The 57,671-nt window shown below is 70.2% G+C and carries 45 protein-coding genes and 2 pseudogenes (2 of these 47 cut by a window edge); 28 read left to right on the top strand and 19 right to left on the bottom strand.

Features of this window, described 5'->3' with window-relative positions; translation table 11 throughout:
- Positions 1-824, top strand: partial view of a hypothetical protein gene (locus tag OG322_RS22885; RefSeq protein WP_185095292.1) — the 3' portion only. 310 nt of this gene lie to the left of the window's left edge; the window shows 824 of its 1,134 coding nt (coding positions 311-1,134); the start codon falls outside the window, past its left edge; the stop codon is at positions 822-824.
- A 38-nt stretch (positions 825-862) separates the two neighbouring features.
- A complete protein-coding gene (locus tag OG322_RS22890) occupies positions 863-2,236 on the top strand; it encodes a hypothetical protein (RefSeq protein ID WP_266413186.1) in 1,374 nt (457 codons plus the stop codon).
- 77 nt (positions 2,237-2,313) lie between these two features.
- On the opposite strand, the gene OG322_RS22895 is transcribed toward OG322_RS22890, so the two are convergent.
- A complete protein-coding gene (locus OG322_RS22895) occupies positions 2,314-3,810 on the bottom strand; it encodes a peptide MFS transporter (RefSeq protein ID WP_123459720.1) in 1,497 nt (498 codons plus the stop codon).
- A gap of 420 nt (positions 3,811-4,230) precedes the next feature.
- On the opposite strand from OG322_RS22895, the gene OG322_RS22900 reads away from it, so the two are divergent.
- Together OG322_RS22900 and OG322_RS22905 are read left to right on the top strand one after the other, a co-directional pair.
- Positions 4,231-4,908: a response regulator transcription factor gene (locus OG322_RS22900; RefSeq protein WP_018524728.1), complete on the top strand. Its 678-nt coding sequence runs from the start codon at positions 4,231-4,233 to the stop codon at positions 4,906-4,908.
- A gap of 15 nt (positions 4,909-4,923) precedes the next feature.
- A complete protein-coding gene (locus OG322_RS22905; RefSeq protein ID WP_123459719.1) occupies positions 4,924-6,189 on the top strand; it encodes an ATP-binding protein in 1,266 nt (421 codons plus the stop codon).
- Positions 6,190-6,330: 141 nt separating this feature from the next.
- Here OG322_RS22905 and OG322_RS22910 read toward each other — a convergent pair whose 3' ends face one another.
- Complete coding sequence (locus OG322_RS22910; protein ID WP_329306862.1) at positions 6,331-6,897, bottom strand: GtrA family protein; 567 nt, start codon at positions 6,895-6,897, stop codon at positions 6,331-6,333.
- 243 nt (positions 6,898-7,140) lie between these two features.
- On the opposite strand from OG322_RS22910, the gene OG322_RS22915 reads away from it, so the two are divergent.
- Genes OG322_RS22915 through OG322_RS22925 form a run of 3 tightly spaced genes read left to right on the top strand, consistent with a single transcriptional unit; the run spans position 7,141 to position 9,999 of the window.
- Complete coding sequence (locus OG322_RS22915) at positions 7,141-8,271, top strand: 5-(carboxyamino)imidazole ribonucleotide synthase (RefSeq protein WP_123459717.1); 1,131 nt, start codon at positions 7,141-7,143, stop codon at positions 8,269-8,271.
- Positions 8,268-8,807, top strand: coding sequence for a 5-(carboxyamino)imidazole ribonucleotide mutase (purE, locus tag OG322_RS22920; RefSeq protein WP_123459716.1), 540 nt, complete (start codon positions 8,268-8,270; stop codon positions 8,805-8,807). The genes OG322_RS22915 and purE overlap by 4 nt, the downstream gene beginning before the upstream one ends.
- A 7-nt stretch (positions 8,808-8,814) precedes the next feature.
- Complete coding sequence (locus OG322_RS22925; RefSeq protein WP_123459715.1) at positions 8,815-9,999, top strand: dipeptidase; 1,185 nt, start codon at positions 8,815-8,817, stop codon at positions 9,997-9,999.
- 75 nt (positions 10,000-10,074) lie between these two features.
- Here the strand turns inward: OG322_RS22925 and OG322_RS22930 are convergent, their stop codons facing one another.
- Positions 10,075-10,434 (bottom strand): VOC family protein, encoded by a 360-nt coding sequence (locus OG322_RS22930; protein WP_123459714.1) that lies wholly within the window; start codon positions 10,432-10,434, stop codon positions 10,075-10,077.
- Positions 10,435-10,564: 130 nt separating this feature from the next.
- Between OG322_RS22930 and OG322_RS22935 the strand changes: the two genes are divergently transcribed.
- The gene (locus OG322_RS22935; RefSeq protein WP_123459713.1) at positions 10,565-11,077 is read left to right on the top strand and encodes a CGNR zinc finger domain-containing protein; all 513 of its coding nucleotides are present in this window, start codon (positions 10,565-10,567) and stop codon (positions 11,075-11,077) included.
- A gap of 59 nt (positions 11,078-11,136) precedes the next feature.
- Here the strand turns inward: OG322_RS22935 and OG322_RS22940 are convergent, their stop codons facing one another.
- Complete coding sequence (locus tag OG322_RS22940) at positions 11,137-12,480, bottom strand: UDP-glucose dehydrogenase family protein (RefSeq protein ID WP_123459712.1); 1,344 nt, start codon at positions 12,478-12,480, stop codon at positions 11,137-11,139.
- A gap of 174 nt (positions 12,481-12,654) precedes the next feature.
- Between OG322_RS22940 and OG322_RS22945 the strand changes: the two genes are divergently transcribed.
- From OG322_RS22945 to OG322_RS22955, 3 genes are all read left to right on the top strand, one after another.
- Complete coding sequence (locus tag OG322_RS22945) at positions 12,655-13,812, top strand: acyl-CoA dehydrogenase (protein WP_123459711.1); 1,158 nt, start codon at positions 12,655-12,657, stop codon at positions 13,810-13,812.
- Positions 13,813-14,495: 683 nt separating this feature from the next.
- On the top strand, positions 14,496-15,815 hold the full coding sequence (locus OG322_RS22950) for an IS630 family transposase (RefSeq protein WP_221198154.1): 1,320 nt from the start codon (positions 14,496-14,498) through the stop codon (positions 15,813-15,815).
- Between the two features lie 98 nt (positions 15,816-15,913).
- Positions 15,914-17,233, top strand: a complete 1,320-nt coding sequence (locus OG322_RS22955) for an IS630 family transposase (protein ID WP_221198154.1) — start codon at positions 15,914-15,916, stop codon at positions 17,231-17,233.
- Positions 17,234-17,400: 167 nt separating this feature from the next.
- Here the strand turns inward: OG322_RS22955 and OG322_RS22960 are convergent, their stop codons facing one another.
- Complete coding sequence (locus tag OG322_RS22960) at positions 17,401-17,919, bottom strand: proline dehydrogenase (RefSeq protein WP_123459710.1); 519 nt, start codon at positions 17,917-17,919, stop codon at positions 17,401-17,403.
- A gap of 86 nt (positions 17,920-18,005) precedes the next feature.
- On the opposite strand from OG322_RS22960, the pseudogene OG322_RS22965 reads away from it, so the two are divergent.
- Positions 18,006-19,138 (top strand): annotated as a pseudogene (locus tag OG322_RS22965) (IS630 family transposase).
- 36 nt (positions 19,139-19,174) lie between these two features.
- Here the strand turns inward: OG322_RS22965 and OG322_RS22970 are convergent.
- From OG322_RS22970 to OG322_RS22985, 4 genes and pseudogenes are all read right to left on the bottom strand, one after another.
- Positions 19,175-20,494 carry an IS630 family transposase gene (locus OG322_RS22970; RefSeq protein WP_221198154.1) on the bottom strand — a complete coding sequence of 440 codons (1,320 nt, stop codon included), beginning with the start codon at positions 20,492-20,494 and terminating at the stop codon, positions 19,175-19,177.
- Positions 20,495-20,641: 147 nt separating this feature from the next.
- Positions 20,642-21,424, bottom strand: coding sequence for a class I SAM-dependent methyltransferase (locus OG322_RS22975; RefSeq protein ID WP_123461979.1), 783 nt, complete (start codon positions 21,422-21,424; stop codon positions 20,642-20,644).
- Positions 21,425-21,466: 42 nt separating this feature from the next.
- Positions 21,467-21,673: pseudogene (locus OG322_RS22980) on the bottom strand (IS630 family transposase); the annotation flags it as partial.
- Between the two features lie 365 nt (positions 21,674-22,038).
- Entirely contained in the window at positions 22,039-23,196 is a 1,158-nt protein-coding gene (locus OG322_RS22985; protein ID WP_329306863.1) for an MFS transporter, read from the bottom strand.
- A gap of 309 nt (positions 23,197-23,505) precedes the next feature.
- Here OG322_RS22985 and OG322_RS22990 point away from each other — a divergent pair, with 309 nt between their 5' ends.
- On the top strand, positions 23,506-23,982 hold the full coding sequence (locus OG322_RS22990; protein ID WP_123459704.1) for a hypothetical protein: 477 nt from the start codon (positions 23,506-23,508) through the stop codon (positions 23,980-23,982).
- Between the two features lie 489 nt (positions 23,983-24,471).
- Here OG322_RS22990 and OG322_RS22995 read toward each other — a convergent pair whose 3' ends face one another.
- On the bottom strand, positions 24,472-25,788 hold the full coding sequence (locus tag OG322_RS22995; protein ID WP_123459703.1) for an LCP family protein: 1,317 nt from the start codon (positions 25,786-25,788) through the stop codon (positions 24,472-24,474).
- Positions 25,789-25,907: 119 nt separating this feature from the next.
- Here OG322_RS22995 and OG322_RS23000 point away from each other — a divergent pair, with 119 nt between their 5' ends.
- Positions 25,908-26,456, top strand: coding sequence for an acyl-CoA thioesterase (locus tag OG322_RS23000; RefSeq protein WP_124284167.1), 549 nt, complete (start codon positions 25,908-25,910; stop codon positions 26,454-26,456).
- 21 nt (positions 26,457-26,477) lie between these two features.
- On the opposite strand, the gene OG322_RS23005 is transcribed toward OG322_RS23000, so the two are convergent.
- On the bottom strand, positions 26,478-27,941 hold the full coding sequence (locus OG322_RS23005; RefSeq protein ID WP_443066555.1) for an LCP family protein: 1,464 nt from the start codon (positions 27,939-27,941) through the stop codon (positions 26,478-26,480).
- 181 nt (positions 27,942-28,122) lie between these two features.
- Between OG322_RS23005 and OG322_RS23010 the strand changes: the two genes are divergently transcribed.
- Complete coding sequence (locus OG322_RS23010) at positions 28,123-29,148, top strand: glycosyltransferase family 2 protein (RefSeq protein WP_124284166.1); 1,026 nt, start codon at positions 28,123-28,125, stop codon at positions 29,146-29,148.
- Between the two features lie 224 nt (positions 29,149-29,372).
- Here the strand turns inward: OG322_RS23010 and OG322_RS23015 are convergent, their stop codons facing one another.
- The 4 genes from OG322_RS23015 to OG322_RS23030 form a co-directional block, all read right to left on the bottom strand.
- The gene (locus OG322_RS23015; RefSeq protein ID WP_329306864.1) at positions 29,373-31,076 is read right to left on the bottom strand and encodes an LCP family protein; all 1,704 of its coding nucleotides are present in this window, start codon (positions 31,074-31,076) and stop codon (positions 29,373-29,375) included.
- A gap of 49 nt (positions 31,077-31,125) precedes the next feature.
- Positions 31,126-32,907 (bottom strand): LCP family protein, encoded by a 1,782-nt coding sequence (locus OG322_RS23020; protein ID WP_266411862.1) that lies wholly within the window; start codon positions 32,905-32,907, stop codon positions 31,126-31,128.
- A 224-nt stretch (positions 32,908-33,131) separates the two neighbouring features.
- The gene (locus OG322_RS23025; RefSeq protein ID WP_123459698.1) at positions 33,132-34,613 is read right to left on the bottom strand and encodes an LCP family protein; all 1,482 of its coding nucleotides are present in this window, start codon (positions 34,611-34,613) and stop codon (positions 33,132-33,134) included.
- A gap of 232 nt (positions 34,614-34,845) precedes the next feature.
- On the bottom strand, positions 34,846-35,595 hold the full coding sequence (locus OG322_RS23030; protein WP_123459697.1) for a TIGR03089 family protein: 750 nt from the start codon (positions 35,593-35,595) through the stop codon (positions 34,846-34,848).
- A gap of 138 nt (positions 35,596-35,733) precedes the next feature.
- Between OG322_RS23030 and OG322_RS23035 the strand changes: the two genes are divergently transcribed.
- The 3 genes from OG322_RS23035 (at position 35,734) to OG322_RS23045 (ending at position 39,356) form a co-directional block, all read left to right on the top strand.
- On the top strand, positions 35,734-37,059 hold the full coding sequence (locus tag OG322_RS23035; protein WP_124284164.1) for a peptidoglycan recognition protein family protein: 1,326 nt from the start codon (positions 35,734-35,736) through the stop codon (positions 37,057-37,059).
- A gap of 134 nt (positions 37,060-37,193) precedes the next feature.
- Positions 37,194-38,285, top strand: a complete 1,092-nt coding sequence (locus tag OG322_RS23040) for a nucleotidyltransferase family protein (RefSeq protein WP_123459695.1) — start codon at positions 37,194-37,196, stop codon at positions 38,283-38,285.
- A gap of 90 nt (positions 38,286-38,375) precedes the next feature.
- Complete coding sequence (locus OG322_RS23045; RefSeq protein ID WP_123459694.1) at positions 38,376-39,356, top strand: DNA-3-methyladenine glycosylase family protein; 981 nt, start codon at positions 38,376-38,378, stop codon at positions 39,354-39,356.
- A 157-nt stretch (positions 39,357-39,513) separates the two neighbouring features.
- Here the strand turns inward: OG322_RS23045 and OG322_RS23050 are convergent, their stop codons facing one another.
- The 3 genes from OG322_RS23050 to OG322_RS23060 are packed head-to-tail and all read right to left on the bottom strand — an operon-like array spanning position 39,514 to position 42,358.
- Positions 39,514-40,830, bottom strand: a complete 1,317-nt coding sequence (locus OG322_RS23050) for a coenzyme F420-0:L-glutamate ligase (protein WP_124284163.1) — start codon at positions 40,828-40,830, stop codon at positions 39,514-39,516.
- Entirely contained in the window at positions 40,827-41,783 is a 957-nt protein-coding gene (cofD, locus tag OG322_RS23055; RefSeq protein WP_123459692.1) for a 2-phospho-L-lactate transferase, read from the bottom strand. Before cofD ends, OG322_RS23050 begins: the two co-directional genes overlap by 4 nt.
- A gap of 44 nt (positions 41,784-41,827) precedes the next feature.
- Positions 41,828-42,358 (bottom strand): cysteine dioxygenase, encoded by a 531-nt coding sequence (locus OG322_RS23060; protein WP_123459691.1) that lies wholly within the window; start codon positions 42,356-42,358, stop codon positions 41,828-41,830.
- A 705-nt stretch (positions 42,359-43,063) separates the two neighbouring features.
- Between OG322_RS23060 and OG322_RS23065 the strand changes: the two genes are divergently transcribed.
- From OG322_RS23065 to OG322_RS23075, 3 genes are all read left to right on the top strand, one after another.
- Positions 43,064-43,327 (top strand): WhiB family transcriptional regulator, encoded by a 264-nt coding sequence (locus tag OG322_RS23065; protein ID WP_024494319.1) that lies wholly within the window; start codon positions 43,064-43,066, stop codon positions 43,325-43,327.
- Positions 43,328-43,755: 428 nt separating this feature from the next.
- Positions 43,756-47,709, top strand: coding sequence for a glycosyltransferase (locus tag OG322_RS23070; protein WP_123459689.1), 3,954 nt, complete (start codon positions 43,756-43,758; stop codon positions 47,707-47,709).
- Positions 47,706-49,229 carry a DUF5719 family protein gene (locus tag OG322_RS23075; protein WP_329306865.1) on the top strand — a complete coding sequence of 508 codons (1,524 nt, stop codon included), beginning with the start codon at positions 47,706-47,708 and terminating at the stop codon, positions 49,227-49,229. Before OG322_RS23070 ends, OG322_RS23075 begins: the two co-directional genes overlap by 4 nt.
- Before the next feature lie 50 nt (positions 49,230-49,279).
- Here OG322_RS23075 and OG322_RS23080 read toward each other — a convergent pair whose 3' ends face one another.
- Positions 49,280-49,708, bottom strand: coding sequence for a metallopeptidase family protein (locus OG322_RS23080; protein ID WP_123459687.1), 429 nt, complete (start codon positions 49,706-49,708; stop codon positions 49,280-49,282).
- Between the two features lie 322 nt (positions 49,709-50,030).
- On the opposite strand from OG322_RS23080, the gene OG322_RS23085 reads away from it, so the two are divergent.
- The 7 genes from OG322_RS23085 to ahcY form a co-directional block, all read left to right on the top strand.
- A complete protein-coding gene (locus OG322_RS23085) occupies positions 50,031-50,411 on the top strand; it encodes a DUF3499 domain-containing protein (protein WP_123459686.1) in 381 nt (126 codons plus the stop codon).
- Between the two features lie 114 nt (positions 50,412-50,525).
- Positions 50,526-51,926 (top strand): phosphomannomutase/phosphoglucomutase, encoded by a 1,401-nt coding sequence (locus OG322_RS23090; protein ID WP_124284157.1) that lies wholly within the window; start codon positions 50,526-50,528, stop codon positions 51,924-51,926.
- Positions 51,927-52,157: 231 nt separating this feature from the next.
- On the top strand, positions 52,158-52,340 hold the full coding sequence (locus OG322_RS23095; protein ID WP_018552946.1) for a Trm112 family protein: 183 nt from the start codon (positions 52,158-52,160) through the stop codon (positions 52,338-52,340).
- 52 nt (positions 52,341-52,392) lie between these two features.
- Positions 52,393-53,529, top strand: coding sequence for an SIS domain-containing protein (locus tag OG322_RS23100; RefSeq protein WP_123459684.1), 1,137 nt, complete (start codon positions 52,393-52,395; stop codon positions 53,527-53,529).
- A gap of 155 nt (positions 53,530-53,684) precedes the next feature.
- Positions 53,685-54,893 (top strand): mannose-6-phosphate isomerase, class I, encoded by a 1,209-nt coding sequence (gene manA, locus OG322_RS23105; protein WP_329306866.1) that lies wholly within the window; start codon positions 53,685-53,687, stop codon positions 54,891-54,893.
- Positions 54,894-54,982: 89 nt separating this feature from the next.
- Entirely contained in the window at positions 54,983-56,047 is a 1,065-nt protein-coding gene (locus tag OG322_RS23110; protein WP_241199989.1) for a cation diffusion facilitator family transporter, read from the top strand.
- Positions 56,048-56,294: 247 nt separating this feature from the next.
- A protein-coding gene (gene ahcY / locus OG322_RS23115; protein ID WP_123459681.1) for an adenosylhomocysteinase crosses the window boundary here: on the top strand, positions 56,295-57,671 show its 5' portion. It continues 81 nt past the right edge of the window; only the first 1,377 of its 1,458 coding nucleotides appear in the window; it begins with the start codon at positions 56,295-56,297; the stop codon falls past the right edge of the window.

The raw sequence follows: 57,671 nt of genomic DNA on the forward strand, positions 1-57,671 counted from the left end.
CGGACGGCCGCGCCGTCACCACCGACTCCAAGGGCGCGTTCGCCAAGAAGCTGCCGGTCGCGGAGCCGCCCGTACCCTGCCCCTGCGTGGTGCACGTCGCCACGGTCACCGGGGACCAGTCCGTGGCCGACGCCGGGTTCGTCGTCGCCGGGCACCCCGTCGCCGCACTGCCCAAGCAGACCGGTGACGGAAAGCTCGCCGTCCTCGCCACCACCCGGCTGGAGGGCGACAGCACCATCCTCACCTGGTTCGGCGCCCCGGCATCGCGCCGTCTCGTCCTGACCGTCGGCAATCTGGGCTCCGCCGCGGTCAAGGACCCGGTCTTCGAGGTCGGCACCGCACACGGCGTCTACGCCCCGCAGTGGGAGGACCGGCAGTGGCGCGGCACCATCGAGCCCGGCCGCAAGGCGCGGATCGAGCTGCCCGTCGAGCTGACGGCGGGCGCCCACGGCGACTACCAGGTCTCGCTGAAGTACGGCACGAAGGTGCTGGCCGAACAGCCCTGGGGGGTCGGCCGCCCGTGGGGCGTGACGCTCTTCTGGATCCTGCTCTGCCTCGTCGTGCCCGCCGCCGTGTTCCGTATCGGCATGGCGGTCGTCGACAAGGTACGGCCGCGCTCCGCGCACGCGGCGGCCCGGTCGCGGCGGGGCCCCGACCGGTTCGCCGATGTGACGGCCCGGTTGCCGAGGCTGCGGCGGGCACCCGCGCCGTCCGAGGGCCCCGCGCCCGCGACGGGCGCGAGCACCACCACGGCCGCGTTGCCGTGGTTCAACCCTGATTCCGCACCGTCAGAGCACAGACCGACGACGAAGGGACATTCGTGAGTACGCAACGCAGGACGGTCGCGGCGGGAGTCGCGATGATGATCGGCGGGGCGGGCATGCTGTTCGCCGCCAGCCCTGCCCAGGCCGCCGACATCTCGTACAAGACGGAGTGCATACCCCCGGCCATCTCCGGACTGCCGGCCGTCCAGGGCACCACCCAGGTGCAGCTGACCGCACCCGCCGAGGCGAAGGTCGGGGACACCGTCGAGGTGGTGTGGAAGACGGTCGCGGCCGCCTCCAGGAACCCCGACGTCCTGGACCTGGACAAGGACACCGTCCAGCCGACCGGCACGGTCAAGCTGGGCGGCGCCGCCAGTGGCGACCTGAAGATGGAGGGGCCGCGGCAGAACCCGCCGATCCCCAAGAACTCCGCGATGATCCTGCCGGACATGAAGGGATCGCTGAAGCTGGAGAAGGCGGGTGACCTCACGCTGACGCCGGACGGGTACAACATCAACGTCTCCAAGCCGATCTCGACGGACACCAAGTGCTCCCCGAAGGAGACGGTGAAGCCGGGCGCGACGATCAAGGTCACGGACGGCGGCGGGGGCACGACCGGCGGCACGGACGCCGGGGGCACGACCGCCGGCGGGACGACTGCCGGGGGCACGACTGCCGGGGGCACGACCGCCGGTGGGACGACGGCGGGTGGCACGACCAGCGCAGGCGGTACCGACACCGGGGGCACGGCCACCGGTGGCGACACCGGCGGTACGGACGCCGGGGGCGCCACCGCAGGATCCGGCGGCACCGGCGGTGCCACCGACTTCCCGGGCAAGGAGGTCGCCGTCAACTTCACCTGCAAGTCGCCCGGCCCGCCCGACATCGCCTCCAAGGTGACGATCAACGCCAAGAAGAACGGCGGCAGCTACGGGCTCACGGTCAAGACGGCCAAGGGCGTGATGGAGAGCCCGGCGGACCTGCCCGCGGGCGCGCTCAAGCCGTCCATGCAGATCGTCATCGGCGGCGCCGACAAGGGCTCCGTGGCCGTCAAGGGACCGGGGAACCCCGAGCCCCTGAAGACGGGCAAGCCGGTCGACCTGCCCGACATGACCGGTACGTACAAGCCGGGGGCCTCCGGCAAGTCCACCCTCACCCCGGGCACCCTGACGATCGACGTCACGCTCGGCGTCTCGAAGATCAACATCCCGTGCACGGTCAAGGGCGCCGCGAAGGCGTCGCTCGAACTCGACACCACCGCCCAGCAGGGCGGTGCGTCCGGCGGTGACACCGCGGGCTCCGGCGGAGCGGCGGCGGCCGGCGGCACGGCCTCCGGCGGCGGCCTCGCGGCCACCGGCGCCGAGGACAACGGCGCCCTGCGCGCACTCGGCCTGGTCGCCGGCACGGCGATCCTGCTGGGCGGCGCGGTGTTCACGTTCACCCCGTGGCGCAGGCTGCGGTCCGGCCGGTGAGCTGAACCCGTACGGCACAAAGGCAAGGGGCCTTCGCACCGCTCGGTGCGAAGGCCCCTTCCCTGTGGAGAGTGAGGTCAGTTCACGTCGCCCATGAGCTTCGTGACCTTCCTGCGGTACATCCAGATGCCGAAGCCGGCGACGACCGCGAGTATCGCCTCGACCGCGACGGCGGCCGAGGTGTTCAGGTCGACGTCGAGCTGCGGGGAGGTGAGGAGACCGGTCAGGGAGTCGCCCGCGGTGACCGCGAGGAACCAGACACCCATCATCTGGGAGCTGTACTTCGCCGGGGCCATCTTCGTGGTGACCGACAGGCCGACCGGCGAGAGGCAGAGCTCCGCGACGGTCTGGATGAAGTAGATCGCCACCAGCCACATCGGGCTCACCCGGCCGCCGTTGGCCGCGGTGTCGATCAGCGGGATCATGAAGACGATGAACGAGATGCCGATCAGCGTGAGGCTGGAGGCGAACTTGACGGCGGTGCTCGGCTCCTTGCCGCGCTTGTTCAGCCACAGCCACGCCGAGGCGACCACGGGGGCCGCCGCCATGATGAAGACCGGGTTCAGCGACTGGTACCAGGACGTGGGGAAGTCGAACCCGAACAGGCTGTTCGTGGTCGAGTTCTCACCGAAGATCGACAGGGTCGAGCCGTTCTGGTCGTAGATCATCCAGAAGACGGCGGCGACCACGAAGAACCAGATGTAGCCCGACAGCTTGGACTGCTCGACCTCGGTCAGGTCCTTGTCGCGCTTCATCCGGACCAGGACCGCGACCGGGATGACCAGACCGGCGATGGTGATCGGCAGCAGCGCCCAGTCGGCGAAGTTGCCGGTGACGGCGAGCAGGCCGTAGAAGACGGTCGCGACGATCAGCCAGATCAGGCCCTTGCGCAGGACGGAGCTCTTCTCCTGTGCCGTCGCCGGAGTGGCGACGACATCGCTCTCCCGGCTCAGATGGCGCGAGCCCAGCAGGAACTGGGCGAGGCCCAGCGCCATGCCGATCGCGGCGAGCGCGAAGCCGAAGTGCCAGTTGACCTTCTCGCCGATGGTGCCGATGGACAGCGGGGCGAGGAAGGCGCCCAGGTTGATCCCGATGTAGAAGAGCGTGAAGCCACCGTCACGGCGCGGGTCCTCAGGGCCTTTGTAGAGGTGGCCGACCATCGTGGAGATGTTCGCCTTCAGCAGGCCGGAGCCGAGCGCGACGAGCACCAGACCAGCGAAGAAGGACGCCGCGTTGGGCAGTGCGAGCGTGATGTGACCGAGGATGACGACACCGGCGCCGATGGAGACCGTCTTGCGCGGCCCCCAGAAGCGGTCGGCCATCCAGCCGCCGGGCATGGCGAGCAGGTAGACCATCGCCATGTAGACGGAGTAGATCGCCGTCGCCGTGGTGGCACTCATGTGCATGCCGCCGGGGGCGATCAGGTACAGCGGGAGCAGCGCCTTCATGCCGTAGAAGCTGTAGCGCTCCCACATCTCGGTCATGAAGAGCGTGGCCAGGCCCCGGGGGTGGCCGAGGAAGGTCTTTTCTACGCCAGGGGAACTGGCAGGGTCCTTCGTCAGGCTGGACGCCATGGTCGATCCTTGCTTGCTCGGGACGCGTCGCCACTTGCAGCGGTACGCGCCCGGTGGGGGGAGGCCGGCACCGACGCGGGTACGCCCACCGCGTCGGGATCCACGCCCGGTGCCTTCATTGGCGTTCCGGGCCCGGCCCACAGGTCATTCACTGAGACTTCCGGACTGGCGGGTACCAGTCCTGCACACAAAAGAGACCCTTGGCGCTAATAGCTGCCCAAAGGTCTTTGAGTCGTGCAACAGGCGTTGAGACACCATACGACATGACAGAACCCGATATGGAAGGACTTGAGACATGAATCACAGGTCAGAGTGCGATCACACTCCCATATTCGAAGGTCTGATCGTGGGTGGGGTACAGACCCGCAGGGCTTTTGGATCACCTCCCTCCTGGTCCGCTGCGCGGACTACCATCACTCCATGACCCGTGTACTGCTCGCCGAGGACGACGCATCCATCTCGGAGCCATTGGCTCGCGCCCTGCGTCGGGAGGGTTACGAGGTCGAGGTCCGCGAAGACGGTCCGACCGCTCTCGACGCCGGCCTCCAGGGCGGCATCGACCTGGTCGTACTCGACCTGGGGCTGCCCGGGATGGACGGCCTCGAAGTCGCCCGCAGGCTCCGCGCCGAGGGCCACACCGTGCCGGTCCTGGTGCTGACCGCCCGCGCCGACGAGGTCGACACGGTCGTCGGCCTCGACGCCGGCGCCGATGACTACGTCACCAAGCCCTTCCGGCTGGCCGAGCTCCTGGCCCGGGTCCGGGCGCTGCTGCGCCGCGGGGCCACCGAGCCCGCCCCGCAGCCCGCCACCCACGGGGTCAGGATCGACGTCGAGTCGCACCGGGCCTGGATGGGCGACGAGGAACTCCAGCTCACCGCCAAGGAATTCGACCTGCTGCGGGTCCTGGTGCGCGACGCGGGCCGGGTCGTCACCCGCGACCAGCTGATGCGCGAGGTCTGGGACACCACCTGGTGGTCGTCCACCAAGACCCTCGACATGCACATCTCCTGGCTCCGCAAGAAGCTCGGGGACGACGCCGCCAATCCGCGCTACATCGCCACCGTCCGGGGCGTCGGCTTCCGCTTCGAGAAGAGCTGACGTACAGACACACTCATGCGCCGAAGACTGATCAACTCCACCCTCGCCGTGGTGCTCGTGGTGATCGCCGTCTTCGGCGTCTCCCTCGTCATCGTGGAGGCCCGCACCATCAGCAGCAGCGCCCAGGAGAGCGTCGACTCCGAGGCGCTGCGGGTGATCAGCGTCATCGAGAGCCGGCTCCTGGGCTCCGAGCGGATCAACCCCGGGGTGCTGGCCGAACAGGTCGACGACAAGCGCTACGCCCTGGTGAAGATGCCCGGCCGGGCCCCGATCGAGGTGGGCGAGCGCCCCAGCGGCAGCGTGATCAGCGCCACCCAGGTGGGCGAACACGGCGAGCAGGTCACCATTGAGGAGTCCCGCTCCGCCGTCACCCGCGAGGTCGGCCGCACCCTGATGATCATCGGCGCGGTGGCGCTGCTGGCCATCATCTCCGCCGTTCTCCTCGCCGTACGCCAGGCCAACCGGCTGACCTCGCCGCTCACCGACCTCGCCGAGACCGCGGAACGCCTCGGCTCCGGCGACCCGCGCCCGCGCCACAAGCGGTACGGGGTGCCGGAGCTGGACCGGGTCGCCGATGTGCTCGACTCCTCGGCCGAACGGATCGCCCGGATGCTGACCGCGGAGCGCCGGCTCGCCGCCGATGCCTCCCACCAGCTCCGTACGCCGCTGACCGCGCTCTCCATGCGGATCGAGGAGATCTCGGTCACCGATGACCCGGAGACGGTGAAGGAGGAGGCGAACATCGCCCTCACCCAGGTCGAGCGGCTCACGGACGTGGTGCAGCGGCTGCTGACCAACGCCCGCGACCCGCGGACCGGCTCGGCCGTCGTCTTCGACCTCGACGAGGTCGTCAAGCAGCAGATCGAGGAGTGGCGCCCGGCCTACCGGAGCGAGGGCCGCGCGGTCGTCCGCTCCGGCAAGCAGGGGCTGCGAGCCGTCGGTACGCCGGGCGCGGTCGCGCAGGTGCTGGCCGCGCTGATCGAGAACTCGCTGATGCACGGTGGCGGCACGGTCGCCCTGCGCACCCGGGTCACCGGCAACCAGGCGGTCATCGAGGTGACGGACGAGGGCCCCGGAGTCCCCGCCGACCTGGGTGCGCGGATCTTCGAGCGCACCATCAGCGGCCGCAACTCCACGGGCATCGGCCTCGCGGTCGCCCGAGACCTGGCGGAGGCGGACGGCGGCCGCCTGGAACTGCTCCAGCAGCAGCCCCCGGTCTTCGCCCTGTTCCTCAGCCGAGTCGCCCTGAACAGAAAAGAACCGGAACGCCCGGTGCGGTAGGGCCGTATCCGGTTCAGCCGAAGCACACACCCGACCGGAGCCCGGCCCGCCTCTTCCAGGCCGGCGCCGGCAAAATCAAGCCCGTCCGGCGATTGAGGACAGAGCGTCCGCCCGGAAGCCCCCGGGCCATCAATCCGCCCGCTACCGCCGCACCGCATTCGCCTGGACCCGCGCAACGGGAGCCGGCACGGGCGCCGCCCCCGAAGCAGCCGGGGCAGCCGCAGCCGCCGGCCCGGCCCCCGCCCCCGCCGGCTCACTCAGCACGGCCTCTTTGGCAGGCAGCGCCTTGAACACCCAGCTCCGGTACGACCAGAAGCGGAACAACGTCGCGATACCGATCCCGATGATCTTGAAGACATTGCTCTGGACCGGGCTGTTCCAGCCGAACCCGTACGTCGCCACGTACAGCACCCCGGTCTCGATGACCGCCCCCACCGCGCTGAACAGCAGGAACAGCGTCAGCTCCCGGGTCCGGCCGCTCTTGTCGCGGTCCCGGTACGTCCAGTAGCGGAAGCCGACGTAGTTGCAGAGGATGGCGACGAACGTGGCCATCAGGCCCGCCCGGACCGTCGGGATGGCCGTGTAGCGCCACAGCAGGTTGGATACCGCGATATTGACGACCAGACCGACCGCACCGACCACGCCGAACTTGGCGATCTCCCGGGCCAGCAGATCCAGCCGGGCCCGCAGTGCGCCCCGTTCACTCATGGTGATTGCTCAGCCCGTCTGTCGGTTCGTCTTCAGGTTCCGTCAACCCGGCCATGCTAACCAGCCCGTCCGCCGGCCGCCCGGGAGTACCGGCAGGGGTGTGGCGAGGCTGTGACATCCGTCCACCCGTTCCGGGACGGCCCAGGCCCCCGCTCAGCCCCGCCGCGTTTCCTTCGCAGGGCATCGTCGGGCGGCCCCGGAGCGTGCGGATACCCTGGAGGAGTGACGTTCCCGGTAGTCGGCATGGTCGGTGGCGGTCAGCTCGCCCGTATGACCCACGAGGCGGGCATCCCCCTCGGCATCAAGTTCAAGCTCCTCAGCGACACCGCTCAGGACTCGGCGGCCCTGGTCGTGAGCGAAGTCGTCGTGGGCGACTATCGCGACCTGGACACGCTGCGCGCCTTCGCGCGCGGCTGCGACGTGATCACCTTCGATCACGAGCACGTGCCGACCGAGCACCTGCGGGCCCTGGAGGCGGACGGCATCCCCGTGCGCCCCGGCCCCGACGCGCTGGTGCACGCCCAGGACAAGGGGGTGATGCGCGCGAAGCTCACCGAGATCGGCGCGCCCTGCCCCCGCCATCGCATCGTGAAGGACCCGGCCGACGCCGCGGCCTTCGCCCACGAGGCCGGCGGCTTCCCCGTCATCCTCAAGACCGTGCGCGGCGGCTACGACGGCAAGGGCGTCTGGGTGGTCCGCTCCGAGGCGGACGCGGCCGACCCCTTCCGGGCCGGTGTCCCGGTCCTCGCCGAGGAGAAGGTCGACTTCGTACGGGAGCTGGCGGCCAACATCGTCCGCTCGCCGCACGGCCAGGCCGTCGCCTACCCGGTCGTCGAGTCCGTCCAGGTGGACGGCGTCTGCGACACGGTCATCGCCCCCGCCCCCGGGCTGGACGAGCGGCTCGCGGGCGAGGCCCAGCAGCTCGCGCTGCGGATCGCGGCCGAGCTGGGCGTGGTCGGCCACCTCGCGGTGGAGCTGTTCGAGGTCCGGGGAGCCGACGGGAAGCCCGCCATCCTCGTCAACGAACTGGCGATGCGCCCGCACAACTCCGGCCACTGGACGCAGGACGGTGCGATCACCTCGCAGTTCGCCAACCACGTCCGGGCCGTCCTCGACCTCCCGCTCGGCGACCCGCGCCCGCGCGCCACCTGGACGGTCATGAGCAACGTCCTCGGCGGCGACTACCCGGACATGTACCAGGCGTACCTGCACTGCATGGCCCGCGACCCGCAGCTCAAGATCCACATGTACGGAAAGGACGTGAAGCCCGGCCGCAAGGTCGGCCACGTCAACACCTACGGCGACGACCTGGCGGATGTGCGAGAGCGCGCCCGGCACGCGGCCGACTACCTGCGAGGAACGATCACCGAATGACTTCCCCCGCCTCCGCCGCGCCGGTCGTCGGCATCGTCATGGGCTCCGACTCCGACTGGCCCGTCATGGAAGCAGCGGCCAAGGCCCTCGACGAGTTCGAGATCCCCTACGAGGTGGACGTCGTCTCCGCCCACCGCATGCCGCACGAAATGATCGCGTACGGGGAGAACGCCGCGGGCCGCGGCCTGAAGGCGGTCATCGCGGGCGCGGGCGGCGCCGCCCACCTGCCCGGGATGCTCGCCTCGGTCACCCCGCTGCCGGTCATCGGCGTACCGGTCCCGCTGAAGTACCTGGACGGCATGGACAGCCTGCTCTCCATCGTGCAGATGCCCGCCGGTGTCCCCGTCGCCACCGTCTCGGTCGCCGGCGCACGCAACGCGGGCCTGCTGGCGGCCCGCATCCTCGCCGCCCACGACAGCGAGCTGCAGGCCCGCATGGTCGAGTTCCAGAAGGAGCTGAACGACCAGGCGACGGAGAAGGGCAAGCGCCTGCGCACCAAGGTCCGGGGCGCCGACTCCTTCGGCTTCGGGAAGTAGGGCAGTGATGGACCAGCTGGAGCGGGCCCGGGAACTCCTCGCCGAGCACCCCGTCGTCGACGGCCACAACGACCTGCCGTGGGCGCTGCGCGAACAGGTCAACTACGACCTGGACGCCCGCGACATCGCCACCGACCAGTCGGCCCATCTGCACACCGACATCCCGCGGCTGCGCGCCGGCGGCGTCGGCGCCCAGTTCTGGTCCGTCTACGTACGGTCCGACATGGCGGGCGGCGACGCCGTCAGCGCCACCCTGGAGCAGATCGACGCGGTCGCCGAACTGCTGGCCCGCCACTCGGCCGACCTGCGCCGCGCGCTGACGGCCGACGACATGGAGGCGGCCCGCGCCGAAGGCCGTATCGCCTCCCTGATGGGCGCCGAGGGCGGCCACTCCATCAACAACTCGCTGGGCACCCTGCGCGCCCTGCACACCCTCGGCGTCCGCTACATGACGCTGACCCACAACGACAACATCGCCTGGGCGGACTCGGCGACCGACGACCCGGGTGTCGGCGGGCTCTCACCGTTCGGCCACGAGGTCGTACGGGAGATGAACCGCACCGGGATGCTGGTCGACCTCTCGCACGTGGCGGCCACGACGATGCGGGACGCCCTGCGCACGTCCACCGCACCGGTGATGTTCTCGCACTCCTCGGCGCGGGCGATCTGCGACCACCCGCGCAACATCCCCGACGACGTCCTCGCGCAGCTCCCGGCCAACGGCGGTATCGCCATGGCGACCTTCGTGCCGAAGTTCGTCCTGCCGGAGGCCGTCGCCTGGACGCAGTCCGCGGACGAGAACATGCGCGCCCAGGGCCTGCACCACCTGGACACCACCGAGCGGGGCATGAAGATCCACGCCGCGTTCGAGGCGGCGAACCCCCGCCCGATGGCGACCGTCGCGACGATCGCGGACCACCTCGACCACATGCGCGAGGTGGCCGGGATCGACCACATCGGCATCGGCGGCGACTACGACGGCACCGCGTTCCTCCCGCAGGGCCTGGAAGACGTCGCGGGCTACCCGAACCTGATCGCGGAGCTGCTGGGGCGCGGCTGGTCCGCCGCCGACCTGGCCAAGCTCACCTGGCACAACGCGGTACGGGTGCTGCGCGCCGCGCAGGACGTGTCCCGCGACCTGTCCGCCCGCCGCGGCCCGTCGCACGCCACGATCGAACAGCTGGACGGCTGACCGGCCGGCCGGGACCGCGTTCTGCCCAGGGCCCGTCCGGCGGTTCAGGACCGGGCAGGCCCTGCGGGCCGGCCCTCAGCCGGCGCAGAGACAGAACGGGTGCCCCGCCGGATCGGCGTACACCCGGAAGCTCCGCTCCCGGTCATCCGCTTCGAGCACCGTCGCACCCAGCGCCAGCACCTCCCGCTCCGCCGCGTCCATGTCCTGCACGGTCAGATCCAGATGGAACTGCTGCGAGCCGTCCGGACGCGGCCACTGCGGCGGTACGAAGCCGGGCGCGGCCTGGAAGGCGAGCGGCGTGCCGGTGCCTCCCGTGAGGTCCACCCAGTCCCCCTGCTGCTCGACCTTGCCACCGAGCACTTCGGCGTAGAAACCGGCCAGAGCGACGGGATCGGGGCAGTCCAGAACGACGGCACCCAGTACGGCAATAGCCATGACGTTTCCTCCTCGGGCAGATTCGGTCAGGCGGTTACCGGCAAACCTGCTCAACCAGTAACCGTTACTGCATGCTCCCCTAATGGAGGTAACGTCGCAACCATGATGGAGAACCAATGAACGGGAACCCGTGAGTGGGAGGGACTCCGCACCCGGCGGACTCGCGCTGGTCGAAGCCCTGGTCAACACCCTGGACGTCGGGACCGGTGCGGACACCCTCGATACGGCCGACGGTCGCGCCGCATTCGCCCTCGCCGAGTCGGACGTCCCGGCGGCCCGCGCCCTCCGCGAGGCCCTGCGCACCGTCTGCCTGGCCCACGCGGGCCATCGCCCGCCCGAGGACGACTCGGTACCCCTGCTCGACCGGCTGCTCGCCGACGCGCCCCTGCGCGTCACCGTGGACGCGGCGGGCGCCGCGGCGCTGCGCCCCGTCGAGGAACCGCCCGGACTGACCGCCCGGGTCGCGGCGGCCATCGCCACCGCGTCGGCCGACGGGACCTGGTCCCGGCTCAAGGCGTGCGAGGCGGCGGACTGCCGCGAGGCGTACTACGACCGCAGCCCGGCGGGACGCCGCCGCTGGTGCTCGATGTCGGTGTGCGGCGCCCGCGCGAAGATGCGCACCTACCGCGCGAAGCGCGGCTGAGGAACGGGCCGGCGCGGCCCCGCCTCGGCCCGAAGGCCTGATCCCCCGGGCCCGGGGGATCAGGCCTTCGGCCGCCCCATCGCCCGGAACGTCCACCCGGCCTCGCGCCACACCACGGGGTCCAGCGCGTTGCGCCCGTCCAGGATGATCCGGCGGCCGGCGGCCTCGCCCAGCACCGCCGGGTCCAGCTCGCGGAACTCGCTCCACTCCGTCAGGTGCAGCACCACATCGGCGCCGCGCACCGCGTCCAGGGCCGTTTCGGCGTAACCGAGCGTGGGGAAGAGGCGGCGGGCGTTGTCCATGCCCTTCGGGTCGAAGACCGTGACCTGGCCGCCCTGGAGGTGGATCTGCCCGGCGACGTTCAGGGCCGGCGAGTCGCGTACGTCGTCCGAGTCCGGCTTGAAGGTGGCGCCCAGGACGCCCACCCGCTTGCCGAGGAACGAGTCGCCGCCGACGGCTTCCCTGGCGAGTTCCACCATGTGGCCGCGGCGCCGCATGTTGATGGAGTCGACCTCGCGGAGGAAGGTCAGCGCCTGGTCGGCGCCCAGCTCGCCGGCGCGCGCCATGAAGGCGCGGATGTCCTTGGGCAGACAGCCGCCGCCGAACCCGATGCCCGCGCGCAGGAACTTCTTCCCGATCCGTTCGTCGTGGCCGATCGCCTCGGCCAGCTTCACGACGTCGCCGTCGGCGGCCTCGCAGACCTCGGCCATGGCGTTGATGAAGGAGATCTTGGTGGCCAGGAAGGAGTTGGCCGAGGTCTTCACCAGTTCGGCGGTCGGGAAGTCCGTCACCACGAACGGGGACCCCTCCGCGACCGGTACGGCGTACACCTCGCGCAGCAGCTTCTCGGCCCGCTCGCTCTGCACGCCGACGACGATCCGGTCCGGGTGCAGCGTGTCGTTGACGGCGAAGCCCTCGCGGAGGAACTCCGGGTTCCACGCCAGCTCGGCCCCCTCGCCCGCGGGTGCGATCTCAGCGAGCCGCGCCGCGAGCCGGGCCGCGGAGCCGACCGGCACGGTGGACTTGCCGACCACCAGGGCGGGCCTGGTCAGAAGCGGTGCGAGCGACTCGAAGGCGCTGTCCACGTAGCTCATGTCGCAGGCGTACTCGCCGTGCTTCTGCGGGGTGTTCACGCAGACGAAGTGCACATCACCGAATTCCGCCACCTCTTCCCATGAGGTGGTGAAGCGCAGCCGCCCGCTGGAGCCCTCGATGCCCGCGACATGGCTCTTCAGGATCTCTTCCAGCCCCGGTTCGTACATCGGGACCCGGCCGGCCGACAGCAGTTCGACCTTCTCGGGCACGACATCGAGCCCGAGCACTTCGAAGCCCAGCTCCGCCATGGCCGCGGCGTGGGTGGCGCCGAGGTAGCCGGTGCCGATCACGGTGATCCTGAGGGCCATGTAGTGCTCCTGTGAGATGCGGACAGACGTGCGGTGAACGAGCATAGTCCTGCCTCTGAATCGCTCCATTCCGGCTGTCGCGAAGCTCACGGCTCCCTCTCCTATGCCGCTGCCGGGGCGGGCGCCTAAAATTGGGTTACTTAACGGTAGTTAGCATCCTGGGGAGTGAGAGTCGTGGCGGGTTCGACCGATTTCGACCTGTACCGTCCGGCCGAGGAGCACGAGATGCTCCGTGAGACGGTGCGTGCGCTCGCCGAGGCGAAGATCGCCCCGTTCGCAGCCGCGGTCGATGAGGAGGCCCGCTTTCCGCAGGAGGCGCTGGACGCCCTGACCGCCGCGGACCTGCACGCCGTCCACGTACCGGAGGAGTACGGCGGCGCCGGTGCCGACGCGCTCGCCACGGTCATCGTGATCGAGGAGGTGGCCCGCGCCTGTGTCTCCTCCTCCCTCATCCCCGCCGTGAACAAGCTCGGCTCGCTCCCGGTGATCCTGTCCGGCTCCGAGGACCTGAAGAAGAAGTACCTGGGCCCGCTCGCCAAGGGCGACGGCATGTTCTCGTACTGCCTCTCCGAGCCCGACGCGGGTTCCGACGCCGCCGGCATGAAGACCAAGGCCGTCCGTGACGGCGACTTCTGGGTCCTCAACGGCGTGAAGCGCTGGATCACCAACGCGGGCGTCTCCGAGTACTACACCGTCATGGCCGTCACCGACCCGACCAAGCGGTCCAAGGGCATCTCGGCCTTCGTCGTCGAGAAGTCGGACGAGGGCGTCTCCTTCGGTGCCCCGGAGAAGAAGCTCGGCATCAAGGGCTCCCCGACCCGCGAGGTCTACTTCGACAACGTCCGCATCCCCGCCGACCGCATGATCGGCGAGGAGGGCACCGGCTTCGCCACCGCGATGAAGACCCTGGACCACACCCGCATCACGATCGCCGCCCAGGCCCTCGGTGTCGCCCAGGGCGCGCTCGACTACGCCAAGGGCTACGTCCAGGAGCGCAAGCAGTTCGGCAAGCCGATCGGCGACTTCCAGGGCGTCCAGTTCATGCTCGCCGACATGGCCATGAAGCTGGAGGCGGCCCGCCAGCTCACCTACTCGGCCGCCGCCAAGTCCGAGCGCCTCGACAGCGACCTCACCTTCTTCGGCGCCGCGGCCAAGTGCTTCGCCTCCGACGTCGCGATGGAGGTCACCACGGACGCGGTCCAGCTGCTGGGCGGCTACGGCTACACGCGGGACTACCCGGTGGAGCGGATGATGCGGGACGCGAAGATCACGCAGATTTATGAGGGCACGAATCAGGTTCAGCGGATCGTCATGGCCCGTAACCTGCCGTAGTCCCTCGGCCACGAGTCCCGCCCGTGCGAGACCCGCGCCCCGCGCCCTGTTCACGCCGGGTGCGGGGCGATGCGCTGTCCGGGGCCCAAGCCGCGAGTGCTGCTGCCTCGGAGCGCGAGGGCCCGGGGCTGCTCGTGCGTCTACTTCTCGGCGAAGACTTCCTCGGCGGATGAGGTGGTGACGGCGCGGCGGATCCACTGGTGCAGGAGTTGGGGGTCGCTGCAGTCGGTGATCTTCTCGCGGGTCTCGTGGGTGATGGCGATGCCGCGTGCTTCGAGGACGACCAGGAGGCTCCGCGGCTCGGCCTTCGACCCGGCTTTCGACCCGGCTTTCGACCCGGCCTTCGTCCCGGATTTCCTCCGACATGAAGGACTTGCAGAAAGAGGTATCCACGGCCACCAGGTTCCTCCACTGTTGGGCGGCCGGGCGGTTGCCCAGGCCCTGTGCGGTGAGCTCGACGATGGGGTCGGCGATGTCTTCCGGTGCCTCGCGCAGCGCGGCGGACCGCGTTTTTGAGTACGGCTCCGACGTCCGGATTGTTGGCGGGTGACGTGATCACGTTGGCGTCGGGCGCGGGTCCGGTGCGTCGGGAGGGACCATGAAGTTCTACCTAGTGTGATGCGCCAGAAATCCTGATGGTTAGTCAGTACCCTGTTGTCATGTCACATCCCGGCCCTTCTGCTGTGAAGATCACGTTGTCAGGGGAAGAGCGTGCCGAGTTGGTGCGCCGGACGGAATGGCCAGACCGGCGCTCGGCCGAGAAGGCTCGGATCCTCCTGGCGTGCGCTGAGGGCATGTCGAACGCGGGTGTCGCACGCGTCGTCGGTGTCCAGGCCAAGACGGTTGGCAAGTGGCGTCGGGCTTTCGCCGCAGAGCGGATGGCCGGGCTTGAGGACGCCGGCTGGATCGGCCGACCCAAGGCCGACCTGGTCCTGAACGAGGCTGAGCGGACGCAGCTGACGCAGTGGGCGCGGCGGGCGAAGACCGCTCAGTTCCTCGCGTTGCGAGCCAAGATCGTGCTGCGCTGCGCGGAGGGCGGGACGAACCAGCAGGCCGCGGCCGACCTCGGCGTCGACAGATCGACCGTGGACCGCTGGCGGGCCCGGTTCATCGCCAAACGCCTCGACGGTCTGCACGACGAGCCCCGCTCGGGTCGGCCACCCTCGATCCTTCTCGACCAGGTCGAAGAGGTCATCGTGGCCACCCTGGAGTCGACCGCGGGCAGAGACACCCACTGGTCACGGGCCTCGATGGCTCAGCGCACCGGCCTGTCGAAGTCGACCATCGGCCGGATCTGGAAGAAGTTCGACCTCAAGCCGCACCTGCAGGACTCCTTCAAACTGTCCACCGACCCGCAGTTCGTCGCCAAGGTCGTCGATGTCGTCGGTTTGTACCATCACCCGCCCGAGAAGGCGGTCGTGCTCTGCGTGGACGAGAAATCCCAGATCCAGGCCCTGGACCGCTCACAGCCGGTCCTGCCGATGATGCCGGGCATGCCCGAACGCCGGACCCACGACTACTACCGGCACGGCATCACCAGCCTGTTCGCCGCCTTCAACATCACTGACGGCACCGTCATATCTCAGCTTCACCGCCGCCACCGCGCGATTGAGTTCAAGAAGTTCCTGATCCGGATCGACAAAGCGGTGCCCGTCGGGCTCGACGTCCATCTCGTCTGTGACAACTACGCCACCCACAACACCGCCGAGATCAAAACCTGGCTGGGCAAACACCCCCGCTTCCACATCCACTTCACTCCGACCGGCTCCTCCTGGATGAACCAGGTCGAGCGGTGGTTCGGCCTACTGACCGACAAGCTCATTCGCCGCGGCGTCCACAGGTCCGTGAAGGCCCTGGAGGACGACATCACCGCATGGATCGACACCTGGAACGAGAACCCAAGGCCCTTCACCTGGACCAAGACCGCCGACGAGATCCTCAACTCCCTCGCCGATTACCTCGCCAAGGTCGGAACCGATAGCCAGCAGACAGGGCAGAACTAACCATCAGGATTTCTGGCGCATCACACTAGTGTGATGCGCCAGAAATCCTGATGGTTAGTCAGTACCCTGTTGTCATGTCACATCCCGGCCCTTCTGCTGTGAAGATCACGTTGTCAGGGGAAGAGCGTGCCGAGTTGGTGCGCCGGACGGAATGGCCAGACCGGCGCTCGGCCGAGAAGGCTCGGATCCTCCTGGCGTGCGCTGAGGGCATGTCGAACGCGGGTGTCGCACGCGTCGTCGGTGTCCAGGCCAAGACGGTTGGCAAGTGGCGTCGGGCTTTCGCCGCAGAGCGGATGGCCGGGCTTGAGGACGCCGGCTGGATCGGCCGACCCAAGGCCGACCTGGTCCTGAACGAGGCTGAGCGGACGCAGCTGACGCAGTGGGCGCGGCGGGCGAAGACCGCTCAGTTCCTCGCGTTGCGAGCCAAGATCGTGCTGCGCTGCGCGGAGGGCGGGACGAACCAGCAGGCCGCGGCCGACCTCGGCGTCGACAGATCGACCGTGGACCGCTGGCGGGCCCGGTTCATCGCCAAACGCCTCGACGGTCTGCACGACGAGCCCCGCTCGGGTCGGCCACCCTCGATCCTTCTCGACCAGGTCGAAGAGGTCATCGTGGCCACCCTGGAGTCGACCGCGGGCAGAGACACCCACTGGTCACGGGCCTCGATGGCTCAGCGCACCGGCCTGTCGAAGTCGACCATCGGCCGGATCTGGAAGAAGTTCGACCTCAAGCCGCACCTGCAGGACTCCTTCAAACTGTCCACCGACCCGCAGTTCGTCGCCAAGGTCGTCGATGTCGTCGGTTTGTACCATCACCCGCCCGAGAAGGCGGTCGTGCTCTGCGTGGACGAGAAATCCCAGATCCAGGCCCTGGACCGCTCACAGCCGGTCCTGCCGATGATGCCGGGCATGCCCGAACGCCGGACCCACGACTACTACCGGCACGGCATCACCAGCCTGTTCGCCGCCTTCAACATCACTGACGGCACCGTCATATCTCAGCTTCACCGCCGCCACCGCGCGATTGAGTTCAAGAAGTTCCTGATCCGGATCGACAAAGCGGTGCCCGTCGGGCTCGACGTCCATCTCGTCTGTGACAACTACGCCACCCACAACACCGCCGAGATCAAAACCTGGCTGGGCAAACACCCCCGCTTCCACATCCACTTCACTCCGACCGGCTCCTCCTGGATGAACCAGGTCGAGCGGTGGTTCGGCCTACTGACCGACAAGCTCATTCGCCGCGGCGTCCACAGGTCCGTGAAGGCCCTGGAGGACGACATCACCGCATGGATCGACACCTGGAACGAGAACCCAAGGCCCTTCACCTGGACCAAGACCGCCGACGAGATCCTCAACTCCCTCGCCGATTACCTCGCCAAGGTCGGAACCGATAGCCAGCAGACAGGGCAGAACTAACCATCAGGATTTCTGGCGCATCACACTAGTGCCGCATCAGGCAACGTTCGCCCTGTCGTGACGTGTTGCCCGGTTGCCGTGTTTGGACGGCATTGACCTGGTGACCGGACCATGCCGAATTGCACCGTTGTGAGGCGTGTCGCCCTGGTGGCGCAAGGACGGAGTGGTCAGTTCGCATTGCCGAGGACATCGCCAGCTGCCGCGCGGAAGCCCTTCACGGCCTGGTAGAGGGCGTGCTCTCGCTCGGCGGCGAGAGCGGTGTCCACCACCTTCTGGGAGGAGTCTCCTGAATGGGCGTTCTTCACCATGCGCCGCATCACGTTGGAGAGGTCGCCGGATGCGTGAGCCACACGGTCGGCCGCTTCCACTATCGAAGGCGGACCTTCAAGACTGACAACTTCAACGGCACGGTGGACGTCCCGCGCCAGCTCGACGAAACGGTGGACCTTCTCGTCCACATCCAGCAGGTCAGGAGTCCCTGGCTGGAGTGCGCCCAACACCGCGTCCATGGCGATGTCTCGATCGTGAAGAGCACCGAGGTAGTTCGCGTAGGCGTCCCTGCGATGCTGCCTACGCGACTGGCGAAACTGCGAGCGTGCGGTAGCACGCCCGTTCACCATCGCCGCGCCGATGGTGGCGAAAGAACCTACGGCGGCGCCGAGTAGCGCGGCGATCCCAGCATCCATGATTCCATTTTGCCTCTTCTTCTGAACCGTCAGCAGCCAGGTCTGCGGCCCGGCATGGTCTGGAAGCGGGCAGTCAGAATAATCACGTGGCTGAACGCGTGCAGGTCCGTGAGATCGATGACGACGAGGGCAGGCGGCTGCTGCGGATCGTCCGCCGGAGCGCCGCGTCGGTAGTGACCTGGCGGCGGGCCCAGATGGTGCTGTTGTCCGCCCAGCGCATGCCTGTCGCGAAGATCGCCGAGGTGACGTTCACCAGCGCGGACCGGGTCCGCGATGTGATCCACAACTTCAACACGGGCGGCTTCGACTCGCTCTACCCAAAATACAAGGGCGGACGGACGAGGACGTTCTCGCTGCCCGAGCGTCGGGAGATCAAGAAGATTGCCAAGTCCAAGCCGGCTGAGCACGGCCTGCCGTTCTCGACCTGGAGCCTGGCCAAGCTGGCCGACTTCCTGGCCGCCGAGGGGGTGGTCGACGAGATCAGCCACGAGGGGCTGCGCATCATGCTCTGCGAGGAAGGCGTCTCCTTTCAACGCGTGAAGACCTGGAAGACCTCACGCGACCCTGACTACGCGGCCAAGAAGGCCTGTGTCGAGCACCTCTACTCGATCGCCGACGGCGAGGTCATACCCGACGACGACGAGCCCGAAGTCGTCTTCTGTCTGGACGAGTTCGGGCCGCTCAATCTCCAGCCTCATCCCGGCCGGCAGTGGGCCGAACGCGGCGGCCAGCACAAGGACCCCAAACGTGAGCCCCGGCCCCGCCGGCGGGCGACCTACACCCGCCCGCACGGGGTGAGGCACCTGTTCGCCGCCTACGACCTCGCCAAGGACCAGCTCTACGGTCACATCAAGAAGACCAAGAACCGCTCCAAGTTCCTGGAGTTCTGCCGCTACCTGCGCTCGCTTCACCCGACGGACGTGCGCATCGCGATCGTCTGCGACAACTACTCACCGCACCTGACGACGAAACGGTGCCAGCGGGTCGGGGCCTGGGCCTCGGCGAACAATGTCGAGATCTCCTACACCCGACCAACAGCTCCTGGCTCAACCGGATCGAGGCCCAGTTCACCGCCCTGCGGTACTTCGCCCTCGACGGCACCGACCATTCCAGCCACAAGGCCCAGGGCAGCATGATCCGCCGTTACATAATCTGGCGGAACAAGCACGCCACCCATGAACGCCTACGCGAAGTCGTCAGCAGGGCGAACGTTGCCTGATGCGGCACTAGTGTGATGCGCCAGAAATCCTGATGGTTAGTTCTGCCCTGTCTGCTGGCTATCGGTTCCGACCTTGGCGAGGTAATCGGCGAGGGAGTTGAGGATCTCGTCGGCGGTCTTGGTCCAGGTGAAGGGCCTTGGGTTCTCGTTCCAGGTGTCGATCCATGCGGTGATGTCGTCCTCCAGGGCCTTCACGGACCTGTGGACGCCGCGGCGAATGAGCTTGTCGGTCAGTAGGCCGAACCACCGCTCGACCTGGTTCATCCAGGAGGAGCCGGTCGGAGTGAAGTGGATGTGGAAGCGGGGGTGTTTGCCCAGCCAGGTTTTGATCTCGGCGGTGTTGTGGGTGGCGTAGTTGTCACAGACGAGATGGACGTCGAGCCCGACGGGCACCGCTTTGTCGATCCGGATCAGGAACTTCTTGAACTCAATCGCGCGGTGGCGGCGGTGAAGCTGAGATATGACGGTGCCGTCAGTGATGTTGAAGGCGGCGAACAGGCTGGTGATGCCGTGCCGGTAGTAGTCGTGGGTCCGGCGTTCGGGCATGCCCGGCATCATCGGCAGGACCGGCTGTGAGCGGTCCAGGGCCTGGATCTGGGATTTCTCGTCCACGCAGAGCACGACCGCCTTCTCGGGCGGGTGATGGTACAAACCGACGACATCGACGACCTTGGCGACGAACTGCGGGTCGGTGGACAGTTTGAAGGAGTCCTGCAGGTGCGGCTTGAGGTCGAACTTCTTCCAGATCCGGCCGATGGTCGACTTCGACAGGCCGGTGCGCTGAGCCATCGAGGCCCGTGACCAGTGGGTGTCTCTGCCCGCGGTCGACTCCAGGGTGGCCACGATGACCTCTTCGACCTGGTCGAGAAGGATCGAGGGTGGCCGACCCGAGCGGGGCTCGTCGTGCAGACCGTCGAGGCGTTTGGCGATGAACCGGGCCCGCCAGCGGTCCACGGTCGATCTGTCGACGCCGAGGTCGGCCGCGGCCTGCTGGTTCGTCCCGCCCTCCGCGCAGCGCAGCACGATCTTGGCTCGCAACGCGAGGAACTGAGCGGTCTTCGCCCGCCGCGCCCACTGCGTCAGCTGCGTCCGCTCAGCCTCGTTCAGGACCAGGTCGGCCTTGGGTCGGCCGATCCAGCCGGCGTCCTCAAGCCCGGCCATCCGCTCTGCGGCGAAAGCCCGACGCCACTTGCCAACCGTCTTGGCCTGGACACCGACGACGCGTGCGACACCCGCGTTCGACATGCCCTCAGCGCACGCCAGGAGGATCCGAGCCTTCTCGGCCGAGCGCCGGTCTGGCCATTCCGTCCGGCGCACCAACTCGGCACGCTCTTCCCCTGACAACGTGATCTTCACAGCAGAAGGGCCGGGATGTGACATGACAACAGGGTACTGACTAACCATCAGGATTTCTGGCGCATCACACTAGTGCTGTGACCGGCAACGTTCACCGGTTTGCCATGGATGAACGGAAAGTTAGGCAGGGCGGAGCCGATGTCTGGGCTACTGCGCTGAGGGAGCGCGCTGTGCGGTGAGCACGGGCTGGTAGTACCCGCTGGAGGCCGGACTGTGCCAGGCGATTTTGGTGAAGCCGGCTTCAGTCACGAACCCTGTCAGCTGCGGCGGCGTCAGCGCCCAGTGGGTGGTCCGGCGGACTCGGACCTGCCAGGTGTTCTTTGCGGGGATGAGCTGGAAGTGCTCCAGGTCGTAGCGTTCGCCGTCTTCGTGCCAGTGCCACAGCTGGAAGGTGATCGCTTGGCCGTCGTGTGTTTGCGAGACCTGGGGAGGTGTCGACGTGGGTCTGGTCTGACGCGTCTCGGCATAGGCCCGGACAGTGATCACCAACAGTCCGTCGTCTCGGAGTACCCGTCTCATGCCGAGGAGTGCCGTCCGGAGATCTTGCCCGGAGAGTAGGTGCGTGAGCGAGTTGTCCGCGCAGAGGACGACGTCGAATGACGTCTCTCTGAACGGCAGTTGGCGCATGTCAGCCGCAGCGGCCGGAAGCCGGCTTCCCCGGGCCGCCGCCTCGGCGGCGGCGCGCGCGGCGGCGACCGGGCTCAGGTCGCTGCCGATGACCTGGTGCCCGGCCAGGGCCAGGCCGATGGCCTGGGTGCCGATCCCGCACGAGCAGTCCAGGACGGTGTGTGGTCCCGCGCCGAGAGATTGGCGGAGGAGCCCGCCCAATACCTCGGCCTGGTAGGCCATGCTCGCGTCCCAGTCCCGGAACATCAGGTGGTAGTCGTGGGCCAAATCGTCGTAGAAATCCCGCACGGAGGGCTCGGACATGTATCCCACCGTAGTACGTGGCCGCCTGGGAGTGCGGGCAGTTCAGGCAGCGGCTGCCTGACGTCGGCCGCCCCAGCGGATGCCCTTCTCGCTGCGGATACGGGCGCGTTCGCGGCGTTGGGCGGCCAGCACGTCGGGGTGGCGGGCGTTCGCGTTGCGCCAGCGGAGGTAGGCGTGAATGGCTCGGGTCTGAGCGGTGTGGTTGGGATGGTTGGAGTTAGCGATGGTGAACTGCCGTGCCATGGCGAACTGGCAGCGGTCTCTGAGCGATGCGTTCTGGACTCTGGATCGGCTCCTGGGTGGGCAGCGGCGTCCGACTCGGATCCAGAAGTGGACAGCCCGACACCCGATCGGCACCGGTCTCTGCATGGCTGTTCCCTACGCGCTCTTCTTCTTCTGGCTGTCGTCACCAGAGCCGGAGAACCTCTGGAAAGCCGCGCTCGGGGGGCTGGTCATGGGATTTGTCTTCGTACCATTTGTTCTTCTGGAGCGGCTCCGGCAGCGTCGGCTCATGCGTCTGGGGATATGGGACGGATCTTGGGAGCGCCGGGTGCTGGAAGAGACCGCTTCTGCCTCGCCGGCACCCGACCCCGGCGGTGCCGAAATTGGTGGCGTCAGCCGGCCTCGGCAGGTTCCTCAGCGCCCGTGCGGGGCTTCTCGGCAGCGCCCCCGGGCAGCAGTCGCTCGCTCAGCAGGACCGCGCAGGCCGCGACCGTCAGCAGACCGCCCATGAGGAACGTGCTCCGCACGTCGGACAGCGCCAGGACCAGTCCGCCGAGTGCGGCGCCCGCCGCGATACCGGCGTTGTAGCCACCGGAGTTGGCCGCGAGAGCCATGTCCGTGCGCCCGGGGGCGCAGTGCAGCATCTCGTTCTGGGTGGCCATGAACACCGGCCCGAGTGCGGCGCCCGTCAGCGCCAGGAACACCACCGCCGCCACCGGATCGCTCCCGGTCGCGTACAGGCCGAGCATGCCCACCGCCTGCGTGGTGACGGCGGTGGCCAGTACGGAGTTCGGGAAGCGGTCCAGCAGCACTCCGGTGATGCTCACCCCGGCCAGACACGCCACACCGAAAGCCATGAACAGGGCGCTGACCTCGCTCCCGGAGAAGCCGCTCACGTCGCCCAGGAACTTCACGATGTATGTGTAGCCCGCGAACGCCCCGGTGGCGGACAGGATTCCGGCCGTCAGTACGGTGGCGAACCGGCGGGTGTCGGGGGCGCTTCCGTACGCGGCGTGCCCCTCCTCCGGGCGGGAGGTGGGCAGCAGGACAGCGATCGTCACCAGGGAGATGAGCCCCAGGGCCGCCACTCCCGCGACCGGCACCTGCCAGCCGCTCTGCCGGCCCAGCCAGGTCCCGGCGGGAACTCCGAGCACCAGGGCGAGCGAACCGGCCACGGACAGCGCCCCGACCACCCGCCCGCGGATCTCCGGCCGGAACAGGCCGACCGCGACCGGCCCCATCACCGCCCAGAACAGCGCCTGGGCGAGCGCCGTCAGCAGCCGCGCAGCGAGCAGCAGCCCGTAGGAGCGGGCCAGAGCCGCGACCAGGCTGGACACGACGAGTGCGGCCAGCAGCGCCGTGAGCACATGGCGCCGGGGCATCGTCCGGGTGAAGTGGGCCAGCGGCAAGGACGCGACGGCGACTGTCACGCCGTAGCCGGTGACCAGGTGGCCGACCGACGGCAGGGACACGTGCAGTCCCTCGGCGATGAGTTCCAGGAGGCCGATCGGCAGGTTCTCCGCCGTGTTGAAGGTGAAGGCGGCCAGCATCAGGGCAACGAGTACCGCCGGCCCTCTCCACCGAGCCGACCGAGCCCATCGAGCCGAACCGGCCGGTAAAGCCGCCTGCCCCGTGACCATTCGCCCCGTCCCCGCCCCGCTACCGACCGCTGCCCGTGCCGTCCGCCGGGCCGGGGAGCTCGAGGAGGCCGGAAAGCCCATCAGGTGCTGCCCGTTGGCGGGCCCGCCGAGCGCTCGAACAGTGTGACAGACGAGACGAACGCCGCCAGGTTCGAACGGAAGAACTGATGGCGGGAGCGGTTCCGCTCCGCCGGGGCCGGTGGCGTACCTTCCCTACCCATGACGGACATCGACGAGCTGACCGGCCTGTTCGAAGCGCTGGGCGCTGACGACGCGCCGGGCTGGGCCGACTCGGAGGCCGAGGAGAACATTCCCCAGCTGGCCCGGTACCGGTTCCTGCGCATGGTCTGGCAGGACATCGACGCCTGGAGCGCGGCGGCGCCCGACTGGGTCGAGGCCTACCGGAAGGAGGGCCTGGCCGGTGGGGCCGTCGAGCGGGCGCTGCGGCTCGGGCTGACCCCCGGCGAGCTGGGGGAGATAGCCCGGGAGGTCGCCAAGGAGACCGCGTTCGGCCTGCTCTACGGGCTGGCCGACCCGGCGGACGGCGATCTCCCGCCCGAGACCGAGGCAAGGCTGCCCGGCTGGTGCCTGGCCGAACTGTCGCCGGAGGGCAGGCCCACGGGGCGGATTCTGGACGCGCTCTACGAGGACCTGGACGAAGTGGAGCCGCAAGGCCCGGCCGGAGGTGCCGCATGACCGCGTTCGACGTGAGTGAACGGCGCATCTGGGACGGGCGGGCCGAGAGCCACGCCCGGACCTTCGCCCGTCTCCGCGCCCGTACGGTGCCCGCACTGCTGGAGGCCGCCGCTGCGGGGCGCGGGACCCGGCTGCTCGGTGTGGGGTGCGGCAGCGGCAGTGTGACCGTCGCCGCTGTCGGCCGGGGCGCGGTCGTACGGGCCGTGGACGCCGAACCCGGCATGGTCGCGGCCACCCGGCGGGCGGCCCCCGGCGTCGAGGTCCGTACCGGCTCGCGAGAAGCGGGAGTACGACGTGCTGTGCAAGGAATTCGATTCGCTGGACGGGCAGTTGGTGCTGCCGCACCGTGCCCTGCTGGCCCACGGGAGGGTCTGGCGGCGGCTGTGACTGCCAGGGGGCGGGCAGGCGACGGGTCCTCCGGGCGGACGGGTGACGGCAGCATACGAGGGGGCCGGACGGTGAACCGTCCGGCCCCCTCGCACGCTGCCGTCACTTGCTGGTGACCGTGACCTTCTCATTGTTGTTGAGCTGCTCGACCAGCTGCTTGACCTTGGCCTTGTCCCAGACCAGGTTGCCGCCCGTGGAGCCGGAGATCGGCATGTTCATGGATGTGCCGTCACCGCCCGTGACGCCCTTCATGGCGAAGAACATCTGGCTCAGGGACCAGAGCGACATGTCCTTGTCGACGACGAGGGTGTCCAGACCCGCGCCCATCGTCGGGTACAGCTTGAACGGGTTGAGGATCGTCGACGCGGTCGCCGTCTGGCTCGCCAGCGCCGCGAGGAACTTCTGCTGGTTCTTCGTACGGTCCAGGTCGCTGCCCGCGAAGGCGTACCGGGTCCGGACGAAGGCGAGGGACTGCTCGCCGTTCAGCGTCTGCTTGCCCGCCTTGAAGTCGGCGCCCGAGTTCTTGTCCTTGAACGCCTTCGGGATGTCGAGCTCCACCCCGCCGATCGCGTCCACGATCTTGGCGAAGCCGCCGAAGCCGATCTCGACGTAGTGGTCGATGTGCAGCCCGGTGTTGAACTCGACGGTACGGACGAGCAGTTCGGGCCCGTCCTCGGCGTACGCGGCGTTCAGCTTGGTGAAGCGGCCGCGGGCCGGGTAGAGCTTCCCCGAGTCCGAGCCCTTGTACGAGGGGATCTCGACGTTCGAGTCACGCGGCAGCGAGACCAGCGTCGGGCCGTCGCCGCCGTCGTGCAGGATCATCATCGAGTCGGTCCGCTTGCCCTCGGCGGAGCCGGTGTGGAGCTTCTTCTTGTCCTCGGCCGTCATGCCCTCGCGGCTGTCCGACCCGACGATCAGGTAGTTCGTGCCGTCGCCCGACTTCGGCCGCTCGATCACCTTGGAGAGGTCGACGTCGCGCTTCAGCTTGGAGTCGGCCCAGAAGTACGTACCGATGGATACGCCGAGCACCACGACCACGAGGACCAGTGCGCCGATCTTGATCCGGCGGCGCCAGTCCGGTGCGGCCGCCGGCCGTCCCTGGACGTATCCGCCGTCACCCGGTCCGCCGCCGTGACCTCCACCACCGCGGCGGCCGCCGTTGCCGCCGCCGTAGACCTGGCCCGTGTTGAAGCCGCTGTCGTACTGCGAGCCGTCGTCGTAGCCGCCGGACTGCTGCGGCACCTGCGGCTGCCTCGGCGGTGCCGGGCGCCGCTGCGGCGGGGCGGGCTGCTGGGGCGGGACGGGGCGCTGGACGTGCGGCATCGCGCGGGCGCTCTCGGGCCGGTCGCTCGCGCTTCCCTGTCCGTAGCGGTTGCCGCCGCGGTTGTCGTTGTTCCGGCCCTCGGGCCAATCGCTCATGCGGTCCAGTGTGCAGGGCGGGCCCACTGCTATTACAGGGTGTAAGTGAAATCGGACCTGGGCTGTTGCGAAGCTGATGCATTTCGACGGGCTCGAAGCCCCCGCATAAGGTAGAGGGCATGACAGATCAGGCCCCGCGCCCGGAGGGCGACATTCCGGGCAAGCCGACCGCGGCCTCCCGGACCACCCTCAGCCACATCATGACCGGCAGCGACACCAATCTGCTGGGCACGGTGCACGGCGGCGTGATCATGAAGCTGGTCGACGACGCGGCGGGCGCGGTGGCCGGCCGGCACTCAGGCGGTCCCGCGGTGACGGCCTCGATGGACGAGATGGTCTTCCTGGAGCCGGTCCGCGTGGGTGATCTCGTTCACGTCCGTGCCCAGGTGAACTGGACCGGCCGCTCCTCGATGGAGGTCGGTGTCCGGGTCATGGCCGAACGGTGGAACGAATCGACCCCGGCCCAGCAGGTGGGCAGCGCGTACCTGGTGTTCGCGGCGGTCGACGCGGACGGCCGCCCGCGCGCCGTACCGCCGGTGATCCCGGAGACCGAGCGCGACAACCGGCGCTACCAGGAGGCGCAGATCCGCCGCACGCACCGGCTGGCCCGGCGCCGCGCGATCAGGGAACTGCGCGAGAAGCGCGCCGCCGACGGCATCGAGGACTGAGGCCGCACGCCCTCCCGGCGGTTACGGGCAGACCACCTCGTCGCCCGTGACCGCGCCGAACCTGCCCGGGTCGGGCTCCTCGGCCCGGACCCGCTCCACCGTGGCGTAGTCCGCGCCCGCGATCACCTTCATCATGGGGCCCTGGCCCTTCACCGCCTTCAGCTCCGCTCCCGGAAGCGCCGCCGCCAGTGACTTCGCGGACCGGTCCCAGCGGGGGTCGTACGTGACCAGGGTGTGCTTGAGATCGCGCTGCTCCCCGGTGAGCGGGGCCCTGGTGGTGTCGAAGCCGGTGCCGTGCAGCGCGGTGTCGACCGTGCCGCCGAGGCCGTCCTTCGGGGTCCCGTTGTAGACCTGGACCCGGACCTGCTGCGGCGGCACGTCCACCGTCTTCGCGGTCGGCTGCTTGGGCCGCTTCACCGTGAGCGGCATGTCCTCGCGCAGCGCCTGGAACAGCTGCTTCGACTTCTTCGGGTCCCATTTCACCGTCGAGCCGATGCCCTTGACCTGGTAGGCGACATCGCCCATCGGCACCGAGGCGAATTCGGACGAGGCGGCGGAGAAGCCCCGCATCGCCTGGCCGAGGTCCAGCATCTGCTCCGTACCGAAGCCCTCGTCGGCCCGTACCGACTTCAGCATCGTCGAGGCGACCTCGCGGAACCTCACCGGGTTCAGCAGCACCCCGCTGCTGGTCGCCTGTTTGATCAGCGAGGCGAGGAACTTCTGCTGGCGCTGCATCCGGCCCAGGTCGGCGGCGCCGTCGATGTGCCGGGAGCGTACGTACTGGAGCGCCTGGCCACCGTCCAGATCGTGGGTGCCCGGCGGGAGGTCGAGACCGGTGTAGGAGTCCTTCATCGGCCGGGTGGTGCAGATCTTCACCCCGCCCAGGGTGTCGACCGTCGTCATGAAGCTGGTGAAGTCGACCTCCAGATAGTGGTCGACCTTGACGCCCGTCATGTGCTCGACGGTCCGCACGGTCAGACCGGGCCCGCCCTCGGCATAGGCGGCGTTCAGCTTCAGCGGGTGAGCCGCGTGCTCCTTGCCGGTGGTCTGGTCACGGTGTTCGGGGATCTCGGCGTAACTGTCGCGCGGCAGGCTGACGATGCTGGCGCGCCGCTTGTCCGCCGACAGGTGCACCAGCATGATCGTGTCGGTGCAGTGGCAGGGCGCACCGCCCAGCCGGTACTTCTCCTTCTCCTCCTCGGTGATCTTGTCGCGGCCGTCGGTGCCGACCAGCAGCAGATTCATGCCGTGACCGCCCGCGGGCCGGTTCTTCATGTCCTTGAACGGGTCGATCCGGTCGATCCCGGTCTCCAGGTTGGTCACGACGGCATGACCGATGCCACCGGCCCCGAGGACCAGTACGGACAGTCCGGTCACCATCCGCATGCCCCAGCGCGGTCTCTCGTCCTGCTTTCTGGGCCGCCTGCGCTGCGGGGGAGCGGCGTGGGGCCGCGGCGGGCGGGTGGAGCGGTGCGGCGTGGGCACGGGGGGACACCTCCGCGGTGCAAGGGGGATCTGTCGCACGGTAGGCCCATACGATCTCCATCCCGGCCCGCGACCCGGCGGCGCGCACCGGGTTCCCCCATTCGCGGTAACGTGGCGGCCGAATGACGCCGCCTGGTGGGGTTCGGACCCCCGGCGCCCCCGAGGACCCCCCGAGGACCATATGTCTGCCGCGCAGCACCCCGCCGTCTCCGTGATCATGCCGGTGCTCGATGAGGAGCGCCATCTCAGGAACTCCGTCCGGCACATCCTGGAGCAGGAGTACACCGGTGAGATGGAGGTGGTGATCGCACTCGGCCCGTCCACGGACCGTACCGACGAGATCGCCGCCGAACTGGTCGCGGAGGATCCCCGGGTCCACACCGTGCCGAATCCGACCGGCCGCACCCCCGCCGCGCTCAACGCCGCGATCAAGGCCTCCAGCCATCCGGTCGTGGTGCGCGTCGACGGCCACGGAATGCTCTCGCCGAACTACATCGCGACCGCCGTCCGGCTCCTGGAGGAGACGGGCGCGCAGAACGTCGGCGGCATCATGCAGGCCGAGGGCGAGAACGCCTGGGAGGACGCCGTCGCCGCGGCCATGACGTCGAAGATCGGTGTCGGCAACGCGGCCTTCCACACCGGCGGCCAGGCGGGACCGGCCGAGACCGTGTTCCTGGGCGTCTTCCGCCGGGAGGCCCTGGAGAAGGCCGACGGGTACAACATCGAGTTCATCCGTGCCCAGGACTGGGAGCTGAACTTCCGCATCCGCGAGGCCGGCGGCCTGATCTGGTTCTCGCCCGAGCTGCGGGTGCAGTACCGCCCCCGGCCCTCGGTCCGGGCGCTCGCCAAGCAGTACAAGGACTACGGCCGCTGGCGCCACGTCGTGGCCCGCTACCACTCCGGCTCGATCAACCTGCGCTACCTGGCCCCGCCGACCGCCGTCGTCGCGATCGCGGCGGGCATCGTCGGCGCCGCCGTCACCCCGTGGGCACTGGTCGTTCCGGCCGGATACGTCGCGGCCATCGTCGCCGGATCGCTCCCGGCCGGCAAGGGACTGCCGCTGAAGGCGCGGGCGCTGATCCCGGTGGCGCTGGCGACCATGCACATGTCGTGGGGGTACGGCTTCCTGACCAGTCCGCGCTCGCTGGCGAGGAAGGTCATCGCCAGCCGCCGCCCGGCGGTGCAGAGCGGATCGCAGCACGTCTGACCACGTCCGCGGAGAACGGCTGAGGCCGCCCGGCGCACCGTGCGCAGGGCGGCCTCAGCCGTGCGGGATCAGCCGCAGTCGTGCTTGCCGTAGGTGTAGGCCCGGGCGGTGTTCGCGGCCGGAGGTGTTCCACCGGTGCGTGCGGTCGCGAGCGGATGCCGGGTGGGGGGAAACGGCGATGGCCGGGCCCCCGGGGCCCGGCCATCACCTGCGTCGAGGAAGCGTCAGCTCTCGCCGTCCCACCGGTAGACCGAGTAGACGTCCATGCAGTCGTCCTTGTCGGCGGCGTTGAGGTCGTCAGAGCCGTCCGGGAGATCGCCCGCCTTCGCCGCCGGATTCTTGTACGCGGTCCCGTCGCGCCAGTCCGCGCCGATGACCACGGTCAGCCCGCCCGCCTGCGGGTCGGCCTTGACCGCTGTATTCGGCAGTCCGAGTGCCTTGGCCACGGACAGCGCGTCGGACTTGCCCTGCTTGCCGTCCTCCTGCGGATACAGAACCACCGTGTCCTTGCGCGGCGCCGTGGTCTGCGAGGCGGCGGCCTGGCTGAAGCCCTTGCCCTGCAGGGCCTCGGTGACGCTCCGGGCCCGGCCGGACACGGGCGCCTGGCCGGAGCCCGTGCCGTTGACCACGCTCAGGCCGAGGGTCTTGGGCGCCGCAGCGGGCGGACCCTTCGGCTTCGCGGAGGCCGACGCCTTCGCGCCGGACTTGCCGTTCTTGTCGAAGGCCACGTCGTCACGGAGCATCTGCCACATCGTGTCGGCGGACTTCTCGACGGGAACGAGCCGGTCCCTGTCCTGCGACCACTCGACCGTCGGGATCGTCGTCATCGTGATGCGGTTGAGCGGCACGTTCTTGAGCTGCATCGACAGATCGAACAGCTTCTTCACCGTGCCGATCTCGTCGGAGACCCGGAGCGCCTTGGTGGCCGTCTCGGCCAGATTCATCAGCCGGCCGGCGTCGGACCACACGTTCTGCTCCTTGAGCGTGCGGAGCATCGAGTTCATGTACATGTGCTGTGCGCGGGCCCGGTTCTGGTCATTGCCGAACGCGTGCCGGGTACGCAGCCACTTCAGCGCGTCCTCACCCTTGACGGGCCACGTACCGGCGGGCAGCTTGAGGCCGGAGCCGCCGGGAACCATCCGGGTGGGCCGGTCCCACACGCCCGTCTTCACACAGACGTCGACGCCACCGATCGAGTCCGCCATCGCCACCACACCGGCGAAGTCGATCATCATCCAGTGATTGATGTAGACGCCGGTCAGCTTCTCCCAGGTGGTGAGGGTGCAGCCCGGACCGCCGCGCTGGAGCGACTCGTTGATCGGCTTGTTGTCGCTGGGGGCGAACACCTCACCGGTCTTGGAGTCCTTGCACTCGGGGATGTGGAGGATGGTGTCGCGCGGAATGCTGACCATCGAGGCGCTCTTCCGGTCCGCCGAGATGTGCAGCAGCATCTGGACGTCCGCCCGCGGCTTGTCACCGACGGTGTCCCGGCTGCCGCCGAGCTTCACGTTCGCCGCGCTGTTGCGGCTGTCCGAGCCGATCAGCAGGATGTTGAGGGGGGTCTCGCCGAGGGAGTTGGGCGGGGCCTCCTTGACGCCGCTGTCACCACTGCTGCGCTCGCTGCTGCGGATGTTGCTGTTGAGGTGCTGGTAGTAGAGGTATCCGGCGCCGGCCGTCCCGAGTATCAACACCGCCAGCGTGAGCGCTGTCCAGCGGTACACGCGCCGCCTGCGGGACTTCTTGGCACGATTGGCCGACTTGCCGCGCCGGTGGTGCGTACCGCTGTCACCGCCGTCATCGGCGGGATCGCCGGCAGGCGCCCGAGTGCCCGTACCGCCCTTCTCGTAGAGGCCGTCGTCCCAGCCGAGTTGACCGGCATGCCGGACCCGTGGTCGCGTTCCCTCCCCTGGTGTGCTGTTCCGTCCCACCGGGACCCCCCTGCTGCTCAGACTCGCGATATCGCGCGGTGACCCGGTGTCACTTGGCGCACTCTGCCTTGTCGGCACTGGCCTTCGGAATGTCGATCTTGGCCGGACCGGTGATGGGAGTGCCGGCGCCCTTGAAGTCCGCCCCCAGCGTCAGCACCATCGCCTGGAGACCTTCCGCATCGGCGGTGCCCTTCTTGAGCGCCGATCCGGGGAGCCCCATCATCGCGGCGAGTGCGCGGGCCTGGTCGGCCTGGTTCGGCGCGTACTCCAGCGTCGTCCTGGCGGCCTTCGCCGGGGCGTTGGACTTGTTCGTGGACTTGAGGACGCCCTTGGTGTTCTGCAGCCAGGTCACGGTCTGCTGGGCCCCGCCGGCGATCTTGCCGCCGTTGTAGACATCGACGCGTACGTCGGCGGCGGCGGCCTTGGTGCCCTTGAGGAGCGCGTCCTGCTTGCCCTTGGCCGCCTTCTTCTGCGCGGCCACCTCGGTCAGTGAGGTGTCCGCCTGCATCATCGAGAACAGCTGGGGCGCCTTCACCGGGTCCAGGACCACCGTGATCGGCTTGGGCTCGGCCGGGTTGTCGATCACCGGAAGCGTCACGAACGAGATGTTCTTCGTGTCGATCTTGGTGAGTTCCTTGGCGAGCGTGGTCAGCTTCGGCACGGAGCCGATGGCCTTGTCGACCGTCAGGGCCTTCGTGGCCGCGTCCGCCAGCTTGAACAGCTTCGTCGGGCTGGTCAGGGTGTCGTCCGACTTCATCTGCCGGATCATCGATCCGATGAACTGCTGCTGGACCTTGATCCGGTCCAGGTCGCTCTGATTGCCGAAGCTGTGCCGGGTCCGTACGAAGGCCAGCGCCTGCTCGCCCTGGATCTTGCTCGGGCCCTCCGGCAGGTCGAGGTGGGAGTCCTTGTCCTTGACCGCCCTGGCGAGGCAGACCTTGACGCCACCGACGGCCGTGGACAGTTCCTTGACCGCGTTGAAGTCGACCATCATGAAGTGGTCGACCTTCAGGCCGGTGATCTGCTTGACGGTTTCCATCGTGCAGCCCGGGTCACGGCCCTCCTGGCCGAGGCTGACGTTGAACCGGATGTTCTGGGTGCCCGGGATGACCTTCTCCGAGTTGTCCGGCTGCTTGGTCGTGCAGTCCGGGATGTCGGTGATGAGGTCGCGGGGGATGCTCAGCGCCGTGGCGTTGGTGCGGTCCTTGGAGACGTGGAACAGGATGTTGGTGTCGGCGTGGCCGGTACTGCCCTTGTCGCCGTAGCCCTCATTGCCCTTGCCGGTGCGCTTGTCCGTACCGATGACCAATATGTTCAGGGGCGCGTTGGCGGTGACGACGTCCTTGTTGCCGGCGTTGCCGATGTCCACGGAGTTCAGGTTGCCGTTGAAGTGCTGGTACAGCGCGTAACCGCCGACCGAGACTCCGACGAGCAGGAAGGCCATCACGCCGCCCGTCCAGAGCAGCGCCTTCTTGCGGCGGGCCTTCGGGGCCTTGCGCTTGCGGCGGCCGGCGCTGTTCTCGTTCGAGGACGAGGACGAGCCCGATCCCTCCTGGCCGCGGGCCGAACGGCGACCGCCCTGCCTGGGCACTTCGCGGCTCGGACCGGCACCACGTCCGGCGCCGTCGCGCGGGGAGTCCCGCCGCCGGCCGCCGTCCTCGCGGACGGCGTCTCTGCGCCGGGAGCCGCGCGGGGCCGAAGTGCTCGGGCTGCCGCCCGAATCCCCTCCGGATTGGTTCAGTCGCAGTTCGTAGTCGCCGGTGTCCGGGTTGAGGACCCATTGGTCTGCGGGATCGATGTTCTCCGCCCGCCCACGGCTTTGTGCATCCACGGTTGCTTGAGTCCTCCGTCGGTGCCACGCGAGGCGCCTTCCCCGATAAGGCGCTCAATCTTTCGCTCCGGAAGTGCTCGGCCCGAGGGCCGGTAGCAACCGGATCGCGTCACACTATCCGTCCAGTTCGGCGCCGAGCGATGGGCGTGACACATTCCACGCCCCTTACAAGCGGGCATTCTTCCCATTGCACGCCGAACGTTGATGTCCGCTTGGTAATTGCTTTACTGCTTGCACAGGTCGGTCGCCGCGTTGTTGCCCGAATAGGTGGGGGTGGGACTGGGGGCAGGGGCGCCCGCAGCACCCGATTTCCCGCCCGTGGGCCCCTTGCCGGACCGGCTGTTGCCGTCTTCGTCCTGTGAATGTTCTGAACCCTCCCCGTCGCCGCTGTTCTTGCCGTCGTCACCGTTGAGCTGATCTGCCGGAACCACCGCGAGTGGCTTGTCGTCGCGCAGTTGCTTGAAGAGCCGGTCCGCAGCGGGCTGTACCAGTTCGTCCCGGTTTCGGTTGGCGGCGTACGGCTGCCGGGGCACGGTCAGGAACTGAACCTTGTCCGTCGGTACGTTGCGCATGCCGCGTACCAGTTCGTAGAGGTCCTTCAGGGTGTCCAGCCCCGGGTCGGTGGTCAGCGCCTTCGTCGCCGCGTCCAGCACCGGGTAGAGCCGGGTCGGATTGAGCAGCACGCCGTTGCTCTGGACCTTGTTGACGAGCGCGCCCAGGAACTGCTGCTGGCGGTCCATCCGTTCGGTGTCGCTGCCGTTGCCGATCGACTTGCGGACCCGTACGTACCCCAGCGCCTGCTCGCCGTCGAGCTTCTGGCGGCCGGACGGGAGTTTGAGGTGGGCCGCGGTGTCGTTGATCGGCTCCTTGAGGCACATCTCGACACCGTTCACCGCGTCGACCATGTCCTTGAAGCCGTTGAAGTCGACGACCATGTAGTGGTCGATGCGGACGCCCGTCATCTTCTCGACGGTGCGGATGGTGCAGGCGGTTCCACCGAACTCGAAAGCCCAGTTGAACTGGGCGAACTGCGGCTTGCTGGCGGTTTTGTCCGGCTTGTGGCAGGCCGGGATGTTCGCCATCAGATCGCGTGGGATGGACATCGCGGTGGCGCTTTTCCGGTTCGCGGCCAGGTGCAGCAGGATCGTGGTGTCCGAGCGCTGGCTGCCACCGTCGTCGCGGCCGTACTTGCGGTTGTCCCCGGCCCGGCTGTCGGAGCCGATGAGCAGGATGTTCTCCGCGTCATGGACGACGGACGCGGGGCGCTCCTTCTCGTACGCCTTGAGCTCGGCGGCCGCGGAGGTGTCCGTCCTGATGTTGCCGTCGAGCTTCTTGTACAGCCACCAGCCGGTGCCCGCGGCGACGAGGACGACGAACGAGGCCCCGAGCGCGGTCCAGCGCAGCCAGTGCCGCTTGCGCTTGACGGTGATGCCGAGGGCCGGACCCGGCCCGGAGCCCGCAGGCGGCGGGCCGTTCGAAGAGCCGTCGCCCGGTCCGCTGCGCGTCTCGCCGCCCGGGGCGCTGCCGGGGGCACTCGCGGGGGTGTCCTGCGAAGCGCGCTCGGATGCGTCCTGCGCGGCGTTCTCCGAGGCGATTTCAGGCGCCGGCTTCTCGCCGCGCTCCGCATGGGGCGACCCGTCCGGCGTCTCGTCCCCGCCTGCGGCCGAGTTGTCGGGATCGGTCGGAGTGCCGCCACTTTCGGTCACGTCTGCGTCCATCCTTCACGTTCGGCGGCGCGATGGGCCGTCGGTTGCAGAAGTAGACGGCTGAACCTCACGCTTGGTTGTGCCTTGAGTGGTCTGTACCGCAGATCATGTACCGGAGTTGAAGCCCAGCCCGGAGGGCTCGGCCCACGATGGGCCGGACGGGTGGCCCTCGGACCGCTTGTCGTACCGCGGCGCCCCGCTGCCGCGCGGAGCGCCGTCGCGCAGGCCGCTGTCACACGGTCCGGGTGACCCGCTCGCTCTCGACGCGCTGCGCCAGACCGTCCTCGCCCAGCTCCCCGAGGTGCCGGCACAGGACCACGGAACCCCCGGTCGCCAGCGGCGCGAAGAGTCCGGCGCTGAGGCCGTCCCAGGTGTCGTACGAACGTCCCGAGAGCAGCCGCGATCCGGCGCCCAGGCCCAGCGCGGCACCGTCCTCGCGGGCCCGCGCGACCAGCTGCGCCGAGCTGAGCGCGATATCGTCCACGGTCAGCGCCGGGGCCTCCGGGTCCACCGGGGCGAACGGCGCGAACCGGTCGCCCTGGCCCGGCACCTCCACCGCGTAGTCCGAGAAGCCCTCGGGCGGCTGCGGGAACCTGCCGCCCATCGGGCGCAGCGCCAGCGCGATCCGCTCACCGCGGCAGGCCCGCGCCGCCTCCAGCGTGTCCGGTCCGGTGACGACGAGGTCGGCGGCAGCGGGGTCACCCTGCACCTCGGCGACGACGCCGACCGAGGAGCAGGCGAGCAGCCAGACCGCGGACTGCCAGTGGGCGGGGAGCAGCAGCGCGAGCCGGTCGCCGGGCTCCGCGGCGAGGTCGCCCTGCAGCAGGTTGGCGGTCTTGGCCACCCAATTGGCGAAGGTGGCCACCGACAGTTCGACGCGTTCTCCGGTGGCGTCGTCGTAGAAAGTGACCATGGGGCGGGCCGGGTCCGCGGCAAGCGCGGAACGCAGCAGGTCGGCAGGGGTGCGGTCGCTGGCGTTCATCCGCGCAAGGGTACGGGGCGGTGGCGGGCCGGGCCGGGTGCGGCGGGTACCTCGTACACCGGTTCGGCAGACGGGCCGTCAATTGCCGGAAGAAACACCAGTCGCCGGAGTTGTCTGATTGTGCCCAGGATCATCTGTATGCGTGCCTTCATTGCATCCTCCATAGGTGTCACCTGCGCGGCAGCCCTCGTGCTGCCGCTCGCCGCGCCCGCGGGCGCCGCCCCCGACACCCCCGCCCACTCGACCACCGCGGGCTCCGCGCCCGCCGAGGCGTCCGAGCCCGCCGCGCTCCCCGGTTCGACGCAGTCGCTGGCCCTGGCCCCGCTGTCCGCCACCTCCGCGCGGGCCACCGGTGAACCCGCTCCAGCGGCCGGACAAGGGCTGACCGAGCGCGACGTCCACGCGTTCTCGATGGTCGGCGTCGTCTGGGACGACGTGAACACCGAACTCCACGGCACCGCCCAGGTCCGTACCCGCTCCACCGGCACCGGCCGCTGGTCCGGCTGGCAGGACCTGGAGACGCACAATGCCGAGCACTCCGCCGACCCCGGCACCGCCGAACGCGAGTCGGGTGCCGTCCGGGGTTCCACCGCCCCGCTCTGGGTCGGCGCATCCGACGGCGTCCAGGTCCGGGTGAACCCCGAGGCCCCCGGCACCCGGGACGCCTCCGCCACCCCCGTACCGCTGCCCGCCGGGCTGCACCTCGAACTCGTCGACCCCGGCGAGGACCCGCAGGAGCTCCCCGCCACCGGCGCCGCCGGCGCCGACCGCGCCGCACCGGAGGGCGCCACCGCGCTCCCCGCCCTGAGCCGGTCCGCGACCGACGCGGCCGCCGGCTACGCGCCGGGCGCCAAGCCGTACATCGGGCCCCGCCCGCGCATCATCACCCGCAAGGGCTGGGGTGCCGACGAGAAGATCCGCGAACGCGCCTTCGCGTACACCAAGACCGTCAAGGCGGCCTTCATCCACCACAGCGCCACCGGCAACAACTACGCCTGCTCCCAGGCGCCCTCGGTGCTGCGCGGCATCTACCGGTACCACGTCAAGAGCAACGGCTGGCGGGACATCGGCTACAACTTCGCCGTCGACAGGTGCGGAAACATCTACGAGGGCCGGGCCGGCGGCGTGACGAAGGCCGTCATGGGCGCGCACACCCTCGGCTTCAACACCAACACCATGGGCATCGCGGTGCTCGGGACCTTCAGCAACTCCGACCCGCCCGCCGCGGCGGTCGACGCCGTCGCGGAGCTCACCGCCTGGAAGCTCGGTCTCTTCGAGGCCAATCCGAAGGGCAAGGTGAACCTGGTCTCGGCCGGAAGCAACAAGTACAAGAAGGGCAAGGTGGTCGAACTCAACGTCATCTCCGGCCACCGGGACGGTTTCGCAACCGAATGCCCCGGAGCACGTCTCTACAAGAAGCTCGGCACGACCCGGACCAGTTCGGCCCGGCTCCAGGGCCGCTGACGGGGAAGGAGACGAAGGGCGCCGTCGGCGCCCGGGGCCTGCTGCGGGCTGCTGACCAAGGACACTCCGTCCGGTCTGCATAAACTGGCCAGCCGAAACCAGGCCCGGCCCCAGCAGGAAGCAGAGACAGTGCTGTGACAGAGGCAAAAGAAGCGATTCTCCTGGTCGGCGGCAAGGGAACCCGGCTGCGCCCGCTCACGGTGCACACCCCGAAACCCATGGTTCCGGCAGCAGGCGTCCCCTTCCTCACGCACCAACTGGCGCGTGCACGGGCCGCCGGGGTCGAGCACATCGTCCTCGCGACGTCGTACCTGGCGGAGGTCTTCGAGCCGCACTTCGGTGACGGTTCGGAACTCGGCCTCCACATCGAGTACGTCACCGAACGCGAACCGCTCGGCACCGGCGGCGCCATCCGCAACGTCGCGGCACGGCTCACCTCCGGCCCGGACGAACCCGTCCTCATCTTCAACGGCGACATCCTCACCGGCCTCGACATCCGGGCGCTGGTCACCTCGCACGCCGACTCCGGGGCCGACGTCTCGCTCCACCTCACCCGGGTCGACGACCCCCGCGCCTTCGGCCTCGTCCCGACGGACGACACCGGCCGGGTCACCGCGTTCCTGGAGAAGCCGCAGACCCCCGAGGAGATCGTCACCGACCAGGTGAACGCGGGGGCGTACATCTTCCGCCGTTCGGTCATCGACACCATCGAGGCCGGCCGCCCGGTCTCGGTGGAGCGCGAGACCTTCCCCGGACTGCTCGCCTCCGGCGCCCATCTCCAGGGCATGGTCGACTCCACGTACTGGCTGGATCTCGGCACCCCGCAGGCCTTCATACGCGGTTCCGCCGACCTGGTGCTGGGCCGCGCCCCCTCCCCGGCCGTCCCCGGCCGGTGCGGCGACCGGCTCGTGCTGCCGACGGCCTCCGTCGCCCCCGACGCCAAACTCACCGGCGGTACGGTCATCGGCGCCGACGCCGTCATCGGCGCGGGCGCCAGGATCGAGGGCTCCACCGTGCTGGCGGGCGCGGTCGTCGAACCGGGAGCGGTGATCACGGACTCCCTGGTCGGAGCAGGTGCCAGGATCGGCAGCCGTACGGTGCTGGCCGGCGCGGTCATCGGCGACGGGGCCAAGGTCGGCGCCGACAACGAACTGCGCGACGGCATCCGGATCTGGTGCGGGGCACACCTGCCCGCCGCGTCGGTGCGCTTCTCCTCGGACGAATGACCGGGGCGAGCCACTCCTCCCAGGACACCCCGACTGGCCGGAATCAGCCGTACTCTCGACAGGCACCCCCGACTACCGAGGACCTCACCCGTGGCAGGACGATTCGCTCCCCGCAGCGCTCCGCACGCGGCCGTTCCGCGCCAGGTGACGACGCCCGAACCGGCGGCGCTGACCCGCGACTGGACCCCGCCGGGCCCGTTCGACCTGCGGCTCGTCCTGGGCCCGCTGCGCCGGGGCCCCGCCGACCCCACCTTCCGGATGTCCGCGGACGGCTCCGTCCGACGGGCCAGCCGCACCCCCGCGGGCCCCGGCACCCTCCATGTCGTCGTCCGCGACGGCCGGATCGAGGCGGCTGCCTGGGGGCCCGGCGCGTCCTGGCTGCTGGACCAGCTGCCGACGCTGCTGGGCGCGGCTGACGAACCGGAGGCCTTCACCCCGCGCCACCGGCTGCTCGCGGTGACCCACCACCGCCGTCCGGGACTGCGGCTGCTGCGCACCGGCCTGGTGATGGAGTCCCTGATCCCGTCGGTCCTGGAACAGAAGGTCACCACGGACGAGGCGTACCGCGCCTGGCGGCTCCTGGTCCGCAAGTACGGGGAGCCCGCCCCCGGCCCGCAGGAGTACGGCCTGTACGTCATGCCGGACGCCCGCACCTGGTCGCTGATCCCGTCCTGGGAGTGGCACCGCGCGGGCGTCGACAGCAAGCGCTCCGCGACGATCCTGCGCGCGGTCCGGGTGGCCCGCCGCATGGAGGAGGCGGCCGCCATGGAGCTGCCCGAGGCGATGGCCCGGCTCCAGGCGATCCCGGGCATCGGCCCCTGGACCGCCGCCGAGACCCTGCAACGGGCGAACGGCGCCCCGGACGCGGTGACGGTCGGCGACCTCCACCTGCCCGGCATCGTCGGCCACGCGCTGGCCGGCAACCGGAACGCAGACGACGAGGAGATGCTGGCCCTGCTCTCCCCCTACGAGGGGCAACGCCACCGGGCCACCCGCCTGATCATGCTCTCCGGCAACACTCCACCCCGCCACGCCCCGAGAATGACGAGAGGCGACATCGCCCGCCTGTAGGCCTCGGCAAGATCCAGCCCGCCCTCGCAGCCTGCTCGGCCATCTCAGCCCTCAACGCACGTTTCCGCCGGGCTTGGCCCAATCAGCCCGTCCGGCGATTGAGGACCGGGGTCCGGGGCAGAGCCCCGAAACCCACCCCTCACACACGGCCACAGCCTCACCGGACCGCGATAAACCCCTCCGCGTCACGGACCCCCCGCGCCGGAGGCGACACCGCGGCCCGCCCCACCGCCACCGCGCCCAACGGATCCCACGACGGGGGCAGCTCCAGCACCTCCCGCACGACATCGCGGCAGAACATCGTCGAGGACACCCACGCCGACCCCAGCTGCTCACCGGCCAGCGCGACCAGGAAGTTCTGGATCCCGGCACCCGCGGCCACCACGAACATCTCGCGCTCCGCCGCGTCCCGCCGCTCGTCCCCGTACGTGTGAGAGCCGTCCATCACCAGACACGGCACCACCAGGTACGGCGCCCGGCGCAGCACATCGCCCCGCCGCACCCGCTTGGCGACCGACTCCTCGCTCTTCCCGTCACGCCGCAGATCCGCGATCCACGCATCCCGCATCGCGTCCAGCAGCCGGGTCCGCGAGTCCCGCGACTCCAGCAGCACGAACCGCCACGGCGTCGTGTGGTGCGGCGCGGGCGCCGTGACCGCCGCGGCCACGGCCCGCCGCACCGCACCGGGGTCCACCGGGTCGTCGGTGAACTCGCGCACCGTGCGCCGCTGGGTCATCGCCTCCCGGACCGCCTCGGACGTCCCCAGCCGGAACATGTCGTCGGCCGCGACCCGCACCATCGCCCGTGCGCCCCCGGCACCGGCCGGGTCCACGACATGGCCGAGCCCGCGCACCACCGCCACCGGCAGCCCGTTCGCCTTGCCCTTGACCAGATCCCCGGCCGAGGCCAGTTCGTCGGCGGTGGCGACCACGGTCGCGCTCAGCGGATTGCCGTACGCGTCGCTCCCGCCCCGCAGATCGTCCAGCACCCGCACCCCGGCCGCCCCGATCGCGACATCGGTCAGCCCGTTGCGCCACGGGCGCCCGAAGGTGTCGGTGACGATGACGCCGACCTCGACGCCGAGCATGTCCCGCAGCCCCTCCCGGATCGCCCGCGCCGAAGCGTCGGCGTCCTCGGGCAGCAGCAGGACCGTTCCGGCGGGGGTATTGGAGGCGTCGACCCCGGCCGCGGCCATGACCAGGCCCTGCCGGTTCTCGACGATCCGCAGCGTGCCGCGCCGCGCCACCACCCGTACCGTTTCGGCGTCGATCGCCGCCTCCCGGTCGGTGGCCTCGACGATCCGGCCCTCCGCCTTGGAGACGATCTTCGAGGTGACCAGCAGTACGTCACCGTCGGCGAGGCCGGGCCCGGTGGCGGCGATCAGCTTCGCGAGATCGTCCCCGGCCCGGACCTCGGGCATCCCGGGCAGCGCCCACACCCGGAACGAGGGCGCGGCGTCCGGGGCCGCGCTCATGCCCGTACCTCTTCGGCGAGAACCAGCGCCTGTCGCGCCATCTCGGCGGTGGCGGCGACATCGGTCATCATCAGCGGTACGGAACGGCAGCGGATGCCCGCGGACTCCACCTCGTCCACCGAGCCCGCGTCCACGGTGTCGACGAGCCAGCCGTCGAGCAGCCCGGAGCCGTAGTGCTGGGCGACCGCCGCGGCCGTCGACTCGACGCCCACCGCGGCGAGCACCTTGTCCGCCATCCCGCGCACCGGTGCGTCACCGACGATGGGGGAGAGGCCGACGACCGGCACCCCGGCCTCGGCGATGGCCTCCCGGATACCGGGCACGGCGAGGATGGTCCCGACGGACACGACGGGGTTCGACGGCGGGAAGAGGATGACGTCGGCCGAGGAGATCGCCTCCAGGACGCCCGGCGCCGGCTTGGCCTGCTCGGCGCCGACGGGCACGATCGCCTGGGCCGGGACGGAGGCGCGCAGCTTCACCCAGTACTCCTGGAAGTGGATGGCTCTGCTCTCGCCGTCGACATCGACCGCCACATGCGTCTCGATCCGGTCGTCGGACATCGGCAGCAGCCGGACCCCCGGCTTCCAGCGCGCACAGAGCGCCTCCGTGACGGCGCTCAGCGGATAGCCCGCGCCGAGCATCTGCGTACGGACGATATGGGTCGCGAAGTCGCGGTCGCCGAGCCCGAACCAGTCGGGTCCCACGCCGTAGGCCGCGAGTTCCTCCTTGACGTGGAAGCTCTCGTCGGTCCGGCCCCAGCCCTGGTCCTCGTTGATGCCACCGCCGAGGGTGTACATCACGGTGTCGAGGTCGGGGCAGACCTTGAGACCGAACAGATGGATGTCGTCACCGGTGTTGCCGATCACCGTGATGTCCGCGTCGGGCGCGGCCTCCTTGAGGCCACGCAGAAAACGAGCACCACCGATACCGCCGGCCAGAACCACAATGCGCATGCGGACAGTTTGTCAGGCGAAGCGCGGTACCCGGCGGCGGGCCGTCAGACGGTGGCCGCGGCCGGGGTGCACTGGGCGGAGTGCATCGGCATGTCGGTCAGTCCGGGGTAGTAGATGTGCAGGCTGACCGCCGGTTCGAGGGAGTCGTTGACCACCTCGTGGACGTAGCCGGGGGCGAAGACGCGCTGGGCGCCGTGGCCCAGCGTCCGCTTTCCGCGGTCCGTACGCTCTGTCAGTTCGCCCTCCAGCACGGTCAGGACGCCGGAGGACAGGCCGTGGTCGTGCAGTCCGCTGCCCTGGCCCGGGACCCAGCTGAGCAGCCAGACGTCGTAGCCGAGCGGGGTCTCCCCTGCTCGATCGGCGCCGGGAGCCTGGGGAAAGCTGAGCAGCCGGTGGTACCAGCGGGTGGTGGCGTCGTACTGGACGAGCGGGGCCCACCGGGAGCGGTCACCGGCGATGGAGCGGGCGAGCCCGGCGAACTCCGCCACCGTGGCGGGGTGCTCACGGGCGGGGCGCAGGAGGTGCTGGACCTCAAGGAGGTCGCCGGCGATCTGGAGGTCGCTGTAGCTGTTCATGGGTGCGGTGGTTCCTCGGCAGGAGTGCACGGGAGTGCGGGTGCGGATGCAGGGGTGTCGCGAGACCACGGGGACCGGGTGACCAACGGCCGCGAGGCCGCACGGGAGGATCCGGGGGTCCGGGATGAGCTGCGTCTGGCTGGAGCGCGAAGGCTTCAACAGCTGAGACAGCTGGAACAGCAACAGCGAGCCTGGACAGCGCTGCGGAACCCACGGATGTGGGTGACGCGCATCGCTGAGGTCGCTGGCATGACATCAAGGAGAGCTGAAGGACCTCGGACTGTCAACCCAATGACCGATTTGGGGTCAATGTTTCACCTCATCCGGTTGTGCCGGGCGGAGAAAGGTTTGTTCAGCGCTCGCGGCGGAGATGTGGCGCAGCAGACGCACCCGCAAACGTGGTCGCGGCCCCGTGACCCGACTGTGATCTTGATCGCTTCGGTGATCGAATTGCAACGTGTCCCCCCTCCGGACAGTTTCCCTCTGTGACGGGTGGGTACACGACGAAGCCCATGGCAGATGTCAGGTTTTTGGTGATTTGAACACTTTCCGCATACCCTTGGTGCCGCAGAGTGAATACCGGGCCCAATAGCAGATCTGCGCTTGACTGGCACGAAGCTACACACTTGTAATTTCACTCGTGTCGTTCGGCCGATTCGATAACGGCCGCATCACGGGGACGCAAGAGACAGACGAGGGGCGCACATGACCGAGCTGTTCCAGCAACTGCTGGTCGAGGACGCGGACGAGGAACTCGGCTGGCAGGAGCGCGCACTGTGCGCCCAGACCGACCCTGAGTCCTTTTTTCCCGAGAAGGGCGGATCCACCCGCGAGGCCAAGAAGGTCTGCCTCGCCTGTGAAGTCCGGTCCGAATGCCTTGAGTACGCCCTTTCCAAGGACGAGCGGTTCGGCATCTGGGGCGGTCTTTCCGAGCGCGAGCGACGGCGCCTGAAGAAGGCCGCGATCTGACGCGCGGCAGCCGGGGCACCCGGGACACCGGGCCCGGAAGGGCCCGGCCCGTGGGTGCCTGACCCGAAGAGCCCGACCGGAAGGTGCCGGGCCCGAAGAGCCGGGCCCGAAGATGCCGGGCCCGAAGATGCCGGACTCCGGGAGCAGACCGTTCCCCGGCCCCGCTCGCCCGATGGCCCGCCGCCTGCACCCTGCCCGCAGGCGGCGGGCCATTGCCGTGCCCGCCGCTGCCGCCCCGGGCCCGGGGCGCCGCTCTCGGCCGCTGTGCCGTTGCCCTCGTTCAACCGCTCCGCGCGGCCCCGGTTGTCCGTACCGTTAGTGTGGGGCCCCGTCCGAGACGCGCCAACGACCCGACAGGGCGCGCGTGTACACCGATGCAGCCCCCGGGGGTACGTTCCCCCGGACCCGGCCGGAGGGCCCGTACCTCGATGTCCGTGCACAGCCATTCGACGGCGCCGTACGCGGCCGCCGCCGCCCCAGAGTTCCCCCGGCATGTCGTCACCGCCGTGCTCGTCTCCCACGACGGCGCGCGCTGGCTGCCCGACGCACTCGCCGGGCTGCTCGGGCAGGAACGCCCCGTGCAGAGCGTCGTCGCCGCCGACACCGGCAGCGCCGACGACTCCGCGCAACTGGTCACCGAGGCGCTCGGCGCCGACCGCGTCCTGCACCTCGCGCGACGTACGGGCTTCGGCACCGCCGTCGACGAGGCGAGCCGCACCGCCGGTGTCCTCACCCCGGACGACCTGCCGTACCTGAAGCGCCCCAGCGGCTGGGACCCGGTCACCAGATCCTGGCGCGACGACGCCTACGACCTGCCCGAACTGCCGCACGGCGAACCGGTGCAATGGCTCTGGCTGCTCCACGACGACTGCGCGCCCGATCCCGACGCACTCGCCGAGATGCTCCGCGTCGTCGACAACGACCCGCACGCGGCGATCGTCGGCCCCAAGCTCCGGGGCTGGTACGACCGCAGGCAGCTCCTCGAAGTCGGGGTCTCCATCGCCAACAGCGGGCGCCGCTGGACCGGACTCGACCGGCGCGAGCAGGACCAGGGCCAGCACGACCAGGTCCGTACCGTCCTGTCCGTCTCCACCGCGGGCATGCTGATCCGCCGTGACGTGTGGGAGGAGCTCGGCGGGTTCGACCGCAGGCTTCCCCTGATGCGCGACGACGTCGACCTGTGCTGGCGCGCCCACATGGCCGGCCACCGGGTGCTCGTCGCCCCCGACGCCGTCCTGCGGCACGCCGAGGCGTCCGCCCGCGAACGCCGCCCCATCGACTGCGCCGGTCGTTCCGTCTCCAGCCCGCACCGCGTCGACAAGGCCGGCGCCGTCTACACGATGCTCGTCAACGCCCGCGGCAAGCTGCTGCTCTGGGCGCTGCTCCGGCTGGTGCTCGGCACCCTGCTGCGTACGCTCGCCTACCTCGTCGGCAAGGTGCCCGGCCAGGCGCTCGACGAGGTCGCCGGACTCCTCGGCACCCTGCTGCGGCCCGGACGGATCCTCGCGGCCCGCCGCCAACGCGGCAAGGGCGCCATCGACCCGGCCGAGCTGCGCGGGCTCTTCCCGGCGCCCGGCGCCACCGTCCGCGCGACCGTCGAACAGGTCGCCGGGAACTTCGGCCGCTCCACGGAGGCCGAGACCGGCGGCTCGCGGCACGGCGCCGTCGAGTCCGGACCGGGCGGCGACGACGCCGACTTCCTGGAGATCGACCAGTTCGCCAAGTTGAAGCGGGTCGGGCGCAAGCCGGGCCCGGTGCTCTTCGCCGTCCTGCTCCTGGTCTCGCTCGTCGCCTGCCGCAGCCTCATCGGCGGCGGCGCGCTGGCCGGCGGCGCCCTGCTGCCCGCACCCGGCGACGTCTCCGAGCTGTGGGGCCGGTACGCGGACGGCTGGCACACCGTGGGCACCGGCGGCACCCAGACCGCACCGCCCTACCTGGGCGTGATCTCGGCCCTGTCCGCGCTGTTCCTCGGCTCCACCGGATTCGCGCTCACCCTGCTGCTGGTCTTCTCGGTCCCGCTCGCCGGGCTCACCGCGTACTTCGTCTCCCGCCCGCTGATCCCCTCGCGGCTGCTGCGGGCCTGGGCGAGTGTCGCGTACGCCTTCCTGCCCGCCGCGACCGGCGCCCTGGCGACCGGCCGGCTCGGCACCGCCGTACTGCTCGTCCTGCTGCCCCTGATCGCCCGCGCGGCCGTCTCCGCACACGGGATGCGCGGAGGCGGCAACAGCCGCGGCAGCTGGCGCGCGACCTGGGCGTACACCCTGCTCCTCACCCTCACGATGGCGTTCACCCCCATCGTGTGGCCGCTCGCCGTGGTCCTCGGCGTCGGTGTCCTGGCGCTGCGCCGCAACGACATCACGGCCTACGGACTCCGCTTCCTCGCCGCCGTCGGCACCCCGCTGCTCGTCCTGGCGCCCTGGTCGCTCTCGCTCCTGACCAGCCCCTCGTCCTTCCTGGAGGAAGCGGGCCTTCAGACCGGTACGGGATCGGCCTCCGCCCTCGACCTGCTCGGGATCAGCCCCGGCGGGCCCAAGGCGGCGGGCGGCGTCCTGCTGCTCGGCATCGTGCTCGCGGCGCTGGCCGCGCTGCTGCGCGGGGAGCGGCAGTTCGCGGTCCGGACCGCCTGGGCCGTCGCCCTGGTGGGCCTGGCCTTCGCCGGGCTCGCCAACGGTTCGGGCTGGGCGGGACCGGCCACCCTCGTCTACGGCGCCGCGCTCATCGCCGCCGCGCTGGTCGGCGCGGACGGTGCCCGGGTACGCGTCGCCGAACTCAGCTTCGGCTGGCGCCAGCCGGTCGCGGTCCTGATCGCGCTCGCTGCGGGGATCGCCCCCGTGCTGGCCGCCTGCGGCTGGATGATCGGTGGCGCCGCGGGCCCGCTGGAGCGGCGCGACCCGGTGCAGGTGCCCGCGTTCGTCGCCGAGGAGAGCAGCACCCGCGACCAGCCGCGCACCCTGGTGCTCGGCGGCACGTCGCCCTCCTCCGTCGCGTACACGCTCGTCCGTGGCTCCGGCGCACGCCTCGGCGATGCCGAACTGGCCGCGGCCGGCGGCGGCAACAGCCACCTCGACAAGGTCGTCGCCAACCTGGTCGCGGGCTCCGGCGCCGACCAGGGCAGCCAGCTCAGCGGCTTCGCGATCCGTTACGTCCTCGTGCGGGACGGGGCGCCGAAGCAGATGAGCCGGGTGCTCGACGCGACGCCCGGCCTCAGCCGGCTCAGCCAGCTGGACGGCAGCGCGCTCTGGCGGGTCGACCGCCAGGTCGCCCGGATCATGATCGTCCCGTCCGCCGCCGGTGACGAGCCGCTTCCGGTCGGCTCCCGCCCGGTCGAGGCACACACCAAGATCCCGGCGGGCGGCGCCGGCCGGGTGCTGCGGATTGCCGACGCCGCCGACCCCGGCTGGCAGGCCACGCTCGACGGCCGTGCGCTGACCCGCAAGACCGTCGACGGCTGGGCCCAGGGCTTCGATCTCCCCACCGAGGGCGGCTCGCTGGACCTCACGTACGAGACGTCCTTCACGCACTCCGCGTGGATCTGGGCCCAGGTCGCGTTCGCCGTGGTCCTGCTGGTCCTGGCCCTTCCGGGCCGCCGCCGGGAGATCGACGACGACCTGCCCGAGGAGACCGTGCCGGTCCCCGCCGAGCCGGTCGCGGGCGAGGGACGCCGGGCGCGCAGGCTGCGCGCGGCCGCCCAGGCGGAGGGCGAGGAAGGCGGCGAGGACGTCGACACGGGCGAGGAGCGGGCGGAGTACGCCCCGGCCCGGCAGACGGCCGAACCGGAACCGCCGGCCACCGACGACCATGATGTCTTCGTGCCCCAGCAGGCCGAGGGGGACACGGGTCAGTACGCGGCGGTGCCGCAGCAGGCCGAGGGGGACACCGGCCAGTACGCGGCGGTGCCGCAGCAGCACGGGGAATGGGACGCCCAGCAGTACCAGGGCACCGACTACCCGCAGTACCAGGAAGGCCAGTACCAGGGCGACCAGCACGGGGCCGGGCAGCAGCAGAACCCCGCCGGCGGGTACGACCAGTACGGCTATCCGCAGCAGCAGGGCGACTACACCGCGTACGGCCAGGGCCAGTACACCAACGCTCCGTACGACGCGGCGACCCCGCAGTACGACCCCCATGCCCAGTACGACCCCAACGCCCAGTACGGCACGGCCGATCAGTACGGCAACGCCCCGTACGACGCGACCGCGCAGTACGACCCCAACGCCCAGTACGGTGCGGGCCAGTACGGCGATCAGCGGCCGTACGACCCGCAGAACCCCGGCCAGAACCCCAACCACGCCCCCGGCCCCGGCGAGAATCCCGACGAGAACCCCGCCCCGGGCCAGAACCCGTGGCCGACCGGTAACGCATCGCGAGGCGAGTCCGAGTGAAGTCCACCAGCCTGTCCCTCATCGCGGGGGCCGTCGCCCTTGCCGCCGTCACCGGATTCGCCGCGCTCACCGTGCCCGGTGACGGGGGTGCGACGGAGGCCGGGGCAGCTTCCCGGCTGCCCGTGGAGCGGTCCAGCCTGCTCTGCCCGGCGCCCGGCCTCTCGGATCTCGCGGAGACCACGTACACGTCCTTCACCCCGGCCGCGAAAAGCGGCGGCGAGGCGGGCGCGGCCGAACTGAAGTCACCCACGGCCGCTATTAAGGACGACAAGAAGGACGACAAGGAAAAGGCCAAGGACAAGGGCAAGACGGCCGACTCGGACAAGCCCGTCGTCGCCCTCAAGGAGCCCGGCAAGCCGGCCACCGCCGACGTGTCCGGTTCGGACGCCCCCGCCCTCGTCGGCACCGCCACCGGCCGGCTGGCGCCCGGCTGGACCGCCCAGCAGACCACCACCGTCGAGGCGGGCGACTCCCGGGGCGTGCTCGGGGTCAGCTGCACGGCACCCGACACCGACTTCTGGTTCCCGGCCGCGAGCACCGCGAAGTCCCGCGAGGACTACGTCAACCTCACCAACCCGGACGACACCGCCGCGGTCGCCGACATCGAGCTCTACGGTCCGGACGGCACGCTCAAGTCCGATGTCGGCGAGGGCATCACGGTCCCCGCCGGATCCGGCGTCCGGGTCCTGATCTCGACCCTGACCAGCAAGGCGGCCGACGATGTGACCGTCCACGTCACCACCCGTACCGGACGGGTGGGCGCGGCCGTCAGGACCGCGGACAGCGAGACCGGCAGCGACTGGCTCACCGCCTCCGCCGCCCCGGCGGGCACCCTGGTGCTGCCCGGCATCCCGGCGGACGCGACCTCGGTCCGGCTGGTGGCCTTCGCCCCCGGCGAGGACGACGCGGACCTGAAGGTGCGGCTCCTCGGCAAGACGGGCGCGTTCGCCCCGGTGGGGAACGAGGATCTCCACGTCAAGTCGCGGATGACGGCCGGGGTGGACCTGAAGAACCTCACCCGGGGCGAGGCGGGCTCCCTGCTGCTGACCCCCGACCAGAAGGGCAGGGCCACCCCGGTGGTGGCCGCGCTGCGGGTGGTCCGGGGCAAGGGCGACAAGCAGGAGGTCGGGTACATCCCGGCGACCGGCCCGGTGGGCGCGCAGGCGACCGCGGCCGACAACCGGGCCAAGGGCTCGGTCCTCTCGCTCACCGCACCGGGCGCCGCCGGCACCGTGAAGGTCACGGCGTCCGCGGGCAGCAAGGGCGGCACCCCGGTCAGCAAGACGTACAAGGTCGCCGCGGGCACGACGGTCGCGGTCACCCCGCCGGTCCCGGCCGGCCTCAAGGGCACGTACGCGCTGACGGTCCAGACGCAGTCGGGCGGCCCGGTCCACGCCGCCCGCACGCTCACTCTTCCGCAGGACGGCATCCCGATGTTCACGGTGCAGACGCTGCCGGACGACGGCGGAACGGTCGAAGTACCGGCGGCCGAGCAGGACCTGTCGGTCCTGGACGACTGAACGCGGGCGAGTGGCGGGGGCCGGTGAACGCGGCCCCCGCCCCCGCCCCGTTACTCCTGCCCGTACCGCGGGTCGACCGACTCCGGGGCGAGCCCGAGCAGTTCCGCGACCTGCTCCACCACGACCTCGTGCACCAGCAGCGCACGCTCGTCGCGGTTCTTGGTGCGGATCTCGACGGGACGCCGGTAGATGACGATCTGGGCCGGCCGTTCCTTCTCGGCGGACAGCGCGTTCCCCAGCGGAACGGTCTCCTCCCCGGTGCTCGGCACATCGAGGACCACGAAGTCGACCTCGGCCAGCTGGGGCCAGCGCCGCTCCAGCCGCTCCACGGAATCCTGCACGAGATCACGGAAGCTGTCCGCCCGGCTGGCCGAGAGCGGCACCTGGGGCGGGGCGACGGGCCCACGCATGCCTCGGCCGTGTCGGTCTCGGCGCCGCGGTCGCGGCTCGGACGGGTGGGGCGGTACGGGGCTGTCCATCACCGACGCAGCGTAACGCTCCGCGGGGCGAGCGGACGGCGGCCGCCCGGGGAGGAACAGGCCTGTCCGCTCTTGAACAATCCGGCCACGAGGGAGCCCGTTTCAGGCCCCGCTCATGACCGTTGCCCTTCTGTCTCCTGACAGTTTCCGGGGCGAGTGGTGACCGGAATCGTTGCCGTGACGACCTGCGCCCTTCTGCTGCCGCGCAGGTCAGGGCAATTGCCCCGGAGGCGGCCGTACCCGAGGTCACAGGGCGACACGGTGGGGTGAGCTGAGGGAGAGTCGTCGCAGCCCGCTCAAGAGTGCGGTAGCGTCCAACATCGTGAGCCCTGTACGTCGCTGTTCGCGCACCGCGTGCGGCCGCCCTGCCGTCGCGACACTGACGTACGTCTATGCCGACTCGACTGCGGTCCTCGGCCCGCTCGCCACCTACGCCGAGCCCCACTGCTACGACCTCTGTGCCGAGCACAGTGAGCGGCTGACCGCGCCACGCGGCTGGGAGGTCGTCCGGCTCTCCGACCCCTCCGCGCCCGTCCGCCCCAGCGGTGACGACCTCGAAGCGCTCGCCAACGCCGTCCGGGAAGCGGCGCGTCCGCAGGACCGCGGCGACAGGCCCAGGGGCGGCGGCGGTCCTCGTACCGCGGATCCGGCGGAGGTCGCCCGCAGGGGCCACCTCCGCGTGCTGCGCTCGCCCGACTCCTGAGCCGGCGTCCGTCTCCCGGGCGCGAGCCGTGACGCTCCGCGTCCCCGGAGCACGGGGTGACCCGGGCCGCCGGGTAGTTTGGCGGTCCGAAGAAACCCTCAGGAGGACCGTCCCGTGACTGCAGACCTGTCGCAGCTCGTGAAGGCGTACGACGTTCGCGGAGTCGTGCCCGACCAGTGGGACGAAGCCCTGGCCGAGCAGTTCGGAGCGGCGTTCGTCGAGGTGACGGCCGCGGACGCGATCGTGATCGGTCACGACATGCGCCCCACGTCCCCCGCCCTGTCGGGAGCCTTCGCCCGGGGCGCGGCGGCCCGCGGCGCGGACGTCACGATGATCGGCCTGTGCTCGACGGACCAGCTGTACTACGCGTCGGGGTCGCTGGACCTGCCGGGCGCGATGTTCACCGCCTCGCACAACCCGGCGCAGTACAACGGCATCAAGATGTGCCGTGCGGGCGCCGCACCGGTGGGCCAGGACACCGGGCTCGCCGAGATCCGCACCCTGGTCGAGCAGTGGTCCGTGACCGGCACCCCGCAGCCGGCCGCCGCCTCCGGCACGATCACCGCACGGGACACGCTCACCGACTACGCCGCGTACCTGCTGTCGCTGGTGGACCTGTCCTCGATCCGGCCGCTGAAGGTGGTCGTGGACGCGGGCAACGGCATGGGCGGCCACACGGTCCCCACGGTCTTCGCGGGCCTGCCCGTCGACCTCGTCCCGATGTACTTCGAGCTGGACGGCACGTTCCCGAACCACGAGGCCAACCCCCTGGACCCCAGGAACATCGTCGACCTCCAGGCCCGGGTGCTGGCCGAGGGCGCCGATCTGGGCCTGGCCTTCGACGGCGACGCGGACCGCTGCTTCGTCGTGGACGAGCGGGGCGAGGGAGTCTCCCCGTCGGCGATCACCGCCCTGGTCGCGGCCCGGGAACTGGCGCGCAACGGCGGCCGGGGAACGGTCATCCACAACCTGATCACGTCCCATTCGGTCCCGGAGGTCGTACGCGAGAACGGCGGCACCCCGGTCCGGACGAGGGTGGGCCACTCCTTCATCAAGGCGGAGATGGCCGCACACGGGGCGATCTTCGGCGGTGAGCACTCGGCGCACTACTACTTCCGGGACTTCTGGAACGCGGATACGGGCATGCTCGCCGCCCTCCACGTCCTGGCCGCCCTGGGCGGCCAGGAGGCACCCCTCTCCGCCCTGGTCGCCCAGTACGACCGCTACACCGGCTCCGGCGAGATCAACTCCACGGTCGACGACCAGCCCGCTCGTACGGCGGAGGTACGAGCGGCGTTCGCCGACCGCGAGGGCGTGACCACCGACGACCTGGACGGCCTGACGGTCACGGCCCCGGACTGGTGGTTCAACCTCCGGGCCTCCAACACGGAACCGCTGCTGCGCCTGAACGTCGAGGCCCGCGAGGAAGAGACGATGAAGGCGGTACGGGACGAGGCCCTGGCCCTGATCCGGACGCCCGGGACCCCTGGTGCTCCCAGCCCCTCCGGCGTCTGAGGAGCGGGGTCCGGGCCGGAGCCCCGGTCACGGGAGGGGACAAGGTCCGCCGCAGGCGCCCCGCCCCCTCGCCCGTCGCATCGCGCCACACCGCACTTCCGCGCACCCGGCCAGGCCGCGCCCCCACCACCCCGGCGGTAGGCTGACGTCGCCCGACCCCTGAACAAGTACACAAGCACGATCAAGATCAAAAACAAGACGCGCCCACGCCCGCCCGAAGGGACCCACCCCATGCCGCTCGAAGCCGGCCTCCTGGAGATCCTGGCCTGCCCGGCCTGTCACTCCCCCCTCGACGACCGGTCGGCGGCCGACAGCCCCGAACTGGTCTGCACGGGCAAGGACTGCGGCCTGGCCTACCCGGTACGGGACGGCATTCCCGTCCTCCTCGTCGACGAGGCCCGCCGCCCCGCGTAACCGGGCCCCACACCCCGCACGGTGATCAGCGCGTGATCGGAGGACCGTCCCCATGCTCGACGAGTCGTTGCTCGACGCCCCGGAAGCCCTGGCCCGAGCCGACCGCCGCGGTCTGCTGCGCGGCGCCGCCGAGGCCGGGGCCAGGGTCCGCGCCGCCGCCCGGCACGCGACGGAGGCCGGAATCGCCGAGCTGAACCCGCAGGGCCGTCCGCGCGCCGTCCTGGTCGCAGGCTCCGGCACCGCCGCATCCGGCGTAGCCGACCTGATCGGCGCCCTCGCCGGGGCCTCCGCACCGGTCACGCGCATCCGCCCCACCGGCGTCGCCCCCGCCGCGGGCGCGCTGCGCTGGACGCTGCCCGGCTGGGCCGGCTCCCTCGACCTGCTGCTCATCGCCACGGCGGACGGCTCCGAACCCGGCCTGGCCCTCGTCGCCGAGCAGGCGTACCGCCGCGGCTGCACCGTCGTGGCCGTCGCGCCCCGGCAGTCACCGCTGCGCGAGGCGGTCGACGGCGTGCACGGCCTCGTCGTACCGATGGCCTCCGCCCCGCACGGCGAGTACGACGCCGAGACATCGGCCGCAGGCCCGGGCACCCTCTGGGCACTGTTCACCCCGCTGCTCGCGCTGCTCGACCGCGTCGGCCTGGTCACCGCGCCCCCGGAGACGCTGCAGAGCGTCGCCGACCGCCTGGACCGCACGGCGCAACGCTGTGGGCCCGCCATTGCCACGTACAGCAATCCGGCCAAGACCCTGGCCGCCGAACTCGCGGACAGCCTCCCTCTCGTCTGGACCGAGGGCGAGGCCGCGGCCCCGGTCGGACGCCGCTTCGCCGCGGTCCTGGCCGAGCTCTCGGGCCGCCCCGCCCTCGCGGCCGAACTCCCCGAGGCGCTTCCCGCCCACGGGGGACTGCTGGCCGGGGCCTTCGCCGCCGGAGCGGACCCCGACGAGTTCTTCCGCGACCGGGTCGACGAGCCGGAGGCCCTGCACGCCCGGGTCGTCCTGCTCCGGGACCGGCCCACCGGCGGCCTGAGCGCGGCCCCCGCGGCCCGCGAACTCGCCCTGGGGCACGAGACGGCGATCAGCGAACTCGAACCGGAGGAGGGCAGCACACTCGAAGCCCTCGCCGAACTCCTCGCGGTCACCGACTTCGCGGCCGTCTACCTGGCCCTCGCCTCGGAAGCCCGCGTCTGAACCACCACGCCGCAGCACAGCGGGACACCGGACTTCACGCCCGCCGCAGGGCCCACACACTTCCGGAGCTCTCCCCCCTGAGCTCCGGGCACCCCCGAGTTCCACGCCGCACCCAACAAGATCCACGCATCCCACAAAGCACGAGGACGAACTCCATGGACCGGCTCTCCAACACCGTGCGCCCGTACGCCTGGGGCTCCACCACAGCCATCCCCGCCCTGCTGGGTGTCGCCCCCACCGGCGAACCCCAGGCCGAGATGTGGATGGGCGCCCATCCCGGAGCCCCCTCCCGGATATCCCGCCCCGGCCCCGGCACCCCGCCCGACGCGAGGCCCGGCACCCCGCAGCCCACCACCGAGCACCCCCTCACCGACGTGATCGCCGCCGACCCCGTCGGTGAACTCGGCCCGGCCACCGTCGAGAAGTTCGGCCCCCGCCTCCCCTTCCTCCTCAAGCTGCTCGCCGCCGGAGCCCCGCTCTCCCTCCAGGTCCACCCCGACCTCGCCCAGGCGCAGCAGGGTTACGCGGACGAGGAGCGCCGGTCCGTCCCGATCGACGCCCCCCACCGCACGTACAAGGACGCCAACCACAAGCCCGAACTGATCTGCGCCCTCACCCCCTTCGACGGGCTGTGCGGCTTCCGCCGGCCCACCGAGGCGGCGGAGGCGATGGAGGGGCTGGGCGTCGACTCCCTCAAGCCGTACGCCGATCTGCTCCGCGCCCACCCGGAGGAGGCCGCGCTGCGCGAGGTCCTCACGGCGATCCTCACCGCGGACCCGGCACGGATGGCGGAGACGGTGACCGCCGCGGCAGCCGCCGCGGAACGGCTCGGCGGCGCGTACGCCCCGTACGCGCGCATCGCCCACCACTTCCCGGGCGACGCGGGCGTCATCGCGGCCATGCTGCTGAACTACGTGCAACTCCAGCCCGGTGAGGCGCTGTTCCTCGGCGCCGGAGTCCCGCACGCCTACCTCGACGGCCTCGGCGTCGAAATCATGGCCAACTCGGACAACGTGCTGCGCTGCGGACTGACGCCCAAGCACATCGACGTACCCGAGCTCCTGCGCATCGTCCGTTTCGAGGCGACCGATCCCGGGATCCTGCGCCCCGAGGCCTCCCCGTCCGGTGAGGAGCTGTACGAGACGCCGGTCGACGAGTTCCGGCTCTCCCGCTTCGACCTCTCACCGGGCGCCGACCCCGTCGACGTGACCGCGGCCACCCCCCAGATCCTGCTCTGCACGGCGGGCGCGCCACGGGCCGGCGAACTCGGCCTCGTACCCGGCGACTCGGTCTTCGTACCGGCCGGGGAGAAGGCCGAAGTGTCCGGTGCGGGCACGCTGTTCCGTGCCACTGTGGTGGCCTGACGTACCGTCCGCACCATGGACTGCAACAATGTCCGGCCGTACCGCGGCTGCCGGAGCCGCAGCACCCAACGAAGGGACACCAGGCACCCATGAGTGCGTCAGGCGGAACCAAGGCGATCGTGGCGGCGCTCGGCGCCAACCTCGCGATCGCGGTGGCCAAATTCGTGGCGTTCCTGTTCAGTGGCTCGTCGTCGATGCTCGCGGAGAGCGTCCACTCGCTCGCCGACTCGGGCAATCAGGGGCTGCTGCTGCTCGGCGGCAAGAAGGCCAAGCGCGAGGCCACCCCCCAGCACCCCTTCGGGTACGGGCGCGAGCGCTACATCTACGCCTTCCTCGTCTCCATCGTGCTGTTCTCGGTGGGTGGCATGTTCGCGGTGTACGAGGGCTACGAGAAGATCAAGAACCCGCACGAGATCGAGGCCTGGTACTGGCCGGTCGGTGTACTGGTCTTCGCGATCATCGCCGAGGGCTTCTCCTTCCGTACGGCCATCAAGGAGTCCAACGAGACCCGCGGCGCGCTGTCCTGGACCGAGTTCATCCGCCGCGCGAAGGCCCCCGAACTCCCCGTCGTGCTGCTGGAGGACTTCGGCGCGCTCATCGGTCTGGTCCTCGCCCTCGGCGGCGTGGGCCTGGCCGTCGGCACCGGTGACGGGGTGTGGGACGGCATCGGCACCCTCTGCATCGGCATCCTGCTGATCGTGATCGCCGTCGTCCTGGCCGCCGAGACCAAGTCCCTGCTGCTCGGCGAGGCCGCCGGCACCGACCAGGTCGAGAAGATCAAGGCCGCGGTCGTGGACGGCGACACCGTCACCGGCATCATCCACATGCGTACGCTCCATCTCGGCCCGGAAGAGCTGCTGGTCGCCGCCAAGATCGCGGTCCAGCACGACGACACGGCCACCGAGGTCGCCAACGCCATCAACGCCGCCGAGTCCCGCATCCGCGAAGCGGTCCCGATCGCCCGGGTCATCTACCTGGAACCGGACATCTACAACGAGGCTGCGGCCCGGTCCGGCACCAACCCGGCCAAGGACTCGGCCAACGGCCCGGGCGGATCAACCGCCGTGGCCGCCGAACCCCCAGCCAACGCGTCCGCATCCGCACCCGACAAGGCCCCCGAGCCCCCGGCCGACCCGACGGAAACCGGCCACTGAACTTACCTGACGCGCCTTCGAGGCCGCTCCCGGACCCGGTGGGCTGGGAGCGGCTGGGCCGTTCGGTGTAGATTCGACGGCAGTGCCAGACGTCGCTGCTGATGGCGGTCGATCGGTCCGTATCCACGGACCGGCCGAGGGAGAGAGGGCCTCCGACGGACTGCGCTGCGAGTAGCTCGGGCATTCGTGTGCCCGACGCCGCAGAGCCGCCCACCCACCCTCGACCCATCACGAGGAGCAGCCCGTTATGACGACGGTCACCAATCGACAGGACTTCAAGGTCGCCGACCTCTCCCTCGCAGCCTTCGGCCGCAAGGAGATCACCCTGGCCGAGCACGAGATGCCCGGCCTGATGTCGATCCGCAAGGAGTACGTCGCCACGCAGCCGCTGGCCGGCGCCCGCATCACCGGTTCGCTGCACATGACCGTGCAGACGGCCGTGCTGATCGAGACCCTGGTCGCCCTCGGCGCCGAGGTCCGCTGGGCCTCCTGCAACATCTTCTCGACCCAGGACCACGCGGCCGCGGCCATCGCGGTCGGTCCGAACGGCACTCCGGACGCCCCCGCCGGCGTCCCCGTCTTCGCCTGGAAGGGCGAGTCGCTCGAGGAGTACTGGTGGTGCACGGAGCAGGCCCTGACCTGGCCGAACACCCCCACCGGCGGGCCGAACATGATCCTCGACGACGGTGGCGACGCCACCCTCCTCGTCCACAAGGGCGTGGAGTTCGAGAAGGCCGGAGCGGCCCCGGACCCGTCGACCGCGGACAGCGAGGAGTACGCCCACATCCTCACCACGCTGAACCGCACCCTCGGCGAGGCCCCGCAGAAGTGGACCCAGCTGGCGTCCGAGATCCGCGGTGTCACCGAGGAGACCACCACCGGTGTGCACCGGCTGTACGAGATGCACCGCGACGGCACCCTCCTGTTCCCGGCGATCAACGTCAATGACGCGGTCACCAAGTCGAAGTTCGACAACAAGTACGGCTGCCGCCACTCGCTGATCGACGGCATCAACCGCGCCACCGACGTCCTGATCGGCGGCAAGACCGCCGTCGTCTGCGGCTACGGCGACGTGGGCAAGGGCTGCGCGGAGTCCCTGCGCGGCCAGGGCGCCCGGGTGATCATCACGGAGATCGACCCGATCTGTGCCCTGCAGGCGGCGATGGACGGCTACCAGGTGGCGACCCTGGACGACGTCGTCGAGCAGGCCGACATCTTCGTCACCACGACGGGCAACAAGGACATCATCATGGCCGGCGACATGGCCCGGATGAAGCACCAGGCCATCGTCGGAAACATCGGCCACTTCGACAACGAGATCGACATGGCCGGCCTCGCCAGGATCGACGGCATCGTCAAGGACGAGGTCAAGCCGCAGGTCCACACCTGGACGTTCCCCGACGGCAAGGTCCTCATCGTGCTGTCCGAGGGCCGCCTGCTGAACCTGGGCAATGCGACGGGCCACCCCTCGTTCGTCATGTCCAACTCGTTCGCGGACCAGACCCTGGCCCAGATCGAGCTGTTCAGCAAGCCCGAGGAGTACCCGACCGACGTCTACGTGCTGCCCAAGCACCTCGACGAGAAGGTCGCCCGCCTCCACCTCGCCGCGCTCGGAGTGAGGCTC

This window comes from Streptomyces sp. NBC_01260, from assembly GCF_036226405.1.
Classification (GTDB): domain Bacteria; phylum Actinomycetota; class Actinomycetes; order Streptomycetales; family Streptomycetaceae; genus Streptomyces; species Streptomyces laculatispora.

What these genes read in the sequence shown, in the direction of transcription:
- OG322_RS22975 (WP_123461979.1), bottom strand. Translation starts at nt 21,424, where the DNA reads ATGTCCGAGCCCTCCGTGCGGGATTTCTACGACGATTTGGCCCACGAC.
- OG322_RS23080 (WP_123459687.1), bottom strand. Translation starts at nt 49,708, where the DNA reads ATGGACAGCCCCGTACCGCCCCACCCGTCCGAGCCGCGACCGCGGCGC.
- OG322_RS22910 (WP_329306862.1), bottom strand. Translation starts at nt 6,897, where the DNA reads ATGAGTGAACGGGGCGCACTGCGGGCCCGGCTGGATCTGCTGGCCCGG.
- OG322_RS22990 (WP_123459704.1), top strand. Translation starts at nt 23,506, where the DNA reads ATGACGGACATCGACGAGCTGACCGGCCTGTTCGAAGCGCTGGGCGCT.
- OG322_RS22900 (WP_018524728.1), top strand. Translation starts at nt 4,231, where the DNA reads ATGACCCGTGTACTGCTCGCCGAGGACGACGCATCCATCTCGGAGCCA.
- OG322_RS22985 (WP_329306863.1), bottom strand. Translation starts at nt 23,196, where the DNA reads ATGCTGGCCGCCTTCACCTTCAACACGGCGGAGAACCTGCCGATCGGC.
- manA (WP_329306866.1), top strand. Translation starts at nt 53,685, where the DNA reads ATGGACCGGCTCTCCAACACCGTGCGCCCGTACGCCTGGGGCTCCACC.
- purE (WP_123459716.1), top strand. Translation starts at nt 8,268, where the DNA reads ATGACTTCCCCCGCCTCCGCCGCGCCGGTCGTCGGCATCGTCATGGGC.
- OG322_RS23095 (WP_018552946.1), top strand. Translation starts at nt 52,158, where the DNA reads ATGCCGCTCGAAGCCGGCCTCCTGGAGATCCTGGCCTGCCCGGCCTGT.
- OG322_RS23070 (WP_123459689.1), top strand. Translation starts at nt 43,756, where the DNA reads ATGTCCGTGCACAGCCATTCGACGGCGCCGTACGCGGCCGCCGCCGCC.
- OG322_RS23010 (WP_124284166.1), top strand. Translation starts at nt 28,123, where the DNA reads ATGTCTGCCGCGCAGCACCCCGCCGTCTCCGTGATCATGCCGGTGCTC.
- OG322_RS22930 (WP_123459714.1), bottom strand. Translation starts at nt 10,434, where the DNA reads ATGGCTATTGCCGTACTGGGTGCCGTCGTTCTGGACTGCCCCGATCCC.
- OG322_RS23100 (WP_123459684.1), top strand. Translation starts at nt 52,393, where the DNA reads ATGCTCGACGAGTCGTTGCTCGACGCCCCGGAAGCCCTGGCCCGAGCC.
- OG322_RS23000 (WP_124284167.1), top strand. Translation starts at nt 25,908, where the DNA reads ATGACAGATCAGGCCCCGCGCCCGGAGGGCGACATTCCGGGCAAGCCG.
- OG322_RS22915 (WP_123459717.1), top strand. Translation starts at nt 7,141, where the DNA reads ATGGTCGGTGGCGGTCAGCTCGCCCGTATGACCCACGAGGCGGGCATC.
- cofD (WP_123459692.1), bottom strand. Translation starts at nt 41,783, where the DNA reads ATGCGCATTGTGGTTCTGGCCGGCGGTATCGGTGGTGCTCGTTTTCTG.
- OG322_RS23065 (WP_024494319.1), top strand. Translation starts at nt 43,064, where the DNA reads ATGACCGAGCTGTTCCAGCAACTGCTGGTCGAGGACGCGGACGAGGAA.
- OG322_RS23060 (WP_123459691.1), bottom strand. Translation starts at nt 42,358, where the DNA reads ATGAACAGCTACAGCGACCTCCAGATCGCCGGCGACCTCCTTGAGGTC.
- OG322_RS22940 (WP_123459712.1), bottom strand. Translation starts at nt 12,480, where the DNA reads ATGGCCCTCAGGATCACCGTGATCGGCACCGGCTACCTCGGCGCCACC.
- OG322_RS22890 (WP_266413186.1), top strand. Translation starts at nt 863, where the DNA reads ATGATCGGCGGGGCGGGCATGCTGTTCGCCGCCAGCCCTGCCCAGGCC.
- OG322_RS22925 (WP_123459715.1), top strand. Translation starts at nt 8,815, where the DNA reads ATGGACCAGCTGGAGCGGGCCCGGGAACTCCTCGCCGAGCACCCCGTC.
- OG322_RS22995 (WP_123459703.1), bottom strand. Translation starts at nt 25,788, where the DNA reads ATGAGCGATTGGCCCGAGGGCCGGAACAACGACAACCGCGGCGGCAAC.
- OG322_RS23030 (WP_123459697.1), bottom strand. Translation starts at nt 35,595, where the DNA reads ATGAACGCCAGCGACCGCACCCCTGCCGACCTGCTGCGTTCCGCGCTT.
- OG322_RS22905 (WP_123459719.1), top strand. Translation starts at nt 4,924, where the DNA reads ATGCGCCGAAGACTGATCAACTCCACCCTCGCCGTGGTGCTCGTGGTG.
- OG322_RS22895 (WP_123459720.1), bottom strand. Translation starts at nt 3,810, where the DNA reads ATGGCGTCCAGCCTGACGAAGGACCCTGCCAGTTCCCCTGGCGTAGAA.
- OG322_RS23050 (WP_124284163.1), bottom strand. Translation starts at nt 40,830, where the DNA reads ATGAGCGCGGCCCCGGACGCCGCGCCCTCGTTCCGGGTGTGGGCGCTG.
- OG322_RS23035 (WP_124284164.1), top strand. Translation starts at nt 35,734, where the DNA reads ATGCGTGCCTTCATTGCATCCTCCATAGGTGTCACCTGCGCGGCAGCC.
- OG322_RS23110 (WP_241199989.1), top strand. Translation starts at nt 54,983, where the DNA reads ATGAGTGCGTCAGGCGGAACCAAGGCGATCGTGGCGGCGCTCGGCGCC.
- OG322_RS22960 (WP_123459710.1), bottom strand. Translation starts at nt 17,919, where the DNA reads ATGGATGCTGGGATCGCCGCGCTACTCGGCGCCGCCGTAGGTTCTTTC.